Origin of the sequence: Nonomuraea sp. NPDC049141, from assembly GCF_040648415.1 — a bacterium.
GTDB lineage: Bacteria > Actinomycetota > Actinomycetes > Streptosporangiales > Streptosporangiaceae > Nonomuraea.
Genome location: NZ_JBEZDR010000033.1, coordinates 1 through 55,322, shown reverse-complemented (window position 1 = coordinate 55,322; position 55,322 = coordinate 1). Strand labels below are relative to the sequence as shown.

General features: G+C 68.7%; 58 protein-coding genes and 1 tRNA gene (1 of these 59 running past the window's edge). 43 read left to right on the top strand and 16 right to left on the bottom strand.

Translation table 11 applies throughout. From position 1 onward, the window contains the following. On the top strand, positions 1-2,103 hold the 3' portion of the coding sequence (locus AB0B91_RS58350) for an ABC transporter substrate-binding protein (RefSeq protein ID WP_358340714.1). It extends 537 nt beyond the left edge of the window; 2,103 of the gene's 2,640 nt are visible here — the last part of the coding sequence; its start codon lies off the left edge, out of view; its stop codon occupies positions 2,101-2,103. 52 nt (positions 2,104-2,155) lie between these two features. Here AB0B91_RS58350 and AB0B91_RS58345 read toward each other — a convergent pair whose 3' ends face one another. Continuing rightward, positions 2,156-3,262 (bottom strand): citrate synthase 2, encoded by a 1,107-nt coding sequence (locus tag AB0B91_RS58345; RefSeq protein ID WP_358340712.1) that lies wholly within the window; start codon positions 3,260-3,262, stop codon positions 2,156-2,158. Positions 3,263-3,438: 176 nt separating this feature from the next. Between AB0B91_RS58345 and pdxH the strand changes: the two genes are divergently transcribed. The 5 genes from pdxH (at position 3,439) to AB0B91_RS58320 (ending at position 9,344) form a co-directional block, all read left to right on the top strand. Then, on the top strand, positions 3,439-4,092 hold the full coding sequence (pdxH, locus tag AB0B91_RS58340; RefSeq protein WP_358340710.1) for a pyridoxamine 5'-phosphate oxidase: 654 nt from the start codon (positions 3,439-3,441) through the stop codon (positions 4,090-4,092). Between the two features lie 10 nt (positions 4,093-4,102). Beyond that, positions 4,103-5,338 carry an MFS transporter gene (locus AB0B91_RS58335; protein ID WP_358340708.1) on the top strand — a complete coding sequence of 412 codons (1,236 nt, stop codon included), beginning with the start codon at positions 4,103-4,105 and terminating at the stop codon, positions 5,336-5,338. A 164-nt stretch (positions 5,339-5,502) separates the two neighbouring features. Beyond that, positions 5,503-6,207: a metal-dependent transcriptional regulator gene (locus AB0B91_RS58330; RefSeq protein ID WP_358340706.1), complete on the top strand. Its 705-nt coding sequence runs from the start codon at positions 5,503-5,505 to the stop codon at positions 6,205-6,207. Positions 6,208-6,330: 123 nt separating this feature from the next. Beyond that, the gene (locus AB0B91_RS58325) at positions 6,331-8,550 is read left to right on the top strand and encodes a SpoIIE family protein phosphatase (protein WP_358340704.1); all 2,220 of its coding nucleotides are present in this window, start codon (positions 6,331-6,333) and stop codon (positions 8,548-8,550) included. A gap of 17 nt (positions 8,551-8,567) precedes the next feature. After that, positions 8,568-9,344: an alpha/beta fold hydrolase gene (locus AB0B91_RS58320; protein WP_358340702.1), complete on the top strand. Its 777-nt coding sequence runs from the start codon at positions 8,568-8,570 to the stop codon at positions 9,342-9,344. Here the strand turns inward: AB0B91_RS58320 and AB0B91_RS58315 are convergent. Continuing rightward, on the bottom strand, positions 9,341-9,709 hold the full coding sequence (locus AB0B91_RS58315; protein WP_358340700.1) for a hypothetical protein: 369 nt from the start codon (positions 9,707-9,709) through the stop codon (positions 9,341-9,343). The two genes, AB0B91_RS58320 and AB0B91_RS58315, sit on opposite strands and share 4 nt — an antisense overlap. A 59-nt stretch (positions 9,710-9,768) precedes the next feature. Here AB0B91_RS58315 and AB0B91_RS58310 point away from each other — a divergent pair, with 59 nt between their 5' ends. Continuing rightward, the gene (locus AB0B91_RS58310; protein WP_358340698.1) at positions 9,769-10,158 is read left to right on the top strand and encodes a MarR family transcriptional regulator; all 390 of its coding nucleotides are present in this window, start codon (positions 9,769-9,771) and stop codon (positions 10,156-10,158) included. On the opposite strand, the gene AB0B91_RS58305 is transcribed toward AB0B91_RS58310, so the two are convergent. The 4 genes from AB0B91_RS58305 to AB0B91_RS58290 form a co-directional block, all read right to left on the bottom strand. Next, positions 10,155-10,316, bottom strand: a complete 162-nt coding sequence (locus AB0B91_RS58305) for a hypothetical protein (protein WP_214643264.1) — start codon at positions 10,314-10,316, stop codon at positions 10,155-10,157. The two genes, AB0B91_RS58310 and AB0B91_RS58305, sit on opposite strands and share 4 nt — an antisense overlap. 40 nt (positions 10,317-10,356) lie before the next feature. Beyond that, the gene (locus tag AB0B91_RS58300; RefSeq protein ID WP_281428996.1) at positions 10,357-10,482 is read right to left on the bottom strand and encodes a hypothetical protein; all 126 of its coding nucleotides are present in this window, start codon (positions 10,480-10,482) and stop codon (positions 10,357-10,359) included. 67 nt (positions 10,483-10,549) lie between these two features. Next, positions 10,550-11,602 carry a HesA/MoeB/ThiF family protein gene (locus AB0B91_RS58295; protein ID WP_358340696.1) on the bottom strand — a complete coding sequence of 351 codons (1,053 nt, stop codon included), beginning with the start codon at positions 11,600-11,602 and terminating at the stop codon, positions 10,550-10,552. Positions 11,603-11,613: 11 nt separating this feature from the next. Beyond that, positions 11,614-12,759 carry an acyl-CoA dehydrogenase family protein gene (locus AB0B91_RS58290; protein WP_358340694.1) on the bottom strand — a complete coding sequence of 382 codons (1,146 nt, stop codon included), beginning with the start codon at positions 12,757-12,759 and terminating at the stop codon, positions 11,614-11,616. A 160-nt stretch (positions 12,760-12,919) separates the two neighbouring features. Between AB0B91_RS58290 and AB0B91_RS58285 the strand changes: the two genes are divergently transcribed. Continuing rightward, on the top strand, positions 12,920-14,278 hold the full coding sequence (locus AB0B91_RS58285) for a hypothetical protein (protein WP_358340692.1): 1,359 nt from the start codon (positions 12,920-12,922) through the stop codon (positions 14,276-14,278). Continuing rightward, positions 14,275-15,048: a class F sortase gene (locus AB0B91_RS58280; protein ID WP_358340690.1), complete on the top strand. Its 774-nt coding sequence runs from the start codon at positions 14,275-14,277 to the stop codon at positions 15,046-15,048. Before AB0B91_RS58285 ends, AB0B91_RS58280 begins: the two co-directional genes overlap by 4 nt. Before the next feature lie 288 nt (positions 15,049-15,336). On the opposite strand, the gene AB0B91_RS58275 is transcribed toward AB0B91_RS58280, so the two are convergent. Beyond that, entirely contained in the window at positions 15,337-15,507 is a 171-nt protein-coding gene (locus tag AB0B91_RS58275; RefSeq protein WP_358340689.1) for a hypothetical protein, read from the bottom strand. A 49-nt stretch (positions 15,508-15,556) separates the two neighbouring features. Between AB0B91_RS58275 and AB0B91_RS58270 the strand changes: the two genes are divergently transcribed. From AB0B91_RS58270 to AB0B91_RS58255, 4 genes are all read left to right on the top strand, one after another. After that, a complete protein-coding gene (locus AB0B91_RS58270) occupies positions 15,557-16,087 on the top strand; it encodes a hypothetical protein (protein WP_358340687.1) in 531 nt (176 codons plus the stop codon). 5 nt (positions 16,088-16,092) lie between these two features. Continuing rightward, positions 16,093-16,845, top strand: coding sequence for a class F sortase (locus AB0B91_RS58265; RefSeq protein WP_358340685.1), 753 nt, complete (start codon positions 16,093-16,095; stop codon positions 16,843-16,845). A 25-nt stretch (positions 16,846-16,870) separates the two neighbouring features. Beyond that, a complete protein-coding gene (locus AB0B91_RS58260) occupies positions 16,871-17,914 on the top strand; it encodes a hypothetical protein (RefSeq protein WP_358340683.1) in 1,044 nt (347 codons plus the stop codon). Between the two features lie 72 nt (positions 17,915-17,986). Further along, positions 17,987-19,132: an acetyl-CoA C-acetyltransferase gene (locus AB0B91_RS58255; RefSeq protein WP_358340681.1), complete on the top strand. Its 1,146-nt coding sequence runs from the start codon at positions 17,987-17,989 to the stop codon at positions 19,130-19,132. Positions 19,133-19,258: 126 nt separating this feature from the next. On the opposite strand, the gene AB0B91_RS58250 is transcribed toward AB0B91_RS58255, so the two are convergent. Beyond that, positions 19,259-19,396 (bottom strand): hypothetical protein, encoded by a 138-nt coding sequence (locus AB0B91_RS58250; RefSeq protein WP_358340679.1) that lies wholly within the window; start codon positions 19,394-19,396, stop codon positions 19,259-19,261. A 171-nt stretch (positions 19,397-19,567) separates the two neighbouring features. Further along, positions 19,568-22,036 carry a tetratricopeptide repeat protein gene (locus tag AB0B91_RS58245; RefSeq protein ID WP_358340677.1) on the bottom strand — a complete coding sequence of 823 codons (2,469 nt, stop codon included), beginning with the start codon at positions 22,034-22,036 and terminating at the stop codon, positions 19,568-19,570. 180 nt (positions 22,037-22,216) lie between these two features. On the opposite strand from AB0B91_RS58245, the gene AB0B91_RS58240 reads away from it, so the two are divergent. Then, positions 22,217-22,672, top strand: a complete 456-nt coding sequence (locus AB0B91_RS58240) for a carboxymuconolactone decarboxylase family protein (protein WP_358340675.1) — start codon at positions 22,217-22,219, stop codon at positions 22,670-22,672. A 90-nt stretch (positions 22,673-22,762) separates the two neighbouring features. Continuing rightward, a complete protein-coding gene (locus AB0B91_RS58235; RefSeq protein ID WP_358340673.1) occupies positions 22,763-23,218 on the top strand; it encodes a DUF1801 domain-containing protein in 456 nt (151 codons plus the stop codon). Positions 23,219-23,221: 3 nt separating this feature from the next. Here the strand turns inward: AB0B91_RS58235 and AB0B91_RS58230 are convergent, their stop codons facing one another. Both AB0B91_RS58230 and AB0B91_RS58225 read right to left on the bottom strand, forming a co-directional pair. Beyond that, the gene (locus AB0B91_RS58230; protein WP_358340671.1) at positions 23,222-23,836 is read right to left on the bottom strand and encodes a TetR/AcrR family transcriptional regulator C-terminal domain-containing protein; all 615 of its coding nucleotides are present in this window, start codon (positions 23,834-23,836) and stop codon (positions 23,222-23,224) included. Next, the gene (locus tag AB0B91_RS58225; RefSeq protein ID WP_358340669.1) at positions 23,833-24,264 is read right to left on the bottom strand and encodes a hypothetical protein; all 432 of its coding nucleotides are present in this window, start codon (positions 24,262-24,264) and stop codon (positions 23,833-23,835) included. Before AB0B91_RS58225 ends, AB0B91_RS58230 begins: the two co-directional genes overlap by 4 nt. A 108-nt stretch (positions 24,265-24,372) precedes the next feature. On the opposite strand from AB0B91_RS58225, the gene AB0B91_RS58220 reads away from it, so the two are divergent. From AB0B91_RS58220 to AB0B91_RS58205, 4 genes are all read left to right on the top strand, one after another. After that, the gene (locus AB0B91_RS58220) at positions 24,373-24,915 is read left to right on the top strand and encodes an RNA 2'-phosphotransferase (protein ID WP_358340898.1); all 543 of its coding nucleotides are present in this window, start codon (positions 24,373-24,375) and stop codon (positions 24,913-24,915) included. 76 nt (positions 24,916-24,991) lie between these two features. Next, complete coding sequence (locus AB0B91_RS58215; protein ID WP_358340667.1) at positions 24,992-26,440, top strand: serine hydrolase domain-containing protein; 1,449 nt, start codon at positions 24,992-24,994, stop codon at positions 26,438-26,440. Then, the gene (locus tag AB0B91_RS58210) at positions 26,437-27,579 is read left to right on the top strand and encodes a histidine kinase (protein WP_358340665.1); all 1,143 of its coding nucleotides are present in this window, start codon (positions 26,437-26,439) and stop codon (positions 27,577-27,579) included. Before AB0B91_RS58215 ends, AB0B91_RS58210 begins: the two co-directional genes overlap by 4 nt. Continuing rightward, complete coding sequence (locus AB0B91_RS58205) at positions 27,576-28,229, top strand: response regulator transcription factor (RefSeq protein ID WP_358340663.1); 654 nt, start codon at positions 27,576-27,578, stop codon at positions 28,227-28,229. Before AB0B91_RS58210 ends, AB0B91_RS58205 begins: the two co-directional genes overlap by 4 nt. Here AB0B91_RS58205 and AB0B91_RS58200 read toward each other — a convergent pair. Beyond that, on the bottom strand, positions 28,219-28,701 hold the full coding sequence (locus tag AB0B91_RS58200; protein ID WP_358340661.1) for an Lrp/AsnC family transcriptional regulator: 483 nt from the start codon (positions 28,699-28,701) through the stop codon (positions 28,219-28,221). The genes AB0B91_RS58205 and AB0B91_RS58200 overlap by 11 nt on opposite strands. Positions 28,702-28,781: 80 nt before the next feature. Here AB0B91_RS58200 and AB0B91_RS58195 point away from each other — a divergent pair, with 80 nt between their 5' ends. The 5 genes from AB0B91_RS58195 to AB0B91_RS58175 all read left to right on the top strand — a co-directional run bounded on the left by AB0B91_RS58195 (position 28,782) and on the right by AB0B91_RS58175 (position 35,219). Continuing rightward, positions 28,782-29,978: an amino acid permease gene (locus tag AB0B91_RS58195; RefSeq protein ID WP_358340659.1), complete on the top strand. Its 1,197-nt coding sequence runs from the start codon at positions 28,782-28,784 to the stop codon at positions 29,976-29,978. 91 nt (positions 29,979-30,069) lie between these two features. Beyond that, the gene (locus tag AB0B91_RS58190; protein ID WP_358340657.1) at positions 30,070-31,932 is read left to right on the top strand and encodes an acyl-CoA dehydrogenase family protein; all 1,863 of its coding nucleotides are present in this window, start codon (positions 30,070-30,072) and stop codon (positions 31,930-31,932) included. Between the two features lie 188 nt (positions 31,933-32,120). Beyond that, positions 32,121-33,380: an extracellular solute-binding protein gene (locus AB0B91_RS58185; protein WP_358340655.1), complete on the top strand. Its 1,260-nt coding sequence runs from the start codon at positions 32,121-32,123 to the stop codon at positions 33,378-33,380. Positions 33,381-33,450: 70 nt separating this feature from the next. Continuing rightward, positions 33,451-34,335, top strand: coding sequence for a sugar ABC transporter permease (locus AB0B91_RS58180; protein ID WP_358340653.1), 885 nt, complete (start codon positions 33,451-33,453; stop codon positions 34,333-34,335). Next, entirely contained in the window at positions 34,335-35,219 is an 885-nt protein-coding gene (locus tag AB0B91_RS58175) for a carbohydrate ABC transporter permease (protein WP_358340651.1), read from the top strand. Before AB0B91_RS58180 ends, AB0B91_RS58175 begins: the two co-directional genes overlap by 1 nt. 90 nt (positions 35,220-35,309) lie before the next feature. Here the strand turns inward: AB0B91_RS58175 and AB0B91_RS58170 are convergent, their stop codons facing one another. After that, positions 35,310-36,044, bottom strand: coding sequence for a class I SAM-dependent methyltransferase (locus AB0B91_RS58170; RefSeq protein WP_358340649.1), 735 nt, complete (start codon positions 36,042-36,044; stop codon positions 35,310-35,312). A 108-nt stretch (positions 36,045-36,152) separates the two neighbouring features. On the opposite strand from AB0B91_RS58170, the gene AB0B91_RS58165 reads away from it, so the two are divergent. After that, on the top strand, positions 36,153-36,710 hold the full coding sequence (locus tag AB0B91_RS58165) for an RNA polymerase sigma factor (protein ID WP_358340648.1): 558 nt from the start codon (positions 36,153-36,155) through the stop codon (positions 36,708-36,710). Beyond that, a complete protein-coding gene (locus tag AB0B91_RS58160) occupies positions 36,697-37,620 on the top strand; it encodes a hypothetical protein (protein WP_358340646.1) in 924 nt (307 codons plus the stop codon). The genes AB0B91_RS58165 and AB0B91_RS58160 overlap by 14 nt, the downstream gene beginning before the upstream one ends. Here AB0B91_RS58160 and AB0B91_RS58155 read toward each other — a convergent pair. Further along, positions 37,609-38,628, bottom strand: coding sequence for an adenosine deaminase (locus tag AB0B91_RS58155; protein ID WP_358340644.1), 1,020 nt, complete (start codon positions 38,626-38,628; stop codon positions 37,609-37,611). The two genes, AB0B91_RS58160 and AB0B91_RS58155, sit on opposite strands and share 12 nt — an antisense overlap. A gap of 68 nt (positions 38,629-38,696) precedes the next feature. On the opposite strand from AB0B91_RS58155, the gene AB0B91_RS58150 reads away from it, so the two are divergent. From AB0B91_RS58150 to AB0B91_RS58135, 4 genes are read left to right on the top strand one after another with little or no spacing between them, the layout of a single operon-like run. Beyond that, the gene (locus AB0B91_RS58150; RefSeq protein ID WP_358340642.1) at positions 38,697-39,197 is read left to right on the top strand and encodes a SigE family RNA polymerase sigma factor; all 501 of its coding nucleotides are present in this window, start codon (positions 38,697-38,699) and stop codon (positions 39,195-39,197) included. Continuing rightward, positions 39,194-40,093, top strand: a complete 900-nt coding sequence (locus AB0B91_RS58145; protein ID WP_358340640.1) for a PASTA domain-containing protein — start codon at positions 39,194-39,196, stop codon at positions 40,091-40,093. The genes AB0B91_RS58150 and AB0B91_RS58145 overlap by 4 nt, the downstream gene beginning before the upstream one ends. A 41-nt stretch (positions 40,094-40,134) precedes the next feature. Then, on the top strand, positions 40,135-40,773 hold the full coding sequence (locus AB0B91_RS58140) for a hypothetical protein (RefSeq protein WP_358340638.1): 639 nt from the start codon (positions 40,135-40,137) through the stop codon (positions 40,771-40,773). 42 nt (positions 40,774-40,815) lie between these two features. Next, positions 40,816-41,310 (top strand): hypothetical protein, encoded by a 495-nt coding sequence (locus AB0B91_RS58135; protein WP_358340636.1) that lies wholly within the window; start codon positions 40,816-40,818, stop codon positions 41,308-41,310. A gap of 34 nt (positions 41,311-41,344) precedes the next feature. Here AB0B91_RS58135 and AB0B91_RS58130 read toward each other — a convergent pair whose 3' ends face one another. Further along, entirely contained in the window at positions 41,345-42,553 is a 1,209-nt protein-coding gene (locus tag AB0B91_RS58130) for a pyridoxal phosphate-dependent aminotransferase (protein WP_358340634.1), read from the bottom strand. 159 nt (positions 42,554-42,712) lie between these two features. Here AB0B91_RS58130 and AB0B91_RS58125 point away from each other — a divergent pair. From AB0B91_RS58125 to AB0B91_RS58085, 9 genes are all read left to right on the top strand, one after another. Then, positions 42,713-42,785, top strand: a tRNA-Trp gene (locus AB0B91_RS58125). A 73-nt stretch (positions 42,786-42,858) separates the two neighbouring features. After that, entirely contained in the window at positions 42,859-43,104 is a 246-nt protein-coding gene (secE, locus tag AB0B91_RS58120) for a preprotein translocase subunit SecE (RefSeq protein ID WP_214643290.1), read from the top strand. Positions 43,105-43,169: 65 nt separating this feature from the next. Next, on the top strand, positions 43,170-43,952 hold the full coding sequence (nusG, locus tag AB0B91_RS58115; RefSeq protein ID WP_358340632.1) for a transcription termination/antitermination protein NusG: 783 nt from the start codon (positions 43,170-43,172) through the stop codon (positions 43,950-43,952). 116 nt (positions 43,953-44,068) lie between these two features. Next, a complete protein-coding gene (rplK, locus tag AB0B91_RS58110; RefSeq protein ID WP_358340630.1) occupies positions 44,069-44,500 on the top strand; it encodes a 50S ribosomal protein L11 in 432 nt (143 codons plus the stop codon). A 134-nt stretch (positions 44,501-44,634) separates the two neighbouring features. Further along, positions 44,635-45,354, top strand: coding sequence for a 50S ribosomal protein L1 (gene rplA / locus AB0B91_RS58105; RefSeq protein ID WP_358340628.1), 720 nt, complete (start codon positions 44,635-44,637; stop codon positions 45,352-45,354). Between the two features lie 818 nt (positions 45,355-46,172). Next, complete coding sequence (locus tag AB0B91_RS58100; RefSeq protein ID WP_358340626.1) at positions 46,173-47,000, top strand: LppX_LprAFG lipoprotein; 828 nt, start codon at positions 46,173-46,175, stop codon at positions 46,998-47,000. 291 nt (positions 47,001-47,291) lie between these two features. After that, positions 47,292-47,816, top strand: a complete 525-nt coding sequence (gene rplJ / locus AB0B91_RS58095; RefSeq protein WP_358340625.1) for a 50S ribosomal protein L10 — start codon at positions 47,292-47,294, stop codon at positions 47,814-47,816. 69 nt (positions 47,817-47,885) lie between these two features. Further along, the gene (rplL, locus tag AB0B91_RS58090; RefSeq protein WP_225293990.1) at positions 47,886-48,275 is read left to right on the top strand and encodes a 50S ribosomal protein L7/L12; all 390 of its coding nucleotides are present in this window, start codon (positions 47,886-47,888) and stop codon (positions 48,273-48,275) included. Positions 48,276-48,476: 201 nt separating this feature from the next. Then, complete coding sequence (locus AB0B91_RS58085) at positions 48,477-50,870, top strand: glycosyltransferase family 39 protein (RefSeq protein ID WP_358340623.1); 2,394 nt, start codon at positions 48,477-48,479, stop codon at positions 50,868-50,870. A 404-nt stretch (positions 50,871-51,274) separates the two neighbouring features. Here the strand turns inward: AB0B91_RS58085 and AB0B91_RS58080 are convergent, their stop codons facing one another. Continuing rightward, a complete protein-coding gene (locus AB0B91_RS58080) occupies positions 51,275-51,661 on the bottom strand; it encodes a nuclear transport factor 2 family protein (RefSeq protein WP_219534849.1) in 387 nt (128 codons plus the stop codon). 103 nt (positions 51,662-51,764) lie between these two features. On the opposite strand from AB0B91_RS58080, the gene AB0B91_RS58075 reads away from it, so the two are divergent. The 4 genes from AB0B91_RS58075 to AB0B91_RS58060 all read left to right on the top strand — a co-directional run bounded on the left by AB0B91_RS58075 (position 51,765) and on the right by AB0B91_RS58060 (position 54,805). Continuing rightward, entirely contained in the window at positions 51,765-52,319 is a 555-nt protein-coding gene (locus AB0B91_RS58075) for a TetR family transcriptional regulator (protein WP_358340620.1), read from the top strand. 141 nt (positions 52,320-52,460) lie between these two features. Next, positions 52,461-53,462 carry an ABC transporter ATP-binding protein gene (locus tag AB0B91_RS58070; protein ID WP_358340618.1) on the top strand — a complete coding sequence of 334 codons (1,002 nt, stop codon included), beginning with the start codon at positions 52,461-52,463 and terminating at the stop codon, positions 53,460-53,462. Between the two features lie 351 nt (positions 53,463-53,813). Further along, a complete protein-coding gene (locus AB0B91_RS58065; RefSeq protein WP_358340616.1) occupies positions 53,814-54,314 on the top strand; it encodes a hypothetical protein in 501 nt (166 codons plus the stop codon). Continuing rightward, positions 54,311-54,805, top strand: a complete 495-nt coding sequence (locus AB0B91_RS58060; protein ID WP_358340614.1) for a hypothetical protein — start codon at positions 54,311-54,313, stop codon at positions 54,803-54,805. Before AB0B91_RS58065 ends, AB0B91_RS58060 begins: the two co-directional genes overlap by 4 nt. The last annotated feature ends 517 nt before the right edge of the window (positions 54,806-55,322 follow it).

Sequence of the window (55,322 nt, the reverse complement as noted above, 5' to 3'; positions counted from 1 at the left end):
GACCTCGTCGGCCTCGCCCCGTGGGTGCTCGGCCTGTTGGTGGCCGCGCTCGGCACCACCGGCCAGTTCTTCTTCTCGATCAGGGGGACGTTGTTCACCGGCTGGTTCCGCAAGCAGCCATACGTGCGGCGGGAGCCGTTCGACGGGCCCGCCAAGTACGCGCTCCGCCTGGCCAACGCCGACGACGAGGAGATCAAGCGGTTATTGGTGCACGCGCTGATACGGGATCTGCGCGAGGCGTACAAGAAGTGGATCATCCCGTGGCCGAGCTGGGGCAGGGGCCAGTACGCCCTGCTGCTGATCGAGGTGGTCGATCCCGACGGGATCAACGCGGAGTTCCTGCAGCTCGTGGAGGAGACCACCAAGAAGACCGGGATGCTGCCGCCGATGGTCGTGCTGGCGGCCGTGCCCGCTGTCCCGCCCGGGCCGCCGACCGAGTCCGAGGAGCTGGACGAGCTCGAGAAGGCCGTCGGGCGGTGGCGGGCCGCAGCCCGGTTGCGCGTCCCGGACCTGCGGATCGGCGTCCATGCCACGGATATGCCCGCCGCCGGGGACTACCCGCCGGTGCTGCCGCGCAGGAAGCGGGCCCTGGGCTACTGGACGGCCATAGGGCTGCTGCTGGTCCTCCCGTTCGCCTTGGTCTTCTTGGTGCAGCGAGACAGCATCGCCCACTGCGGCGGCCTGGAGTGGGCGGAGCGGATCGGCACCGAGTGCGTCGGCGTCGTGAACGCCACCAGCGACACGCCGGACGGCCTGCTCGTGGATGACGTGAAGGAGACGGTCAAGAAGATCGACGCGAACAACGCCTACGCCATCGGCTCGGGACGGTACGTCAGTGTGGTCGTGTTCGGCGAGTACTCGATCACGAAGACAGAGGCGAACGACACCCGGCTCTCGTCCGCCGTGTCCGAGCTGGAAGCGGTGGAGGAGCAACAGCGGACCGCCAGCACCACGCCCCGCCTCCGAGTGTTGATCGCCAACGCCGGCGACGGCTTCCGCCACGGTCGCCGGGCGGCGCAGCTCGTTACCGAGCTCGCCGGACAGGATCCTCACGTGATGGGCGTGATCGGCCTGCCGCGCAGCGTGGAGGGCGTCAGCCAGGCGATCGAGGAGCTGCATCTGGCGAAGATCCCGATGGTGTCGAGCACGGCGACGGCGGACCGGCTCGGCTACGTCGGCGACTCCGCCGACGGCAAGCAGCCCGGCCAGCCGTCCCCCTACTACTTCCAGGTGGGGCCGACCAACTTCCGTGAGGCGACGCTGGGCGCGCGGTTCGCCCGGCGCATGCTCCTCCCGCACGTGGACAAGCCGGTCGCGGTCATCATCCGGGACGAATCGACCACTGACCAGTACACGAAGAACCTGGCCGACGATTTCGTGACCGCGCTGAAGGAGCAGGGCATCACGGTCAAGGAACCGAAGGACTACACCGTCGAATCGGGCGGCGTCCAGGAAGCCGCTGTGGGGGCCTGCGGCCTCAAGCCGGACGTCTTCCTCTATGCCGGGCGGGCCGCGGAGTTCCTCGGCTTCCTCACCTCGGTCGAGGGCAGCGGCTGCAAGGACGCGAAGGTGATCGCGGGCGACGACGTCGTCAGGGCGATGACCGACCACAGCGGCGAGATCGGTCACATGAAGCAGATGGAGGTCTACTACCTGGCGCTGGCGCACCGGGCGGTGTGGAGGCAGAGCTCCACCAGGCAGACCGCGTTCATCAGCAGCCTGCTCGCGGGCGCGCACACGAAGACCTCCGAAGACAGTCTCATCCTCACCTTCGACGCGGCCAACGTGCTCTACCAGGCGGCCAGTACGGCCTACCGGGCCGGAGCGCAGGAGGGAGGCGGCCTGCCCAGCCGGGGCGACATCCTGTACCGGCTCACCCGAAGGGTCTGGAGCGGATCCAGCGGGAAGATCGACTTTGGCACCGCCGATCTGCACACCCCGGTCGACAAGGCCCTCTCGATCATGAAGGTGGACGTGGACCAGGCAGGTCACCCGAAGCCGGTCGTCCGCTGCGGCTCGCTGGACGTCGGCGAGACGCCCCCGAACAACGCCGTGTGCCCCGGCCTGCCCGACACCGCCGACTCGTCGCCGTCCACCAAATGACGTACGGCTGCCGCGTCGGAACGCGGCAGCCGTACAGATCAGGATCGAGGCGTCAGATGGTGCCGACGACCTCGGCGGCGCCGGGCACGTCGCTGAGCGGACGCGACGCCGGGCCGATGTACTTGGCGCTCGGGCGGACCAACCGGCCCGTGAGCTTCTGCTCCAGGATGTGCGCGGCCCAGCCGGCCGTACGGGCGCAGGTGAACATCGAGGTGAACATGTGCGACGGCACCTCGGCGAAGTCCAGCACCACGGCCGCCCAGTACTCGACGTTCGTGGCGAGCACCCGGTCGGGCTTGCGTGCGTGCAACTCCTCCAGCGCGGCCTGCTCCAGAGCGGCGGCGACCTCGTAACGAGGCGCGTTGAGCTCCTTCGCGGTACGGCGCAGCACCCGCGCGCGGGGGTCCTCGGCACGGTAGACGCGATGGCCGAAGCCCATCAGCCTGCTGCCCTTGTCCAGCTCGCTCTGCACGTACTTCTTGGCGTCGCCCAGGTGTTCGACACCTTCGATCATGTGCAGCACCCGGGCCGGAGCACCGCCGTGCAGCGGGCCGGACATGGCGCCGACCGCACCGGAGAGCGCGGCGGCCACGTCGGCGCCGGTGGAGGCGATGACCCTGGCGGTGAACGTGGAGGCGTTCATGCCGTGCTCGGCGGCCGAGGTCCAGTAAGCGTCGATGGCCTTGACATGGTTGGGGTCGGGCTCGCCACGCCAGCGGACCATGAACCGTTCGACGATGGTCTTGGCCTCGTCGACGCGGCTCTGCGGCACCATCGGCAGGCCGAGGCCGCGCGCCGACTGCGCCACGAAGGAGAGTGCCATGACGGAGGCACGCGCGAGCTGGTCGCGGGCCTCCTCGTCACTGATGTCGAGGAGCGCCTTGAAGCCGTAGGCCGGGGCCAGCATGGCCAGCGCGCTCTGTACGTCTACGCGGATGTCACCGGAGTGAACAGGAATGGGGTACGGCTCCGCCGGGGGCAGGCCCGGCTGGAACTTGTTGTCGACCAGCAGGCCCCAGACGTGCCCGAAGGGGACACGGCCGACCAGCTCTTCGATGTCGACACCCCGATAGCGAAGGGCTCCCCCTTCTTTGTCCGGTTCCGCGATCTCGGTCTCGAAAGCTACAACGCCCTCGAGGCCGGGTTTGAAGTCGGACATTCTCGGCCGCCTCCCTTTCTTGCCATGTTCCGGCAATGCCTTGATGTCGAGATACCGGCGGGTCAATTTAACCCCCTACCCGCCCGTGGTCCGTCTCCGGACCCGCCGGAACGTGAAAGCCGCTGGTAGGGAGTGTTGTGTGGGATCTGCCACCAAGCGCGCAAGAATACCGTCTCGTGGATGGAACCTCGCGCCCGCCCGCGCTGGCGGGGCTTCGCCGTACCTATGAGGGCGAGCCGCTGCTCGAAGCCGATCTCGCCCCCGATCCGATCACGCAATTCGCCGTCTGGTTCCAGGAGGCGCTCGCCGCCGGCCTGCCGGAACCGAACGCCATGGTGCTGGCCACCGCCTCGGCCGGCGGCCGGCCGAGTGCCAGGACCGTCCTGCTGAAGGGCTACGACGAGCACGGATTCGTCTTCTACACCAACTACGAGTCGCGCAAGGGCCGTGACCTGGCCGAGAACGCCCGCGCGTCGCTGCTGTTCCCCTGGCACCCGATCCGCCGCCAGGTACGCGTCGAGGGCACGGTCGTGCGGCTCTCGAACGAGGAGTCGGCCGACTACTTCAACTCCAGGCCGTACGGCTCGCGGATCGGGGCCTGGGCCTCGCGCCAGTCCGCGGTCGTGCGGTCCAGGGAGGAGCTGGACGCCCGGTACGAGGAGCTCGCCGCCCGATGGCCGGAGGATCCGCCCGTGCCCGAGTTCTGGGGCGGGTACCGGGTCATCCCGCTGGAGGTGGAGTTCTGGCAGGGGCAGCTTGACAGGATGCATGACAGGCTCCGCTACCGGCGAACCCGCCCCGGGTGGGTCTTGGAGAGACTTGCCCCTTAATGTGCCTTAAGTGGCAATCGGGGAGCTGGTCAAGCGTCATCTGATAGACATACGGCCGCTGGCCGTGCCCACCTACCGGCGGCTCTGGTCGGGTCAGGCGATCGCCAACATCGGCATCGGAGTGACCGTCGTCGCGGTCAGCAAGCAGGTCTGGGACCTCACCCAGTCCTCCTTCTGGGTCGGCCTGCTGGGTCTGGCCAACCTGATCCCGCTCCTGGTGTTCGGGCTGTGGGGCGGGGCGTTCGCCGACGCGGTCGACCGGCGCCGGCTGCTGATCACCAGCTCGCTCATCTCCTGGGGCGCGACGCTCTTCATCCTGGCGCAGGCCCTCCTGGGGCTGGGCAACGTCTACCTGCTGCTGCTCGCCTCGGCGGTGAGCGCCACCGGGTTCGCCATGACCTCGCCCGCCCGCGGCGCGATCATCCCCAGGATCCTGCCCCCCGAGCTGGTGCCCGCCGCCAACGCGCTGAACTCGCTGGTCTTCGGGTTCGGCGCGATCGTCGGGCCGATGATCGCGGGCGTGCTGCTGGCCTGGCAGGGCTACCCGCTGGCGTACGCGATCGACGCCGTCCTCTTCACGGCCAGCCTGTACGCGGCGATCCGGCTGCCCGAACTGCTGCCCATGGGGGAGATCCAGCGGCCCGGCTGGCGGTCGGTGATCGACGGGCTGCGCTACATCGCGACCGGGCCGGTCCTGCTGATGTCGTTCGTCGTGGACATCATCGCGATGGTCTTCGCCCTGCCGAGGGCGCTGATCCCGCAGGCCGTGGCCGAGCGCTTCGACGGCTCGCCGATCGCGCTCGGCTGGCTGTCGGCCGGCATGGCCATCGGCGCGGTGCTCGGCGCGCTCGGCTCCGGCTGGCTGGGCCGGGTACGCCGCCAGGGGGTCGCTCTGACGGTCACAATCGCTCTCTGGGGCCTCAGCGTGGCCGCGGCCGGGTTAGCCCAGCAGCTGTGGCTCATGGTCGTTCTGATGGCCGTCGGAGGAGTGGCCGACATGGTCTCGTCGGTCTGGCGGCAGTCCATCCTGCAGTTGCACGCTCCCGACGAGATGCGCGGGCGGATGCAGGGGGCGTTCATGGTGGTCGTGGCGGGCGGCCCGCGCCTGGGCGATCTGCGGGCCGGCCTCACCGCCGTGTGGTTCGGGATGACCTGGGCGTGGGTGGGCGGCGGCCTGGCGTGCGCCGTCGCGGTCCTGATCGTCGGCCTGTCGGTGCCCAGCTTCCGCAACTACCGGGCCGGCTAGCCGTACGCCACCGGGCCGGTCGGGAAGGAACTGGGTCGCCCCGGTGTTGTCGTCCTTCGCCATCGCCGGTCGTTCTCCCCATAGGGTTCCGTGTGACTTCTGTGCCCGTCGCGGACGGGTCCAGTCTCTGCCCTGACCGGCGTAGCATTCAGATGGGAGGAGCCTTGACCGCACACGGCCTGATCGACACCACGGAGATGTACCTCCGCACGATCTTCGAGCTCGAGGAGGAGGGCATCGTCCCGTTGCGCGCGCGCATCGCGGAGCGGCTCCAGCAGAGCGGTCCCACCGTGAGCCAGACAGTGGCCCGGATGGAGCGCGACGGCCTGGTCCGCGTCGAGGGTGATCGCCACCTGTCGATGACCGAGCTCGGCCGCACCCTGGCCACGCGCGTGATGCGCAAGCACCGCCTCGCGGAGTGCCTGTTGACCGAGGTCATCGGCCTGCCGTGGGAAGAGGTGCACATCGAGGCGTGCCGCTGGGAGCACGTGATGTCCGAGTCCGTGGAGACCCGCCTGGTGACGCTGCTCGACAACCCGACGGTCTGCCCGCATGGCAATCCGATCCCGGGTCTGGGCGAGCTCGGCGCCAGAGAACCCATAGAAGGCGGCCCAGACCTCTTGACATCCATGTCCGACCTCGCCGGGCCCAGAGATATCCCCGTAGTCGTGCGGCGAATTAGCGAACAAGTGCAAAGCGATCCTGCTGTGATGCTTAAACTCAAGCAAGTTGGGATACAACCCGGACGCGAGGTGACGCTCGCGGCGAGCGACGACGGTGTGCGGGTGACAGGTGACGGTGACGCGAACGACACTCTCGCGGAGCTTCCGCGTGACGTTGCCGCGCATGTTTTCGTCTCCAGACGCTGACTCGCCCGCTACTCCTTGGTTGAATCCCTATTGGGAGGCCCTCCACTCCCCGCCGGTCAACACTGTTGCAGGAGTGCCCGTGGTTCGCTTTGCGCACATGCCCTCCCTAGGAGTGGTCTCCGGATGAAGCGTTGGGGGGATCTGTCGCACGACGAGGCTGATCAGCTGGCGGCCGAATCCGTACTTGATCATGCGGAGATGGCGGTCGTCGTGACCGACCGCTTCAGCAACCTCCTGTATTGGAATCCGTTCGCCGAGAAGCTCTTCGGGCGCCCTTCGAAGTCGTCACGTGACACCTCGATGCTGTCGCTCGGCATCATGGAGAAGGACCACCCGCTCGCCATCGAGCTGACCAAGCACGTACTTAAGGGCGGCGTGTGGGAGGGCACCTTCGACGTGCGGCGGGGTGACGGCACGATCGTCTATGTGCGCGCCCAGGCCGTGCCGCTGCGCCATCCCTCCGGGTCGGTGACGGGCATCGTCGTCACCGCCCGCGAGGCGCTGCGCAGCAACGAGCGGGAGAAGGACCGCTTCGGCCTGCTGGAGCGCATCGGCGAGCGGCTGGCCGGCTCGCTGTACGTCGAGGAGACGCTCAAGCGGGTGGCCGAGATGCTCGTCCCGCAGTTCGCCGACCACTGCTTCATCGAGTTGATGGAGGGCGACCGGCTGGTCCGCCGGGTCTCGCAGCACGTCCAGGGATGGAGCCCGCCGCCCGGCACCTGGAAGCCGATCGGCGCGGAGATCCGCTACCCGGCCAGCCACTACGCCGACACCGCGCTGCGCCGCCAGGAGACCATCCTCGTCGAGGACTTCGCCACCAGCAGCTTCCCCTCGCCGAGCGAGGGCAGCGCCAAGCTGTGCGGCGAGGTCGGCATGACCTCCGCCATCGTCGCCCCCCTGTGCGTACGCGGCGAGACGCTCGGCCTGATGTACCTGGGCCTGTCCAACCTCACCGACCGCCGCAGCCCCCACTACGACGCGTTCGACCGCGACTTCGTCGGCGCCATCGCCACCCGGGTCGCGCTCGCGATCGACAACGCGCTGCTGTTCGAGGAGGAGCGGCACACGGCCGAGTCGTTCCAGAAGCACCTGCTGCCGCGGGCGCTGCCGCAGCTCGACGGCCTGCAGATCGCGGTGCGCTACTACCCGGCGGCGCCGCTCGCCTCCCACGGCCAGGGCATCCAGACCCAGGTCGGCGGCGACTGGTACGACGTGATCCCGCTGTCGGCCGGTCGCGTCGGCATCGTCATCGGCGACGTGGAGGGCCGGGGCGCCAAGGCCGCGGCCATCATGGGCCAGCTCAGGGCGGCGCTGCGGGCCTTCGCCCAGGACGACAAGTCACCGGCCGACATCCTGGCCAGGCTCGACGAGTGGACCCGCATCATCGCCGATCCGGAGAAGGACGACAGCGGCGCCGACATCAGCGTGCCGCCGATCGTGACCTGCCAATACCTCGTCTACGACGCCTGGTCGCGGCAGCTCTCGTTCGCCAACGCCGGTCACGCGCCGCCGCTGCTGCTGGTCGACGGCCAGTGCGTCGAGCTCGACATCGAGGAGGTCGGCCAGCCGCTGGGCGTACGCGCCAAGGGCCTGCACGCCGACCTCGTCTACAAGGAGGAGACCCGCACGCTGCCGCCCGGCGCGGCGCTGCTCCTCTACACCGACGGCCTGGTCGACCGCCGCCCCGGCCGCGACGGCCGGATGCCGACCGACGCCGAGACACTGGGCGTGCTCTGCGAGAAGCTGGCGAAGATGGCCGACTCCGAGGTGGAGCGGGTGGCCGACGCCGCGACCGTCGCGGTGCCCGGCGAGATCGACGACGACATGGCGATCCTGGTGGTCCGGTCGAGCCAGTCGGACCTCGACGTCGAGGAGCGCACGTTCCCGGCGCAGCCGATCATGGTCGGCGAGGCGCGCCGGATGGCCTCCGAGGCGTTCGGCGGCTGGAACGTCCCTGAGGAGCGCGCCGAGCTGGCCTGCCTGCTCGTCTCCGAGGTCGTCACCAACGTGGTGCTCCACGCGGCCCACGCGGGCGTGCCACGCAGGGAGCTGGTCGTCGAGGGGCCGCCGCTGCCGTTCGAGGAGTCCTGGGACGTGCCCGGCTTCGAGGACGAGGTGGTCGGCGACAAGGAGTTCACGCTGCGGCTGCGCCGGGGTGAGGAGTCGGTCTGGGTCGAGGTGTTCGACCAGGACCTGCGCCTGCCGCGGATCCGGAGCGCGGGGGAGAACGACGAGGGCGGACGCGGCCTTTACCTGGTGGACCAGCTCGCCAGGCGCTGGGGGTCGCGACCCACCAGGGAAGGCAAAGCCGTCTGGTTCGAGATTCCCACCCGTAGCCGCTGAGTGGTTGACTCGAGGCCATGGAGCTGGCCTACGAGCGTCGCGGCACCGGTGCGCCGCTGATCCTCATTCATGGCATCGGCCACCACTGGCAGGCGTGGCTGCCGGTCATGGACCGCCTGGCCGCCTCGCGCACGGTCATCGCCATCGACCTGCCCGGTTTCGGCGTCTCGCCCGGCCTGCCCGATGCCATTCCGTACACCGCAGAGTCGCTCGCCGACGCGGTCGAGTCGTTCTGCGCGCTACTCGGCGTGCGTGATCCGCACGTCGCGGGCAACTCGCTCGGTGGTTACGTCGCGCTGGAGCTGGCCTCGCGCGGCGTGGTCGCGACGGCCACCGCGCTGTCGCCCGCGGGTTTCTGGTCGCGCCCCGAGCTGCTGTACTGCCAGGCGGTGCTGCGCGCGCTGCGGGCCACGGCCAGGTCGCTGCCGCCGGAGCAGGCCGTCCGGCTCGCCGAGCACCCACTGGGCCGGGCCCTGTCGGCCGGGCTCCTGGTCGCCCATCCATCCCGGATGTCGCCGACGGCCCTGATCGCCGCCACCCAGGCGCTGGGCGCTTCGTCCGGCTTCGAGGAGACGCTGGAGGCGTTCTCCGGCGTGATGCCGCCCGCGCCGCCCAAGTCGCCCATCACGATCGCCTGGGGCGAGCACGACCGGCTGCTGTTGCGCCGTCAGGCCGTGCGCGCCGCCAGGTGGTCGGGGCAGCGGGTCAAGCTGCTCAAGGGCTGCGGTCACGTGCCGATGAGCGACGATCCGGGGCTGGTGACCCGGGTGCTGCTGGAAGGCAGCGGCGGCTAGGCCGCTTCGAGGTTGGCGGCCATCTGGTTGAGCACGGCGAGAGCGGTCTGGAAGTCTTCCGTGCTGACGCCCTGGGTGGCCAGCCGTCTGTACTCCTCCACGCGGCCGATGACCGCCGCGTGGACCGCCTTGCCTTCTTCGGTGAGGGCGGTGCCGTTGATCCATCCCCTGGTGGTCAGCTCGCGCACCGCGTCGCCGGTGCCGTCGAAGGCATCCAGTGCCTCGTAGGGGTCGTCGCCCTCGGATACGGCGTTGAGCGTCTGCCATTCGCGGCGCGAGAGCTTATGGTCGTGTAGCGCACGGCCCATCGTCTCCTCAAGGAGTGTGTGGACGTGTTTGAGCAAGTATCCGACTCTTCGGTTCATGGATGTATAGTAGCAACTATATGTATTTTGACAATGATATTGCAGCAGTCGAGCGCGCCATGGTCGCGATCAGGCGCAGGCAGAGCAGACGCGCGCTGGCGCGGCTGCAGGGCGCGCCGGGGCCGGAGTTCGAGGTGCTCGACGTGATCGAGGCCGCGAGCCCGCCCGTCACCGTCTCGACCGTCGCCGACGCGCTCTCGGTCGACCAGCCGAGGGCGAGCAGGCTGGTGGCGGCGGCCGTCGCGGCCGGCCTGGTCAGGCGTGAGGCGGACCAGGCCGACGGGCGCAGGGCGCTGCTCGTGCTGACCGACGAAGGCCGGACGGCGCTGGAGCAGGCGCATCACGGCAGGCAGACGGCGTTCGCCGCAGCCATGACGGAATGGTCGGACGCGGAGCGCGCGGAGTTCGCGCGGCTCCTCACCCGCTTCGTCGAGGGGCTCCCCGGCTAGCGGAACGTCTGGCCATAGACGAGCAGCATGACGATGACGAAGACGATCATCACCCCGACGTAGCCCACGGGCCCCAGGCGCAGCGCCCGGCGCACGCGGTTGAGGCCCCAGGCGAACAGCAACGCCAGGAAAACCAGCAGGATCAGGCCGCCATCCATGCTGACCAGTATGCGGTGTCGGAGCCCTTGCCGCGCGGTGTCAGTTGGAGTTGCCGTGGCTGGCCGGCCAGCCCTTGGTCTCCATCTTCGCCAGCCGGCGAACCGTGATCTTCTTCTTCGGCTGGGTCTCTCGGCTGTCCTCCGGCGCGATCTCTTCGGGACGCACTCAGCAGCCTCCTGGGTCGGTTTCGGTATGGGTGACTGACGCGATTCTGAACGATCAACCACTGCTGTCAAGCACTACACACGTCACACTCGTCACGCGCGGGGAAGCGGACGAAGATCTGGTCGTCGGGCGCCACCAGGTTGAGGCCGTACGCGTAACCGGGGGCGACGTCGGGGATGCCGGTCAGCAGTGAGATCACCGCGTGGGCGGTGAGCAGGCCCGACAGGCCGCCCGAGGTCGAGAGCACGCCGGGCCAGCCGGAGTCGGTCATCCTTCCGCGGCGCTCGCCTTCCGCCCGCAGGCACTCGTAACACGGGAAACCCGGCGCGAAGACGCCCACCGACAACTGCGGGCCCTCGTAGCCGCCGCCCACCCAGGGGATGCCCGCGGCAGCGCAGGCCCGGTTCGCCCACCGGCGGATGCCATCGGGCTCGCGTGGCTCGTCCGCGCAGAGCGCGAGCACGTCGAAGCCGGTGATCAGCCGGGTCAGCTCCGCCAGGCTGCCGATCCGCCGGTTCTCGCCGGTCACCTCGATGTGGGAGTTGACCGCTCGCAGCCGTTCCGTGGCGACGTCCACCTTGGGCAGGCCCACGTCCTCTTCGCCGTACAGGGTCTGGCGGTTGAGGTTGGACAGCTCGACGCGATCGCCGTCGACGCAGTGGATCGTGCCGACGCCGGCGGCGGTGAGGGCCCAGGCGGCGTGCGAGCCGGTGCCGCCCAGGCCGAGCACGACCACCCTGGCCCGCTTGAGCAGGAGCTGCGGTGCCCAGCTCGGCTCGCGCGGGCGCAGGCTCGCCCAGCGGAAGTAGGCGGCGTTCCTGGCGTACCGGTCCAGCTCGGCGGGGGCCAGCTCCGGCGGCGGCGCGGCCGACGCGTCCTCGACATGGCCGGAGTCCAGCAGCGTCGTGACGAGCTCGGCCGCGTTCGGGCAGCGATCCGCGAGCGCGGTGACGATCTCTCCTCGGGTACGGGTGCCGTCCATGAGCTGGAGGGCGTGCCAGGCGTGGCCGTTCGGGTCCTCGATCTCACTGGCGAGTCCGTAGATTTCCCCGCCTATCCGGATCGTGCCGTTGTCGAGACGATACGGGCGATGCTCCGGTTTTACCCGAGGACGCGTCATGCGTCCGGATTCTAGAACCCGAAGGACCGTCCGATGATCTCCTTCATGATCTCGGTGGTGCCGCCGTAGATGGTCTGGACGCGGCTGTCGATCCAGGCCTTGGCGACCGGGTACTCCATCATGTAGCCGTAACCGCCGTGCAGTTGGAGGCAGCGGTCGATGACCTTGTTCTGGAGCTCGGTGGTCCACCACTTGACCTTGGCGGCGTCGACCACGGTCAGCTCCTTGGCGTTGAGCGCCACGATGCACTTGTCCACGTAGTGACGGGCGATCTCCGTCTCGGTGGCCAGCTCCGCCAGGACGAACCGGGTGTTCTGGAAGGACCCGATGGTCCGCCCGAAGGCCTGGCGAGACTTGCAGTACTCGATGGTCTGCTCCAGCACGGTCTCCGCCGCCGCGACCGCCGCCACCGCGATGGACAGGCGTTCCTGGGGCAGGTTGTTCATGAGCTGGAAGAAACCCTGGCCCTCTTCGGCGCCGAGCCGGTTGGCCACGGGAACGCGGACGTTCTCGAAGAACAGCTCGGCCGTGTCCTGCGCCTTCATCCCGATCTTGTCGAGGTTCCGGCCGCGCCCGAACCCCTCCATACCCCGCTCGACGACCAGCAGCGTGGTGCCGCGCGCCCCCGCCTCGGGATCGGTCTTGGCGACCACCACGACGAGGTCGGCGTTGATCCCGTTCGTGATGAACGTCTTCTGCCCGTTGACCAGGTAGTGATCGCCTTCGCGGACCGCGGTCGTCCTGATCCCCTGCAGGTCGCTCCCGGCACCCGGCTCGGTCATCGCGATCGCCGTGATGAGCTCGCCGCCGGCGAACCCGGGCAGCCACCGCCTCTTCTGCTCCTCGTCGGTCAGGTCGACGAGGTACGGCGCCATGATGTCGTTGTGCAGGCCGAATCCGAGCCCTGACGCCCCATGCCGGATGATCTCCTCGACGATGACCGCGTTGAACCGGAAGTCGGTGACACCGGCGCCTCCGTACTCCTCCGGGACGGAGAATCCGAACATGCCGATCTCGCCGGCCTTCTTCCATACCTCGCGCGGGACGATGCCGTCCTTCTCCCATTCACCGTGGTGTGGTGTCACTTCACGGGCCATGAACTCGCGCACGGTCTCCTGGAAAAGCAGGTGCTCCTCATCGAAGAGGTCTCGCCGCATCAGTCGCCTCCAAGCTGGGTGGGTGTGCAGAACAGAATACGATTCTGGTGCGGCTTTTCCAGGGGCGGACACGGGTTCATCACAAGTGCTGATAGTTACGGTGTTCGGCGGATATCGACCCTAAGATCGACCTTCGGCTTAGTGTTGATCGGAGTGTGCCGTGAGTCGGTTGCGGAAGGCGTTAATCGCCGCATCGGTCGGCATGGCGGCATCAGCCGCGTTCGTGGTGACATCCACTCCAGGCGAGGCGGAGTCATCGCTCGTCGCGAAGTATCTCTGCACGGGTGGTGTCGCCGGGACCGGGACGGGCGTCCAGCTGGAGGCCACGATCACGCCCAGGCTGACCGAGGGCGGCATGCTGAATGTCGGCTGGGCGCTCAAGTATCAGGGCACTCGCCGGTTCGGATCGCCCGGGTTCTTCCCGGCGGGTTCCACGCTCAACCTCGAAGGCGTGGTCGACATCACCGGCGCCTGGACCGGCCAGCTCCGGCCGAAGGGCAGCAAGGACCAGGCGGACCTCGTGCCCGGCGACCAGCTCGTGCTCCCCGACGGCCTGTCCGACGCCGGCTCCGTGCAGCGCACCGGCACCGTCCGGATCAAGCCGGCCGCGCTGGTCGTCCGGTTCAAGCCCGCCGAGGGGGAGGTGATGGTCAACAACCACAAGAGCGTCATCTCGTACACCCCGGACTGGAGCCGGATCCACACCGAGGAAGAGTTCGGCGACCACCTCTACGACCTGCACACGACCAACACGAAGAACGGCATCGCCAAGCTGAGCTTCACCGGCACCCAGGTCGCCTACATCAGCAGGCGCGAGCGGGACCTCAGCGAGGTGCGAGTGCTCCTTGACGGCGACACCGTGACCGACGGGCTGGTCGAGCCGGGCAAGGACCGCGACGGCACCCCGATGACCGGCACCCAGGCCCAGGAGGTCCTCTGGGAGTCGCCGGTGCTCGACTACGGACCGCACACGATCGAGGTCATCAACACCGAGGCCAAGACCGCGTACGTGGACGCCTTCAAGGTGACCACCGGCAACCTGGACGAGCCGCCGACCCACAACCAGGCCACGTGCACGCTGCAGGGCGACCCCGGCGCCATCGAGGTGACGGTGCCCGGCGCCACCCCCAACTCGCCGACGCCGACCCCGACACCCACGCCGACCCCCACCCCCACCCCGACCCCCACCCCAAGCGGCTCGGTCAGCCCGTCGAGCAGCCCGACGGTCTCGTATCCGAACGTGAACCCGGGTATCGACCGCAACCTGGTGAGCGTGGTGCCGGGCGGCGTGAACACCAGTACGGCGACCCCCAAACCGACCACGACCAAGACCAAGTACGTCAAGGCGCAGGTGGCCAAGACGCCCAAGGGCGGTGTGGACTCCGGTGTGGCTCCGGAGCCGGGGCGCGGGTCGTACGGGCTGATCGCGGGCGGCTCCATGCTGCTCATGGGGAGCGTCACAGGAGGGCTGGTGCTACGGCGGCGCAAGGCCGGGCACACCGGAGGAGTTGAGTCATGACCGAGCAGAAGCCGCTGCTGAACAGGGCACTTCCCGGGCTGCTGATCGCCGGGTCGCTGGGCGGGGTGGGCGCCATCATGGTCGGCCTGCTGTCGCTGGCGCCGACCGTGGACGACGGCTCGGGTCCCGGACCGCAGGCCCAGCCGAGCACGGTTCAGATTCAGAACGCGGCCGGCGCTTTCGTCCTGCCCCCGACCGTGGGCCCGGGCGGCAAGAATGTGCCGCTCACCCCGGCTCGCCTGGACGCCCCGCCGCCGCTGGCCGCCGCCCCGGTCGTCGCACCGATCCCGCCGGCCAAGACCAAGGCCAAGAAGGCGGCGCCGGTCCGCATCAAGATTCCGAAGATCAAGGTCAACGCCACGATCGGCTCGGTCACCGTCGACATCAAGGGCAACCTGACCACCCCGCCGCTGTCCAAGCCGACCCTGACGGGCTGGTACAAGTTCTCGCCGGTCCCGGGCGAGCTGGGGCCCGCGGTGATCAACGGCCACGTGAGCACCACGAAGGGCGCGGCGGTGTTCTACCGGCTCTCCGAGGTGGCCAAGGGGGACCAGATCTACGTGTACCGGTCGGACAAGAAGGTGACGCGATTCACGGTGAGCGGGGTCGAGCAGGTCAGCAAGTCCTCGTTCCCGACCGCTCGCGTGTACGGGAACACGAAGAACGCGCAGCTCAGGCTGATCACTTGCGGGGGTGTCTTCAACAAGACGGCCCACAGCTACACGGACAACATCATCGTGTACGCCACCCTGTCCAAGAAGAAGGGGTGAGGCGGGCAAGTGCTTGCTTGTAGGGTTTACGCGAACTTCACAGGGACAGTTCGTATCATCTCTACCTAACCGTGACCAACGGCTGGGATTCTGATACGCCTGTTGTTACTGCGCTGAACGGAGAAGGACAGTGCTGACGTCCAAGGCGAGGCGCCGCCTCGCCCTCAAGGCATCTGGCCTGGCCGTAGCGGGTGCAGGTATTTTCTGGGTTGTCCCGGCGGTGGCCCAGGCGATGGCGACGAAACCGGTGACCTACACGTGCACGACAGGCACGGGCGCAGGTGTCGACTACAAATTCGAGATGGACCTGCAAGGGCCACTGACCACGCCAACGCCCAGCTCCACAGCGGTGGTGACATGGAAGATCGCCCAGCCGGCGGCCTCGCCGACGTCGTTCACGGCACCGTCGGCGATCGCCACCACAGACCGCGTGGTCATCCAGGCGACCGCGGTGATCACTGGGACGCCGAATCCCAGTCCGACTGAGACGCGGTCGGTTGGTGCGTCCATGACGCCCCTCGCACCGGTCACCGCCAAGGCCACCATGCCCATCCCGCCGGTCCTGATTTCGCTCACGCCCAAGGCGACCGGTGTGATCGCCGTTGTGCCCGACGACTTCATCCTGCAGGTGGGCCCCACAAGCGGCACGGCACCGTCTACTTGGTACACCTGCAGCGTCAAGACCGGTTCCGAGGCCGAGGCGACCGCCGCGGCGGCTCTGATCACCGTCGCGACCGCCGGCACCACCCCCACCGGCACTCCGACCAGCAGTTCCACCCCCACCACCACGCCAACGACCACCCCCACCAGCTCGTCCCCCAAGCCCACCAAGACGCACACCAAAATCGTCACCAAGACGCCCACTGCTACGAAGACCACCACCAAGAGCTCCAAGACCCCCAAGGCCGGAGCCGACACAGGTGGTGGCGGTGACATGGGTCCCGACGGCAGGATGATCGTGCTGACCGGATCCCTACTGATCCTCGCCGCCGGCGTTGGAGGACTCGTGCTGCGTCGCCGTACCATCTCCAAGGGCTGACCGACGTGGCCGGACAGTACCCCTACGGGGGTGAGCCGCCGCAGGACAGGGGAAGCACGGTCCTCAGGTCGGTGCTGATCCTGGCCGCCGTGGCCGGGGTGGTGACCGTGGTGGCGGGGCTGTTGATCGTGCTGCGTTCGCCCCAGGAGTATGGTCTGGCCAGCCAGCGTGACACGCTGCCCGTCACCGTTCAGCCCGACGGCAAGGCCACGGGACAGCCGGCACAGGCCCTGTTCAAGGCGGCCCCCACGGCGCCGCCGCCGTTGCCGGCGCTGAACCCGGCACCCCCGATGCTGCCGTCCACCCCGCAGCGGATCGTGATCAAGCGGCTGGGGATCAACGCGCCGGTCCAGTCCGTCGGGCTCGCCAAGGACGGGACCATCCAGGTGCCGCCGGCCGACAACCCCAACCTGGCCGGCTGGTACCGGAACATGTCCACCCCCGGCGAAGCCGGTCCGGCTGTGATGCTCGGGCACAAGGACACCCGGACGCGCAGCGCCGTCTTCAGTCGCCTGTACGAGATCCGCAACGGCGACACCATCGAGGTCAAGCGGCAGGACCACACGACCGCCGTGTTCACCGTCGGTGGCGTGGAGCAGGCGAGCAAGAAGACGTTCCCCACCCAGCGGGTCTACGGCAACCAGACCAACGCCCAGCTGCACCTCATCACCTGCGGCGGCACGTACAACCGCAGTATCGGTCATTACACCGACAACATCATCGTCTATGCGACGATGACAAGCTCCTATCGAGGCTGAACGCGGAGGCGCGCGCATGGGCTGGATGGCTAAGCGGAGACTGCGTACTGGCCCGACGGCGGCCCTGCCCGCCAAACCGAGCCAGGCAGATCTCCTGCGAGTGGTACGACTGGCCGACCCGGAGGCCCGCGAGGACGGCGGTGACGTCGTGGCGGTGGACGTCCGCGTGCACGCCCCGGTCGAGGCCGAGCCCGCGTTGGTGGGCGACGAGCTGGAACAGGTGTGGGCCTGCCGGGTGGTGGCCGAAGGGCCCCTGCCGTTCGACTACTTCGACCGTTACCTGGCCGAGGGGATCGCCTTCCGCCTCGGTGGGCTGGCCGTGTGCAGGGGAGAGGTGACCGATCCCGCCGACGACGATCGCGGCGGCCCGGCGGTGATCCTTCCGGTACGGCCGACGCCGGACGAACTGCGAGCGGTGCTGAGCCGCATCGAGGGCGGCCACAAAGCCGAAACAGGCGACAGCGACGATGCCGACGGCGCCACGGACGTGGCGACCTCGGACGCCGCGACCGAGGACGCGGCGATCACGGGCACCGCGACCGAGGCCGCCGTACCTGAGGACGCCGCGATCGCCGACGCCGCGACCGCAGATGCGGACGCGGATGCGGAGGTCGACGCGGATGCGGTCGCGAGCACGGACGCGGATGCGGACGGCGACGGCAAGCCCGACGTCGCGACCGCGGACACCGAGAGTGCCGCAGACGTCGACAGCGAAGCCGAGTCTGAGGCCGACGCCGCGACAGTGGACGCCGATGGTGACGCGGATGCCGACGGAGAAGCCGAAGCGGTTGCCGAGGTCCCCGCTGCCGGCAGCGACGCCGACCAGGACGATTTCCTCTACACGGTCGGCGACATACGGATCCTCGTGGTCCCGGAGAAGGGCCGGCCGCCCGCCGTGCAGGAGCTGCTGCCCTTCGCCACCGAGCTGACCGCGATCGAGCTGCGCGGCGATGACCCCGCGAAGGTCGGCGCGCTCGCACTGCGTCTGTCGGACGAGCTGAACGGGCTGATCGTGGACCGCTGGCGGTTCCGGATCGACGCGGTGGAGGACCTTCTGCCTCCGGGGTGACGGGGCGCAGAGCATCGTTCTGTTGTAGTCTCTCCCTAATAACCGAACAATGCTCGGTTTCAGGAGGGCACTGTGGCAGAGGCGTACATCGTCGGGGCGGTCCGTACCCCGGTCGGCAAGAAGAAGGGCGGCCTTTCCACCGTCCACCCCACTGACCTGGCCGCTCACACGCTGAAGGCGCTGATCGACCGCACCGGCGTCGACCCCACCGCGGTGGAGGACGTCATCATGGGGTGCGTCATGCAGTTCGGCCCCCAGAGCATGGACATCGCGCGGAATGCCTGGCTCTCGGCGGGACTGCCGGAGACCACGGCCGGTGTCACCATCGACCGGCAGTGCGGCTCCTCGCAGCAGTCGATCCACTTCGCGGCGCAGGGCGTCATGTCCGGCACCCAAGACCTGGTCGTGGCGGCCGGAGTCGAGTCGATGAGCATCGTCCCCATGGGCTCGTCGATCACGGCCGCGCTGGAGAAGGGCATGCCGTTCCCGTTCGGCGACATGTGGGTCGAACGGTACGGCAAGCAGGAGATCTCACAGTTCCGCGGCGCGGAGCTGATGTGCGAGAAGTGGGGCCTCAAGCGCGACGAGCTGGAACGGTACGCCTTCGAATCCCACCAGCGGGCCGCCAAGGCCATCGCGAACGGCCACTTCAAGGACCAGATCGCCCCCATCAACGGCGTCTCCGACGACGAGGGACCGCGCGCGGACACGACCCTCGAGAAGATGGCCGGGCTGAAGACGCTCAAGGAAGACGGCCAGATCACCGCCGCCACGGCGTCGCAGATCTCCGACGGCTCGGGCGCGGTGCTGATCGCCTCGGCGCAGGCCGTGAAGGACCACGGGCTGACCCCGCGCGCCCGCATCCACCAGCTCGCGCTCATGGGTGACGACCCGGTGTTCATGCTGACGGCGCCGATCCCGGCGACGCGGCGGGCGCTGAAGAAGGCGGGGATGTCGATCGATGACATCGCGGTCACCGAGATCAACGAGGCGTTCGCGCCGGTGCCGCTGGCGTGGATGAAGGAACTCGGCGCCGACCCGGCCACCGTCAACCCCAACGGCGGCGCCATCGCCCTGGGTCACCCGCTGGGCGGGACGGGCGCGATCCTGATGACCAAGCTGCTGCACGAGCTGGAGCGCACGGGCGGCAGGTACGGCCTCCAGACCATGTGCGAGGGCGGCGGCCAGGCCAACGTCACCATCATCGAGCGCCTCTGACCCTGTTACTCAGTCCTGACGACGGTGCCCCGGCTCCTCGAACGAGGGGCCGGGGCACCGCGGGGAGTGCGGCGCGCCCATGGCGTCGGGTCGCGCGCCGCACGTACTACCATCCCGGGTAGTGGACTAGCGTCCCTTGGACGGGATCCGCCTGGGCGGCGCGATGGGCCGCTGCGGCATCCTCGGCATCTGCCGGGGAACCGGCGGGCTCTCCTGCCCAGGGAGGTTCTTGCCGTTTTTCTTCTTGCCTGAACGAACTCGCATGAGGAAGCTCCTTTACAAAACTCACGACGCGGCCCATGGCCGGTCGACAAGCTCAGCTGCCGCGTCTTGGACGAGATCGGCGGGTGTGCGCACCGCCGGACGGGTTGCCGAATTACAGGTAAAGGCGCATGTCATCGACCCTATGCGCGTGCACTGCCCATCGCAACTGATTTATTCGCGCGTCCTTGTGAGCTCCTGGCGGATGGCCTGCGCCGTCGCGCGGTGCTCGGTGGCGGCAGCCGGATCCGTCCCGTCGAGCACGGCCGCGATCCCCTCGTGGGCCAGTGCCTCCTTGTACCGGTAGCCCACCTTCCGGGCCAGTTCGAGTGCTTGACGGTGCAGGCGCAGTGCCTCGTCGGGCAGGCCGGCCAGCCGGCAGGTCTCGCCGTAATCGTGGAAGAAGTGCATCTTCCACTCTTCCTCGAACAGCTCGTCCAGGAGCGTGAACGCCTGCCGATGGCTGGCCAGCGCCTCTTCGTAGCGGCCCATCTGACGCAGGGCGACGCCCAGGCAGTTGAGACACCACGCCTCGTTGTGTTTGTGGCCGTCCTCGCGGGCGAGTTCCAGTGCTTGGCGCAGGTGCGCCGCGGCCTCGTCGGGTCGCTCGTGGGCGATGGCCATGCCGAGGGTGATCCGGGCGGTCAGCGCGGCCGGCCAGGCGGGGTCGGGGTGCGGGATGTTCAGCACCTCGCGGGCCAGCCGCGCCGCCTCCTCACGGTGTCCCAGCTGCAGCAGCGCCCAAGCCTCGTAGGCGCTCGCATGGGCCGCGCCCATCGGGCAGCCGGCGTCGGCGTACAGCTTCCCCGCCAGCCGGAAGAGGTCGAGTGGCTCCTCGACATGGCCCTCGTCCCACCCCAGGAGGCCGCGGCGCATGATCAGGTCCGCCTCGGAGCGGATGTCCCCGGCCTGGGACAGCAGCGGTGCCGCCGCCTCGTACGCGGCGCCGGCCTCCGCCATCCGGCCCGCGTTGTAGCGGGCGAAACCCAGGTCGCTGTGCGCCTCGGCCAGTTGCCGCGGATCGCCCAGGCGCTGGGCGGCGGTCAGCGATCGCTCGAAGAGGACGTTGAGGTGCGTCGTGCCGCAGCGCCGCGCGAAGAACGCCCGCATGAAGCGCGGCAGCTCGCTCGCGTGCGCGTCGGCTCCGGTGGCGACCGCCACCTCGAAGACGCCCATCAGGTTCGTGTACTCCGTGGCGAACCAGCCGAGAGCAGCGTGCTTGTCGGTGAACCGCGGCAGCTCGGCCGGGGGCCGGCCCGCGGAGGCCGCGCGGCTGCCGGACACGTCCGGCATCGCGGCGTCGGCGGCGGCCGCCGCGTGCACGTAATAGTCGAGCACCCGGCCCAGCGCCTGCTCACGCTCCGCCGGAGAATCCTGCTCCGCGGCGGCTCGGCGCGCGTGCTGGTGCACCAGGTCGTGCAGCGTGTAGCGACCAGCCGACGGCTGCTGGACGAGGTGCGCGTCGAGCAGGTCCTCCAGCATCGCCTGGGCCCTGCGCAGCGGTACGTCCGCCAGCGCCGCGGCCACGTACTCGTCGAAGGACGACCCGGACAGCAGGCCCAGCAACCGGAACAGCCGGCGCTCGGCCCGGCCCAGCTGCCGTACGGACATGGCGAACGCGGTGTCGAACTCGCTCGCGCCCTCCGCCATGCGTTCGACGAGGATGCCCACGGTCCAGCCCGGCCGGTGCCGCAGCCGGGCCCCGGCCAGCCGCAGGGCCAGCGGCAGATGGCCGCACAACCGCAGCACCTCGGCCGCGGACTCCGGGTCGCGGGCCAGCCGGCCGTCGGGGCCGCTGGGATCGCCGCTGGCGCGGACCAGTAGCTCCGCACTCTCCTCCGGGGTCAGCACGTCCAGTGACACCGGGGGCACCTCCTCCAGGCCCAGCAGCCGGTTGCGGCTGGTGATCAGGGCGACGGAGGGGCCCGCGCCGGGCAGCAGCAGGCGGACCTGGTCAGCACTGGCGGCATTGTCGAGGACCACGACGGCCCGCCGACCGGCGAGTTCCGACCGCCAGCAGGCGGCCAGCGGCTCGACACCACCCTCCTGCGGGATCTTTTCCGATGGGACGTCGAGGGCGGCGAGCAAGGTCCGCAGCGCGGGATCGGGATCGAGTGGTTCCCGCCCGTCGGTGAACCCGTGCAGGTCCAGATAGAGCTGGGCGTCCGGGTACTCGGCGGCGAGCCGGTGCGCGGCGTGCACCGCAAGACAGGTCTTTCCGACGCCCGCCATGCCGTCTAAGGCGACCACCCGGCTGCCGTCCACCGCGGCGAGTACGGCGGCGAGCTGGGCCTCACGTCCGGTGAAGTCGGGCACGTCGCGCGGCAGATCGTTGCGGGGCGGGCGTGGGGCACCGGCGGGCGCCGACGGGGGCTGGACCTGGCGGCTCGTCTTCGGAGGCGCCGGCAGGGGGTTCGTGGCCCGTTCCCACAAGGGGCGCAGCGGACGAGGGTCACGCTTGACGAGGCGGCAGAGCTCGATCACCACGGGCCAGGGCGGCACCGACTGGCCGCTGAGGTAGCGCGACAGCGACGACGAGCTGAGACCCGTGTCCCGCGCGAGGGCCCGCACGCCGCGCCCGGACAGCTCCTGGAGCAGACGCAGCCGGGCGGCCAGTTCGTCTTGAGGGTCCGCCTTGGTCATCCGCTGTGTCCTGCCTCTCTGTCCCACCGCCGAAGCAACTTACCTGGACGAATCGCCGCAGGCCATAGCCGTTTCAGCTGTCCCACGGTGTCCCATCGCCATCGTCATGGCAAGCCCGTTCGGCTGTTATGGAGTCACGCCCCGAGGGACGGGGCGCCGATCCGGAAGAGGAGAACCACAATGCAGTCCCGTATGCAGAACCCGGCCGCCATCCTGCCCGACGCGATGCAGCCCATCCAGCAGCTCTTCAAGGCCGTGCACGCCGGTGGGGTGGACGGTCAGACCCTGGAGCTGGTGCACCTGCGGGTCAGCCAGATCAACGGCTGCAGCGCCTGTGTCGACGCGGGCGCCAAGAGCTCCCGCAAGGCCGGGGTGAGCGACGAGCGGCTGGCCACGGTCGCCGCCTGGAGGGAGGCCCCGTACTTCACCGAGGAGGAGCGGGCGGCGCTCGAACTGGCCGAGGCCGCGACGCGGCTGGCCGACCGTCCCGACGCGGTGAGCGACGAGGTCTGGGACAGGGCCGCCACCTATTTCGACGAGAAGCAGTTGGCCGCGATCGTGCTGATGATCGGCGTCACCAACCTGTTCAACCGGCTCAACGCCACCACCCGGCAGATCGCCGGCGCATGGGGGTGAGCGGTGCGCGGTCCCGGACCCGCGGCCCGGGACCGCTCGCCTCACCTTTGCCAGCCCGTCGTCGCCCATACCAAGAGGGAGATTTCCACCATGAACGAAACGCGTAAGTCTGACCAGAAGTTCGATGGGTTCACCGACGAAGAGCGAGCCGCGATGAAGGAGCACGCCCAGGAGCTGAAGACGGCCGCGCGCCGCGGCTCGCGCGCGGCCAAAGCCGACGGGGAGCGCGACGTGCTCGCGAAGATCGCCGAGATGGCGGAAGCGGACCGGGTCCTCGCTGAGCGGATCCATGCGGTCGTCAAAGCCGGCGCGCCGGCTCTGTCACCGAAACTCTGGTACGGGATGCCCGCCTACGCCAAGGATGGCAAGGTCGTCTGCTTCTTCCAGAGCGCGGAGAAGTTCAAGGCGAGGTACGCCACCCTCGGCTTCAACGACCCGGCGAACCTCGACGACGGCACCATGTGGCCGACCGCCTTCGCGCTGACGAAGTTGACCGCCGACGACGAGGCGCGGATCGCCACACTCGTGCGGCAGGCGGCGGGCTGAGGGTCAACGCTCTTGACCGAGCCGCCCCTCGAACCCCGAAACCATGGCCCGCATCCCCGCCTCGAACCACTGGTCGTAAAACGCCACCACCGCCGTGCCGTTCGGTTGCGGGGCGTCAGTGCTGCCCGGTGGGGTGCCGACCTGGGCCAGGGCGTGGCCCAGGACGTAGACGGCGATCGACTGGATGGCGGTGAGCGCGTCCTGACGCGGGATCCCCGCCGCCCCGAAGCGGTCCAGCAGCCCGGCCAGCAGCTCCAGCCCCAGATCGATGTCCACCGGATGGGTCGCCAGCAGTGGCACGGCGTGCGGATGACCGAGCAGCATCCGCCGGTAGGCCCCCGCGAACCGGGCGAGTGCCTCGGGCCACGGCATGTCCGCTTCGAGGTCGATCACGGCCTCGGCGAACAGGTGATCGACCACCGCGGCGAGCACCGCGTCCCGGTTCGGCAGGTGGCGATACAGGGACATGGCCGCGACCCCGAGCTGGGTGCCGAGGCGGCGCATGGTGAGCGCGTCGAGCCCCTCGGCGTCCAGTACGTCGATGGCCGCGGCCACGATCCGTTCGCGGGTCAGGACGGCTGGGCGTCCCCTGCCGCGCCGGGGTGCGGGCTCGTTCATCCACCCAGGGTAACGATCAGCGTGGTGGCCAGCATGAGCAAGGACAGAGCGCCCACCACCAGGTGCTGAACGTCGATCACCACCTCATGCCCCTCGGTCGGCAGGATCTTGAGCGTCCGGCTGTACTCGCGCTGATAGGTCTCCCGCTGGGCGGCCGTGCCGCCGCGGAAGTAGGGGAGCCACCAGTTCCGTACGTGTCCGCCGACTATGAGCACGCAGAGCGCGGTGGCGGCGATCAGCGACCAGGTCTGGTGCAGTGCGACCCCGGCGGCGATCAGTAATGGGAACGGGTAGTTGACGCAGGCCGCGAGCACGCGCTGGCCGATGTTGCCGGGCCGGAGGTCGTTCAGCGGGAACATCGGCACCCACTCGGTCACGACGAGCCAACCGAGCCAGACGAACAGGACGATGATCGCGATGGTGGACATGGTGCTACCTCTCGATTGATTTTGAGTACGTTGTAAGCGTACGTAGTACACAAAATGGCCGCAATGGGGTTGCCGGAGATCGGGTCGCTGGGACATGCTCGGGGGATGATGGACGACCGGAGGCTGGTGCGGATCTCGAAATACCTGGCCAAGCACCTACGCCATGAGCCCGAGCGGATCGGGATCGAGCTGGACGAGCGCGGCTGGGTGGAGGTCGACGTCTTCCTGCGGGCCGCAGCCTCCCACGGGTTCCCCATCGACCCGGCTGACCTGCAGCGGGTCGTGGCAGGCAACGACAAGCAGCGGTACGCGCTGGAGAACGGCAGGATCCGGGCGAACCAGGGCCACTCCATCGAGATAGACCTGGACCTGCCGGTGGCGGAGCCGCCCGCGTACCTCTATCACGGCACGGTGGCGAGGAGCCTGCCCGCGATCCGGGCCGAGGGCCTGCGGCCGATGAACCGCCACCACGTCCACCTGTCGCCCGACCGCGAGACGGCCACGCGGGTGGGAGCCCGGCGGGGCAAGCCGGTGGTCCTGTCGGTGGACGCGGGGGCGATGCACGAGGCCGGACACGAGTTCCGCGTCAGCGCCAACGGGGTGTGGCTGGTGGACGGGGTGCCACCGGCGTTCCTCCGCTTCCCGGACTGACATCAGACTTTCGTCAGGGGTGGTCCTGGACGGTCGGCGGATCTTTTCCGGTCGGCTGATTCCTACCGTCGTCACCATGAAACCCAAGCTCATCGGCGCCCTCGCCGCGGCGACGGCGCTGATCGCCGCACTGTCCGCACCCTCAATCGCGCAGGCCGCGTCGAGCGCCGAGCTGACCCCCGCCGCCATCGACACCTACCTCGGCAAGGTCATGGAGACTACGGCTCTGCCGGGTATATCCGTCGTGGTCACCCACAACGACCGAGTGATCCACGCCGCCGGCTACGGTCAGGGCTCCGACGGCAAGCCCGTCACCGCCGACACCCCCATGCGGGTCGCTTCTCTCAGCAAGTCGTTCACCGCCATGGCCGTGCTGACGCTGGCCGACGCGGGCAAGATCCAACTGGACCAGCCGGTCGCCGAGCAGCTGCCCGGCTTCCACATGGCGGACCCGCGCGCCACGACGATCACCGTACGTCAGCTGCTCAACCAGACCTCCGGCCTGTCCGACACCACCGTCGACATCAGCGCGCTGGAGGAGACCACCTCCCTCACCCAGTACGTGGATCGGCTCAAGACCGGCACGCTCGCCACCGCCCCTGGCACCAAGTGGGCGTACTGCAACGTCAACTACGACCTGGCCGCCCGCCTGGTCGAGGTCGCCGGCGGCCAGAGCTTCGACGACTACCTGAAGCAGCACGTCTTCGCCCCGCTCGGCATGACCCACAGCGCCCTGCGACAGGAGCAGGTCCGGCCGTCGGACGGCTACAACTCGGTGTTCGGCGCCTGGATGGCTGGTCCCGAACTGCCCGGGTTCCTCGACGGCAGCGGCTCCGGCGGGGTCATCACCACCGCCGCCGACATGGGCGCCTGGCTGGTCAGCCAGAACGGCAAGGGCAAGCAGCTCGTCACACCCCAGAGCCTGCGGACCATGCACGCCCCGTCGAAGATCAGCGACTACGGCATGGGCTGGAGCCTCGACGGCGACACCAAGCTGTACGTGCACTCCGGCAACCTGTTCACCTATACCGCCGTCGAAGCGATCTCCCCCGAGACCGGCTACGGCTTCGCGGTCATGACCAACAGCGCGGCCCTCACCGACGACACGTACGCCGTCGCCACCGGTCTCTTCGCGATGACCCAGGGGCGGACGCCCGAGGTGCCCGGTGGTGGGCGGCAGACGTTCGAGCTGGTGCTCGGCCTCATCGGGCTGGCGGCCGTCGGGTTGGGCATCGTGGGCGTAGCGCGGTCACGACGCTGGGCGGCCAGGCGGGCCGGGCGTCCCGGGTGGCGAATCGCGTTGCGGATGCTACCGGTGCTGCTGCCGGTCGCAGTATTGGCGGCATATCCGGACATGATCTCGTTCATCTCGAACGGGCGGACGGTCACCTGGGCCCAGCTCACCTACTTCCCCGTGCCTCTCACGATCACCCTGACGGTCGCGGCGCTGGCAGGCGCGGCCACGACGGTGATGCGGCTCGTCCGGCTGCGGACACTACGGCGCTCGATAGGGTCTAGCAGGTGAGAAACGGGGCGATTCTGGCGGTTGTCGCGGGGATCAGCCTGGTCAACGGGCTGCACCTCGACTACATCCCGGTCTGGCGGCAGTTGCTGTTCGTGGTGGTGGCCGTGGTCGCCTACCTGCACGGCCGGCATCTTCCGGTACGCCGGGACTGGCTGGTCCTGGGGACGGTCGCGATACCCGGTGTCGTGGCGCTGGGGGTGGACCTCTGGGACGGTGTGGGCGCGCTGATGTCCCTGGGGCTGTTCGCGGTGCTGCCCTGGTTGGCGGGGCGGTTCCGGCGGCAGCAGGCGGAGCTGGTCGAGGCGGGACGGCAGCGCGTCGGTCAGTTGGAGCGGGAGCAGCAGTACACCGCCGAACGCGTCAAGCTCCATGAACGCGCTCGTATCGCCTCCGACATGCACGATTCGCTCGGCCACGAGCTGGCGCTGATCGCGCTGCGGGCCGGGGCCCTGGAGCTGGCCGCCGACATGAGCGAGGCGAACCGGGAGGCGGCCGCCCAACTGCGGGTCTCGGCGGTGACGGCCACCGACCGGTTGCGCCGTACCGTCGGCCTGCTGCGCGACTCGGGCAGCGCCACGACGGACCCACCGGACGAATCGATCGAGGCACTGGTCGAACGGGCTGTGCGGGCCGGCATGGCGGTGACCCTGCGTCGCGACGAACGGTCGGCGATCCTGCCGCCCCTGCTGGACCGGGCCGCGCACCGGGTGACGCAGGAGTCACTGACCAACGCCGCCCGCTACGCGCCCGGCGCCGAGGTCCAGGTCACCATCGAACACAACGCCGGTACGCTCACTGTCACCGTGACCAACGCACCCCCGCCCACAGAACCGGCCTTGGCCGACGACGACGCCAAGCGAGGGTCGGTGCCGGTGGGCGGCCGTGATGGTGGACGGCCCGTGCGGGTCGGTGACCACAGCGGTCGGCCGGTCCCGAGTCCCGGCGGTGGGGCGGTGCCCAACGGTGCTGGCGGTGGCACCGGGCTCGCGAGCCTGCGAGAACGGGTCCGGCTACTGGGCGGCACGCTGCAGGCCGGACCAACCGGCGCGGCCGCCCCGAACGTGGCGCCGCACATCGGTGGGTTCGCCGTGACGGCCCGGTTCCCCTGGCGGCCGTCCGACACAGGAGAAAGCGCATGATCCGAGTCCTACTGGCCGATGACGAGCCCATGGTCCGGGCAGGGGTCAGGTCGATCCTGGCCACCGACACCGGCATCGAGGTGGTCGCCGAGGCCGGTGACGGCCGGGAGGCCGTCGAGCTGGCCCTCGCGCACCGGCCGGACGTGGCGATGCTCGACATCCGCATGCCCCGCCTGGACGGCCTGGCCGCGGCGGCCGAATTGCGGGCCGTGCTGCCGGACGTGGCGGTGGTCATGCTGACCACGTTCGACGAGCGCGAGTACGTGGCCAGGGCGCTGCAGGAGGGCGCGGCCGGTTTCCTGCTCAAGGCCGCCGACCCGCGCGAGCTGATCATCGGCGTCCGGGCGGTCGCGGGCGGCGCGGCGTACCTGTCGCCACGCATCGCCCACCAGGTCATCGCCGAGCTGAACGACGGCCGGCTCACCCGCACCACCACAGCCCGCAAACGGACCGAATCCCTCACTCCGCGCGAACACGAGGTGCTGGCCCTCGTCGGCTGCGGCCTGTCCAACCAGGACATCGGCCGCGAGCTGTTCCTGTCGCAGGGCACGGTCAAGGCCCACGTCAGCGCCATCCTCCTGCGGCTGGAGGTGACCAACCGCGTCCAGGCCGCGATCATCGCCTACGAGGCGGGCCTGGTCACGGACTGAGGACATCCGAAGGCTCGTACGGCAGCAGACTCGGCGCGGTGTTGTGCACCTGCTGGAAGATGACCGACGTACGGAACCCGGCGATCTCCCGCCGCTTGCTGAGCCGGTCGAGCAGGAAGGCGTGCAGGTGGTCCAGGTCCTGGACCGCCACGTGCAGCAGGAAGTCGTCCCCACCCGCCAGGACGAACACGCTCAGCACCTCCGGCTGCTCGGCCGCCGACTGCTTGAACGTCTCGATGACCGTCCTGCTGAGCGGACGTACCTGGACGGAGACGAGCGCCTGGACGCTGCGGTTCAGTGCCGCCGGGGCGATGTCGGCGTGGTAGCCCCGGATGACCCCGCGCCGGGTCAGGGCGCGGACGCGTTCCAGACAGGTGGAGGGGGCGACGCCCAGCTGTCTGGCCAGTTCGCGGTTCGATTGCCGCGCATCCGTTTGAAGAAGCCGAATGATTCCCGAATCAAGTTCATCCACAGCGGCATTATCTCTTCGGAACCAGCCAAACGTTCGCCAGCAGGCGGGAAGCATCACGCATTCGACTAATTTCGGCTGCTATGTCGGAACAAACGAAAGGTCGCCTGAGTGCCGGACAGGGCACGGCGATGCTGCTGGGCGGGGTGCTCGGGCCGGGCATGCTGGTGCTGCCGCAACTGGCCGCCCAGGCCGCGGGCCCGGCGTCGATCCTGGCCTGGGTGGGCCTGCTGGTGCTGAGCGCACCGGTGGCGATCACGTTCGCCACGCTCGGCGCGCGCTACCCGAACGGCGGCGGGGTGGCCGCCTTCACCGGCCTCGCGTTCGGCGGCCGGGCCGCCGCGGTGGTCGGCTGGTGGTTCTACGGCGCGGTTCCGCTCGGCATCGTGGCCGGCGCGCAGGTGGGCGCGGTCTACGTCGCCGAGACCCTGGGCGTGGACCAGACCATCGCCGCCGCCACCCTGCTCGCCGCCGCCTTCCTCGCCAACGCCGCGGGCCTGCGCACCTCCGGGCGCCTCCAGGTGACCTTGGTACTCCTCCTGATCGCGCTCCTGGCGACAGCCGTCGTCACCGCTGCGCCACGCGCCAGCGCCGCGAATTTCACCCCATTCGCCCCGTACGGCATGGCAGGCGTGGTCTCCGCGGCCGGCGTGCTCTTCTTCGCCTTCGTCGGCTGGGAAGCCGCCACCCACCTGTCCGCGGAGATCGGCGACATCAGAAGGGCCACCACGGTGACCCTGCTCGTGATCTCCGTCCTCTACCTGAGCGTCTCCATCGCCTCGATCGCCGTCCTGGGCCGCCCGGCCCCCATGTCCGCCCTGCTGGAGACCGGCATTGGCGCCGCGGCCGGTCCGATCACGATGGCTGCGGCCATCGCCCTCACCTTCGGCGCCATCAACACCTACATAGCCGGCGCCGCCCGCCTGGGCGCGTCCATGGCCGGGAGCGGATCCCTGCCGTCCTGGTTCGGCAGAGGCGGCGCACCTGGACAGACCCCCTACCGCAGCCTGGCCCTGCTGGCCGCCCTGACCGGCCTGGTCATGCTGTTGCCGGCCGACCTCGACACCCTCATGCGGGCCACCTCGGCCTGCCTGGCCGCGGTGACCACGGCGGGAGTGGCCGCGGCCACCCGAATCCTGCCGCCGGGAACGCAGCGCAACACGGCCATCGCGGCGACCGCCCTGTCATGCATAGCCCTGGCCTGCTGCGGCACATACCTAGCAGTGCCGGCGGCTCTGTCCCTGATAGCCCTGCCGGTGGCAAAGCGGCAACGAGCGTAGGCCCGAAACCGGGTGCGGCGGGTGGCGGGCGACCCGGGCTTGCCGTAGAAGAAAGAGAAAGAGACCCCTCACCGAACGGAAGAGGGACGCGATGACCGACTACGCAAAGGCGAGAGAGCTCGGCGAGCAGGCCCGCGAGAAGGAGTGGACCCGCCCGAGCTTCGCGAAGCAGCTGTTCCTTGGAGACTTCCGCCTCGACCTGGTCTATCCCGCACCCACGCTGGCCGACGAGGCGACCAAGCGGGGGGAGGACTTCGTCAGAGCCGTCCGGCGGTATCTGGACACGCACGTCGATCCCGCCGCGATCGAGCGGACCGCGCAGGTGCCCGACGAGGTGGTCAAGGGACTGGCCGAGCTCGGGGCGTTCGGGATCACGATCAGTCAGGACTACGGCGGGCTGGGCCTGCCGTACCTGTACTACTGCCGCGCGCTCATGCTCGTCGGGTCCTACTGCCCGGCGCTGGCCACGCTGCTGTCGGCGCACCAGTCGATCGGGGTGCCGCAGCCGCTCAAGCTGTTCGGCACCGAGGAGCAGAAGCGGGAGTACCTTCCGAGGTGCGCGCGCGGCGAGGTGTCGGCGTTCCTGCTGACGGAGCCGGACGTGGGCTCCGACCCGGCGCGGCTGTCCACGACCGCCGTCAGGGACGGCGACGACTACGTGCTCGACGGCGTCAAGCTGTGGACGACGAACGGCGTAATCGCTGACCTGCTGGTCGTCATGGCCCGCACCGGCAAGAAGATCAGCGCGTTCGTGGTCGAGGCCGACTCGCCCGGCATCACGGTGAAACGGCGCAACGCGTTCATGGGGCTCAGGGGCATCGAGAACGGTGTCACCGAGTTCTCACAGGTCAGAGTGCCTGCCAAGAATCTCATCGGGCGTGAGGGCGAAGGGCTGAAGATCGCGCTCACCACGCTCAACACCGGGCGCCTGTCGCTGCCGGCCACCTGTGCGGGCAATGCCAAGTGGGCGGTGAAGATCGCTCGCGAGTGGAGCAACGCCCGGGTGCAGTGGGGCCGCAAGGTCGGTGAGCACGAGGCCGTCGCCACGAAGATCGCTTTCATCGCGGCCACCGCCTACGCCCTGGAGGCCGTCTGCGAGCTGACCAGCCGCATGGCCGACGACCAGCGCAACGACATCAGGATCGAGGCCGCGCTGGCCAAGCTCTACGCCTCCGAGCTGTCGTACCAGGTGCTCGACGAACTGGTCCAGATCAGGGGCGGGCGCGGCTACGAGACCGCCGAGTCGCTGGTCGCGCGGGGCGAACGCGGGGTGCCGGTCGAGCAGATGCTGCGCGACTCGCGGATCAACCGGATCTTCGAGGGCTCCTCCGAGATCATGCGGCTGCTGATCACCCGCGAGGCGGTCGACGCCCACCTGTCGGCGGCCGGGGAGCTGATCAACCCCGACGCGTCCAGGAAGGAACGCGCGCAGGCGCTGCGACAGGCCGGCCGCTTCTACGCCCGCTGGCTGCCGAGCCTGGTCGCGGGCAGCGGCAACCTGCCCGCCGGCTACGCCGAGTTCGGCCCGCTGGCCGCCCACCTGCGCTTCGTCGAGCGGACCAGCAGGAAACTGGCCCGGTCCACCTTCTACGGGATGTCCCGCTGGCAGGGGCGGCTCGAACACAAGCAGTCGTTCCTCGGCCGGATCATCGACATCGGGGCCGAACTGTTCGCGATGACGGCGGTCTGCGTCAAGGCCGAGGAGGACGCCCACGACCTGGGGCGGCGGCCGTACGAGCTGGCGGACACGTTCTGCCAGCAGGCGCGGCGCCGGGCGGAGGCGCTGTTCGCCAGGCTCTGGGACAACAGCGACAGCCAGGACACGCGCCTGGCCCGCTACGTCCTCGAAGGCCGTTACACCTTCGTCGAGGAGGGCATTCTCGACCCGTCCATCGAAGGGCCGTGGATCGGATCACCGCAGGGCGGGGAGAACGTACGGAGAAAGATCCTCTGACGCGCGGTCTAGACCGGTTGTGAGGTTTTTCGCGCCTGAGTGTTTTCAAACCGAGACCAACCGGTATAGACCAGACGCCAAATCGGGGCTTACTCTGACGCAAACGCGTTGAGCTGCGACTCACGCACCCTGCGGCTGGTACGGACCAGCAAGACCCGTCCGATGAGAAGGCGGTACTTTCGGTGAACATGAAACTTGTGGGCGGTGCCGCTCTCGGCTTGGCGACCGTGCTGGTCCTGTCCAGCTGCGGCTCGGGAGGCGATTCCGGGAGCACTCCGAAGGCCTCCGCCGGCGGCGCGGTGACGCTCAAGATGGTCGCCGCCGACTACGGCGACGGCCCGGGCAAGCCGAACTCGGGCGAGACGTTCTGGAAGGGCGTCGTGGACGAGTTCCAGGCGGCGAACCCGAACATCAAGGTCGACGTCCAGGTCATCAACTGGAACGACATCGACAAGCAGGTCGCCACCATGGTCCAGAACGGCCAGGTGCCCGACATCCTGCAGACCGGCGACTACTCCGGCTTCGTCAAGGACCAGCTCCTCTACAAGGTCGACGAGGTCCTGTCGCCCAACGTCTCCGGCGACATGCTGCAGAAGTTCGCCGACTTCGGCAAGGTCGACGGCGCCGCGTACGGCATCCCGTTCGTGTCCTCGGCCCGCGCCCTGTTCTACAACAAGGACCTGTTCAAGAAGGCCGGCATCGCCGAGCCGCCCAAGACCTGGGACGAGCTCAAGGCCGACGCCGAGAAGCTGAAGAAGGCCGGCGTCAGCCAGCCCTTCGGCCTCCCGCTCGGGCAGGAGGAGGCCCAGGCCGAGTCGTTCCTGTGGATGCTCGGCAACGGCGGCGGCTACAAGGACGCCTCCGGCAAGTGGGCGATCAACTCCCCGCAGAACGTCGAGACGTTCAACTACGTGAAGGGCCTGGTCAACGCCGGCCTGACCACCCCGAACCCGGGCACCAAGGACCGTAAGACCGTCTGGGAGGACTTCGGCGCCGGCAAGGTCGGCATGGTCAACGGCGGCCCCATGTCCATCCCGATCTTCGACGCGGCCGGGCTGAAGAACTACGGCGTCGCGCCGATCCCCGGCAAGTCCGGCCCGCTCGACACCACGCTCGGCGTCATGGACTGGATCATGGCGTTCAACAAGAACGGCCACGCCGCCGAGATCAAGAAGTTCTTCGACTTCTTCTACACCGGCAGCGCCGCGCAGAAGATCAGCGACACCTACAAGCTGCTGCCCGTGACCAACGGCGGCATCCAGAAGCTGTCGGGCGACGAGAAGCTCAAGCCGTTCCTCGACGCGCTGCCCAACGCCAGCTTCTACCCGTTCCAGGACCCGAAGTGGGCCGAGGTCAACCCGGCGATCAAGCAGACCATCGGCGGGGCCGTCAAGGACGACCCGGCCAAGGTGCTCGGCGAACTCCAGAAGACCGCCGAGGGCAGCTGACCCTTCGGGGGCCCGTACGGCCGGCGCTCCGCGTCCAGAGCGCTGGCCGTACCGTTATGGAAGGTTCCGCATGAAAAGGTTGCGCGCCCTGGAGCCCCTAGCCTGGGTCGGGCCTGCTGTCGTACTGATCGCCCTGGTCGTGCTCTGGCCGGTGGTCGAGATGATCCGCTCGTCGTTCCTGAAGATCAGCCGGTTCGGTGTGGTCCAGGGCGGGAACGGCGTGGCGAACTACGAAAAACTGTTCGGTGAGAAGGACTTCGCCGACATCATGGTCCGCAGCGTGATCTGGGTGGTCGCGGTCGTCGCCCTGACCGTGCTGATCTCGCTGGCCCTGGCCCAGCTCTTCAACCAGCGTTTCCCCGGCCGTAAAGTTGCCCGCTGGGCGCTGATCGCGCCGTGGGCGGCCTCGGTGCTGATGACGGCGATCATCTTCAAGTGGATGCTCGACCCGGAGGTCGGCGTCATCAACCAGATCAGGCTCAAGCTCGGCCTGATCGACGCGATGGGCGGCGCCTCGGCCGACCAGCTCGGCGACGCCTCGACGGCGATGCCGTGGCTGATATTCGTCGCGGTGTTCGTGTCGGTGCCGTTCACCACGTACGCGCTGCTGGCCGGTCTGGCGACCATTCCCAACGACGTCTACGAGGCGGCCAAGATGGACGGCGCCACCCGGCTGCGGACGTACTGGTCGATCACCCTGCCGCTGCTCCGGCCCGCCCTGACCGTCGCCGCGCTGATCAACGTCATGAACGTCTTCAACAGCTTCCCGATCATCTGGGCGATGACCCACGGCCAGCCCGGATATTCGACGGCGACCTCGACGATCCTGATGTTCATCCTCAAGGGCTCCAACATCGGCGAATCCGCCGCCATGTCGGTCGTCAACTTCGGCATGGTGATCATCCTGACCGCCATCTTCCTCAAGGTGTCCCGCTGGAACAAGGAGGTGGCGTGATGGCCGTCAAGACGGCGCCGACGCTGGCCACGCACCACCACGCCAAGCCCCACCGTGCCCCTGCACGCCGGATGCCCAAGCTCAAGACCGTGGTCATCGCGGGCAGCGCGTACGTGATCGCGCTCATCTTCCTGTTCCCGTACCTGGTGATGCTGCTCACCTCGCTGCGTCCCCAGGAGACGCTGCGCGACGTGACGTTCTTCCCGACGCAGTGGGAGTGGTCGAACCTGGCCAACTTCTGGACCAGCGGCCTGGCCGGGAACCTCATGGTCACGCTCAAGGTGGCGGCGGGTTCGACCGTTCTGGTGCTGCTGGTGGCGCTGCCGGCCGCGTACTACTCGGCCCGGCACAACTTCAGGGGGCGTACGGCGTTCCTGATCCTGGTGCTGATCACCCAGATGTTCCAGCCGACGGCCATGCTGGTGGGCATCTACCGGGAGTTCTACCAGTTCGGGCTGGTGGACTCGATCTGGTCGCTGATCCTGGTCAACGGCGGGTTCAACCTGGCGTTCGCGGTGTGGATCCTGAACGCGTACTTCTCCTCGATCCCGCGTGAGCTGGAGGAGGCGGCGTTCATCGACGGCAACGGGCGGTTCGGGGCGTTGTTCCGGATCACGCTGCCGCTGGCCATGCCCGGGGTCATCACCGCGCTGATCTTCACCTTCATCGCCGCGTGGAACGAGTTCGTGGTGGCGCTGACGCTGACCACGACCCCGGCGAACCAGCCGCTGACGGTGGCGCTCAACTCGTTCATCGGTCAATACCAGGTGGACTGGCAGAACCTCTTCGCCGGTTCGGTGATCGCCACCATCCCCGTGATCATCCTCTTCGCTCTGATCGAGCGAAAGGTGGTGGGAGGTCTGACGGCGGGCTCCATCAAATAACCCGCCACGACAGCCATCCCCGCCCGGGCCCTCCTCCACCGGCCCGGGCCCCTCAGCCGCCCCGCTCGCCGGTGGCGGCTGAGGTGGTTTCTACTGGGGTACGCGGGCGACGCAGAAGACGGTCTGGCCGAAGGGAGGCCGGATGAAGCGCTCGATGAGACGCGTGGCCGGGACCACCGTCCGGTCGTAGATCTTCACGAGTCGCGGATCCGGGTAGCCCACGCCGCCCCGGCGCACGGCCGCCCACCAGGCGATGCCGCCCAGGAAGTTGATCGGCTTCAGCACCTCGGCGTCCAGCCCCGCCTTGGCGACCGTCGCGCCCAGGGTCTTGGGGGTGTAGCGCTGGACGTGCCCGACCTTGCGGTCGAAGTCTCCATAAAGCTGCATGTAGCCGGGCACCCAGATGATGATCCGCCCGCCGGGCTGCGTGACCCTGGCCAGCGAACGCAGCGCCTCGGCGTCCTCCTCGATGTGCTCCAGGACGTTCATCAGCACGACGGTGTCGACCTTGTCCTCAAGCGGGATGTCGGTCGGCAGCCCGAACTGCAGCACGCTGATGTCGTCGCGTCCCTCGAAGCGCTTGCCGAGCTGCTCGACGCAGTAGGGGTCGAAGTCGCTCACCACGAGCCGGTCAAGACGCGGCAGGAACTGCTCGGCGAAATGTCCCAGCCCAGAGCCGATCTCCAGCATCGAACGACCGACATGCGGGGCGACCATGTCGAACTCGTACTGCCGATAGTTCTTGGCCTCGTCCCCACCTAGGTGGTTCTCCAGGGCCTCGTCGCCGGCCGCCGGTTGTACTACACGGTCATACCCAGAAGACATAGTGCCGTTCCTTCGAAGGGCTCATGGATTTGCCCGAGTCTAATGCCCCAGCAGCGCCGATGGTCACCTGATGCGCCAACCGCCCTTCCCACAACCCCCATAAATGCGGTGAAATCTGACTCATTCATGGACGACGACGAGGCGATAAGCCGCTCGCTCGCCGGTGACCTGTCCGCCTACGAGGCGCTGGTCGCCCGCTACAGCGCGCTCGCGCACCGCACCGCCGCGATGCTCGGAGCGGGGGACGAGGCCGAGGACGTGGTGCAGGAGGCGTTCGTCAAGGCGTTCAGGCATTTATCGTCCTTCCGTAGGGACGCCCCTTTCCGGCCGTGGCTGCTGCGGATCGTGGCCAACGAGACGCACAACCTCACCCGGTCGCGCGGGCGTAGATCCGAGCTCGCCGTACGTCTCGGCGCCACGGCCGACGTCACGGCCCCCGACGACCCGGCGGGCTCGGCCATCGCCACGGACCGGCGCGCCCGCCTGCTGGAGGCGGTACGCCACCTGCCCGAACGGGAACGTCAGGCGGTCGTCTGCCGGTACTTCTTGCAGCTGACGGAAGCGGAAACCGCCCAGGTGCTCGACTGGCCGCTCGGCACCGTCAAGTCCTGTACTCATCGCGGCCTCGCGAGGCTCAGGGAGGAGGTGGGCAGTGAGCTCGCATGACCCCTTCGACGACCTGGCCGCCGAACTCACGGCCCTCGCCGACTTCCTTGACGTGCCCAGCTCACCTCCGGCCGACGTGGCGGCAGCCGTCCGCGCCCGCCTGGAGCCCACCCAAGCCACGCCTACGACTCGTGAGACGTCCCCCAAGGCGACTCCTGAGGCGTCCCTTGAGGCCGCCCCTGAGGCTGAGGCGTCCCCTGAGGCCGCCCCCGAGGCTGAGGAGGCCTCCGAGGAGCGCCCTGAGGCGCCCGGTGTGCCCGACACCAGGCGGCACCCCCCGGCGCCGGGTCGGCGGGACGATGAGCGGCGGCCTCCGGCGCAACGTAGGCGGCGCGCCAGATGGCAGATCGTGACAGCCATCGTCCTGGCCGTCATAGCCATCACGGCCGCCACCCCCCAGGGCCGAGCCGCTGTGCGGGCGATCCTCCACTACGCGGGCATCGAGCTGCGCGTGGGCGACTCCACCCCCGAGCCCGTCATCACCCCCACCACCCTGCCGGGCGAGCACGCGGTGGCCCCGGCAGATCTCGCCGAACAGGTGAAGTTCCCCATCAAGACCCCCACCGCGCTTGGCACCCCCGAGCGCGCCACGGTGAGCGACAACGGCCGCGTGGCGTCGATGTTCTGGCCGGGCGGCATCCGCCTGGACCAGTTCGACGGCACGCCCAGCCCGTACTTCTTCAAAACCATGGGCCCACCCTGGCCCGAGGACATCCAGGTCGCGGGCGTCACCGCCTGGTGGCTCGGCGGCTCGCACCCCCTCGGCTACATCAAGCGCGAGGACGGCACGTCGGTCCCCCTGCGCCAGGCCGAACCCACCCTCATCTGGCAGTCCGGCACCACCGGCTACCGCCTGGAAGGAGCCGGCACCAAGGAGCGCGCCGCCGAAATAGCCGCCTCACTCCGGTGAGGCCAGCCAATCGTCGATCTCCTTCAGCAGCTCCTTACGCACATCCTCCGGCGCCGTGGACGCCTTGATCGACTGCCGCGCCAGCTCGGCGATCTCCGCGTCGCCGAAGCCGTAGGCCTCCCGCGCCAGCTCGTACTGCCGCAACAACCGCGCCCCGAACAGCAGCGGGTCGTCGGCCCCCAACGCGATCGGCACCCCCGCGTCGAACAGCCTGCGCAACGGCACGTCCGCCACCCGCTCGACGACCCCCAGACCCACGTTGGAGGTCGGGCACACCTCGCAGCAGATCTGCCGCTCGGCCAGCCGTTCCATCAGCCACGGGTCCTCCGCCGCCCGCACCCCGTGCCCGACGCGATCCGCGCCGAGGTCGTCCACGCACTGCGCGACGCTCCGGGGCCCGAGCAGCTCACCCCCATGCGGTACGGCCAGGAGCCCGGCGCGCTTGGCGATGCGGAACGCCCGCTCGAACTCCCGGGCCGCACCGCGACGCTCGTCGTTCGACAGCCCGAACCCGACGACCCCCTTGTCCAGGTATTGCGCCGCGAGCCTGGCCAGCGTGTTGGCGTCGAGCGGGTGCTTGGTGCGATTGGCCGCCACGACCACCGCGATCCCGATGTCCGACCGGGCGGCGGCCTGGGCGGCGGCGTCCAGCATGAGTTCCAGAGTCGCCGTCAACCCGCCGAACTGCGGCGCGAACCCCGACGGGTCCACCTGGATCTCCAGCCACCGCGACCCGGCCGCCGCCTCGTCCTCGGCCGTCTCCCGCACCAGCCGGTAGACGTGCTCCGGCCGCCACAGCACCGACCTGGCGATGTCGTACAGTCGCTGGAACCTGAACCAGCCGCGCTCGTCGGTGGCGTGCAGCTGGGGCGGCCAGTCCTGCTCCAGTGCGTCGGGCAGGTGCAGGCCCTGTTCGCGAGCCAGCTCGATCAGCGTCGTATGCCGCATCGAGCCGGTGAAGTGCAGGTGGAGATGAGCCTTGGGCAGCAGGTCAAGCGGGCGTGGCATTTCCATATCTTGCCACTCAACCTGTCCGGGCGTTCGCGCGTTGGGAGGGGCGAAAGGGGACCCCGCTCATGACGGATGAAGACGAAACGGCATTCGACGAGTTCCTTGCCGCCCGCAGCACATCGTTGTTACGCACCGCGATCCTGGTCTGCGGAGCCACCCACCACGACGCCGAGGACCTGGTCCAGCACGCTCTGGAGAAGGTCTACCGGCACTGGCGGCGGATCCGGCACGACAACCCCGAGGCGTACGCGCGGAAGGTCGTCGTGAACGCGGCGATCAGCCGGGCGCGGCGGCGGCGCGTCGTACAGGAGATCACGTTCGCCCGGCCGCCCGACACCGCCGCGAACTCCCCCGACCTGGACCTGCGCGACACGCTCATCGAGGAGCTGCGCAGGCTGCCGCCGAAGATGCGGGCGGTGATCGTCCTGCGCTACTGGGAGGACCAGTCGGAGGCGGTCACCGCGTCGCTGCTCGGCTGCTCGCTCGGCACGGTGAAGAGCCAGGCGGCCCGGGGCCTCGCCAAGATCCGCGAACGCATGACCGTCGCAGAAGGAGCGATCCGATGAAGGTTGAAGACGCCCTGGCCGAGGCCATGGCCGCGCACGTCGCCGACGTTCAGGCCACACCGTCACTGGGCCGGGACGTGCGCCGCCGCCACCGCGCGCACGTGATCAGAATCCGTACGGCCGGCGCCGCCCTCGCCACCGCGCTGGTCGCCGTGACCGTACCGGCGATGCTGAACTCGGCGGAACCCGCCAAGACCCAGCACACCGCCACCGGCCCGGACCGGGCCGTGGTGGACGCGGTGATCGTCCCGGAGGTCAGGGACATGCCCGTCGCCAAGGCGATCGAGACGCTGAAGCAGGCCGGACTGGTCGTCGAGGACCCGGAGACGGCCACCGCCAAGGGTCTGGTTCAGGTGCAGGACCCCGCTGCGGGCCAGGAAGTGGCGAAGGGGACGAACGTGCGGCTCACCGTCGCCCTGGCGTCGTCGATGCCGCAGGATCTCGGCGACCTGGGCGACGGCAGGAAGTTCGGCGGCATCCACGTCGGCTACCTCCCCGACGGGCTCGAATGGGGCAGGTGGTCGGGCAAGAACGGCTTCGGCAAGACGAGCTATACGACCACTTTCAAGGAGCCTGGGCAGGAAGAGGGCCTCTACGCCTTTCAGGTGGTCGTGTTCGTGGATGAGGCGAGCAAGCAGATCGCGCAGCAGTTGGCGAGGTACCCCAGCGAGGGCGCCGAAACCACCGACATCGGTGGTAAGCGGGCCTACCTGACGAAGGTCACCGAAGGCGGTGAAGTCGCCGCCGAGGGCGACAACGTCTCGACGAGCACCATCGGCTGGACACTGCGCAAGGGGCTGGCGGTCGAGGTGTACATCAGCCCGGACTATGCGAAAAAGGTCGACGCACGGGTCGAGCTGAAGAAGATCGCCGAAGGGATCGAACCCGTCAAGTGAACGGGGGGTACGGGTGAGATCAGACCGGGGATCTACCGTGCATGATGCCGGAGGGCGGGACCAGCGGTCAGGCGCTGCGCGCGATGCTGGCGTTCCTGGCGCTCGGGGTCGCTGCCTCGATCATCTATGGGCTGTTCTCCTCCGGATTCGGGCAGGTGCATCCCGTACCGGTGGGGGCGCCCCCACCGGTACGGACCGACGGGCCTTCGCCGGTCGCGGGTGGGGCGACTGCCCCGGCACCCGCACCGGCGCCCGTCCGGGGGGTGACCGTCACCGCTTCCAGCGCGTCGGCCCGGATCGCGGTGGTCTCGAACGACTTCTGGCTCACCTACCTGCCCGCCGGGCTGGATCGCGCCGACGGGGGAGCGATCGAACCCGACCAGGGCGCCTGGGCCAGATTCGCCCCCAAGACGAAGCCGGGCGGGTACGTCGAGGTACGGGTCGAGCACGGCCCGGTGGCCGCCGACTGGCTCACCTACCAGCGGCGGATCTCGCTGCGAACCCCCAGGGACACCACCGTCCGCGGTAGACCCGCCCTGGTCGGCAGGTATCCCGGGGGCGGCCTGATGATCGTCTGGCTGGAGCGCACGGGCACCGGAGCCTGGATCCGGGTCAGCGAGTCCTTGAGTGACGAACTCCTTCGTGTTGCCGCCTCGGTCAAGGCTCCTGTAGGAGACTAGGGACCTTTTCTGCGGTATTTCACTCGAAGTCATGGGGGGCTGATGCGACGCCTGGCAGCGGTCTTCCTCGTGTTCGCGCTGACCGCGTGCGGCGGACCCGCCGTGCCGGAGGCGGATCAGGAGGCGGACACGGTCACACCGGAGCCAAGCCGGGCCGAGCTGACGAACACGTCTCTGACCTGCGATTCCGGAGAGCTCGACATCGTGAACCTGCCCGCGGGGGTGGAACGCGCGGGCACGTTCGCGCGGGTGAAGTCACTGCGCGAGCAGCTCAAGGTGAAGGGCGTGCGATGGCGCAGGAACGACGAGGAACTGCTCGTCGCCGTGGTGTGCGGGGTGCATGGCGCCGAGCGGTTCGCCACGCTGGTCAGCCGGTCGAGCCTGGGCGCGTACCACGGCAAGCCCGCCCTGCGCTGGCGTACGCGGGGCGGGCTGAGCAACTTCATGTGGCTGGAAAGGCCGGGCACCGCGGTCTACATCGGCGCCACGCCCGGACTGGCCCGCGATATCGAGAAGGTGGCCGCGGGAGTCGGCTGACCCTCGCGGCCTGGGCCTCCGATGAGCGGTCCGGTCAGTGGGCTTCGGCGAGGAGCTTGGCCAGGCGGCTGACGCCCTCCGCCAGGTCGTCGTCCCCCAGGGCGTACGAAAGTCGGAAATATCCGGGCGTGCCGAACGCCTCGCCCGGAACCACCGCCACCTCCGCCTCCTCCAGGATCAGCTCGGCCAGCTCGGCCGACGACTGCGGCCGACGGCCGCGCAGCTCCTTGCCGATCAGCTCCTTGACCGAGGGGTACACGTAGAACGCCCCCTTCGGCTCCGGGCAGAGCACGCCCGGGATCTCGTTGAGCATCCGGACCATCGTCCGGCGGCGGCGGTCGAAGGCCTCACGCATCTCCGCCACGGCCGACAGGTCGCCGGAGACGGCGGCCAGAGCGGCCATCTGGGACACGTTCGAGACGTTGGACGTGGCGTGCGACTGGAGGTTCGTCGCGGCCTTGACCACGTCGGACGGGCCGATCAGCCAGCCCACCCGCCAGCCCGTCATGGCGTACGTCTTGGCCACGCCGTTGAGGATGACGACCCGGTCGCCCAGCTCGGGGACGGCCGTGGCGATGCTGGTGAACTCCGTTCCGTCGTACACGAGATGCTCGTAGATCTCGTCGGTGACGACCCAGAGGCCGTTGGCGGCGGCCCAGCGGCCGATCGCCTCCGTCTGCTCGCGTGAGTAGACGGCGCCCGTCGGGTTGGACGGCGAGACGAACAGCAGGACCTTGGTGCGCTCGGTGCGGGCCGCTTCGAGCTGTTCGACACTCGCGAGGTAGCCGGTCGTCTCGTCCGTGACGACGTCGACCTGGACGCCGCCGGCCAGCTTGATCGCCTCGGGGTAGGTCGTCCAGTAGGGAGCGACCACCAGGACCTCGTCGCCCGGGTCGAGCAGTGTGGCGAACGCCTGGTAGACGGCCTGCTTGCCGCCGTTCGTGACCAGGACCTGCGACGCTTCGACCTGGTAGCCCGAGTCGCGCAGCGTCTTGGCGGCGATCGCCTTCTTGAGCTCGGGCAGGCCGCCGGCCGGGGTGTACTTGTGGAAGCGGGGGTCGTGCGCCGCGGCGACCGCCGCCTCGACGATGTAGTCCGGCGTCGGGAAGTCGGGCTCACCGGCGCCGAAGCCGATGACCGGGCGGCCGGCCGCCTTCATCGCCTTCGCCTTGGCGTCCACGGCGAGCGTGGCGGATTCGGAAATCGCGGAAATTCGGGTGGAGATTCGAGGTCGGGTGGACATGGGTCCATGCTGTCATGAGCCCCGTGACCTGGGCGATCGACTTTTGGTTCGACGTAGTGGGCATAACCCCGATACACTTTCGCCTGGTCGTGCCGCCGCATGTCGACGTGCGGTTCGGTCCAGGCAGTGAGCTGATCAGGGTAGTGTGGTTGGCGACATAGGGCACTGGCGCAATTGGTAGCGCACCGGTCTCCAAAACCGGCGGTTGGGGGTTCGAGTCCCTCGTGCCCTGCGAGTGCGGTCCGCGCAATGGCGTGTAAGCGCGCCGCAAACTGCGTTGGATACGACAGATTCAGGTGAGGACTGTGGCGATCGACACGCGCGGCGAGACCGCAGGCAAGCCTAGTGGCGAGAAGAAGACGCGCACCTCGCCGGCTCTTTTCTACCGGCAGGTAGTCACCGAGCTGCGTAAGGTCATCTGGCCGACACGCAAGGATCTCATCACTTACACCACGGTCGTTCTGGTATTCGTTCTGATCATGGTTGGGATCGTGTACGGGCTCGACGCCGCGCTCGGCTGGGCCGTCCTCCGCGTCTTCGGCGGATCCTGATCCGGACACCGCCGGTTTCGGCCGACGGGGTCGCCATTCGATTCGACGAAAGAGGAAAAGTCACCGTGTCCGAGTCTTCAGTGCCGGCAGACGAGTCCCGCGAGGAGTGGGACACCGAGCCGGAAGAGGCCGCCGAGGCCGCTGAGGAGACCGTCGACGAGTTCGACGCCGACGTCGCGGACAGCGACGAGAGCGACGATGACGAGGTCGCCGACGAGGCTCCCGCCGTCGACGAAGACGGTGACATCCTGCCTGACGTCGACCCGGTCGAAGAGTTCAAGCGCTCACTCCGTGGTCAGCTCGGCGAGTGGTACGTGATCCACTCCTACGCCGGCTACGAGAACCGGGTGAAGTCCAACATCGAGAGCCGCAACGTGTCTCTCAACATGGAGGACTACATCTTCCAGGTCGAGGTGCCGACGCACACCGTCCAGGAGTTCAAGAGCGGCAAGAAGGTGCCGGTCAAGGAGCGGGTGCTGCCCGGCTACGTGCTGGTGCGCATGGAGCTGACCGACGAGTCCTGGGCCGCCGTGCGCAACACGCCCGGTGTGACCGGCTTCGTGGGCCTGTCCAACAAGCCGAGCCCGCTCAACCTCGACGAGGTCGCCAAGCTGCTGGCGCCCGAGCCGACCGAGGAGAGCAAGAAGTCCTCGGCCAAGACCAGCACAGGACCGACCGTCGAGTTCGAGATCGGCGAGTCCGTCACGGTCATGGACGGCCCGTTCGCCACCCTGCCCGCCTCGGTCAGCGAGATCAGCCCCGAGTCGCAGAAGCTCAAGGTGCTCGTCTCGATCTTCGGTCGTGAGACTCCGGTCGAGCTGTCGTTCAACCAGGTCTCGAAGATCTAAGACGATCACGTAAGCTGATATGTCGTCCCCACACGCGTGGACGGTGACCCCTGTGTTCTGGGGTCCGCACGCCCGTGGGGGTTTGCAACACCATTCTCAGGACCCGGAGAAGGATCATGCCTCCAAAGAAGAAAATCGCGGCGCTGGTAAAGGTGCAGCTGCCCGCTGGCCAGGCCACGCCCGCGCCGCCGGTCGGTACCGCCCTCGGCCCGCACGGCGTCAACATCATGGACTTCGTCAAGCAGTACAACGCTGCCACGGAGTCCCAGCGGGGCAACATCATCCCCGTTGAGATCACGATCTTCGAAGACCGCAGCTTCACCTTCATCACGAAGACGCCCCCGGCGCCCGAGCTGATCAAGAAGGCTCTGGGTCTCGACAAGGGCAGCCCGACCCCGCACAAGGAGAAGGTCGGCAAGCTCAGCCGCGAGCAGCTCCGCAGCATCGCCGAGACCAAGATGCCGGACCTCAACGCCAACGACATCGCCGCGGCCGAGAAGATCATCGCCGGCACCGCCCGGTCGATGGGCATCACCGTCGCCGACTAAGACCTTCCCGATCCGCGGGAGGGCCAGCACCTTGGCCCACACCGCGATCCGTGGGAGAGCCGGTTTCCGGCTCCAACCCGCACCCGATCAGTGGGAGGGCCGTACACCGGCCCGCACACCACAAGGAGACAGACATGAAGCGCAGCAAGGCGCACAAGGACGCGTCGGCCAAGGTCGACCACGACAAGCTCTACGCCCCCGTCGAGGCCGCGAAGCTGGCCAAGGAGACGTCCACCACCAAGTTCGACGCCACCGTCGAAGTGGCGCTGCGACTGGGCGTCGACCCTCGCAAGGCCGACCAGATCGTGCGCGGCACGGTCAACCTCCCGCACGGCACCGGCAAGACCGCCCGGGTCCTGGTCTTCGCCACCGGTGACCGTGCCGAGGCGGCCCGCGAGGCGGGCGCCGACATCATCGGCGCCGACGAGCTCATCGACGAGATCGCCAAGGGCAACCGGCTCAACGAGTTCGACGCCGTTGTGGCCACCCCTGACCTCATGGGCAAGGTCGGCCGTCTGGGCCGTGTCCTCGGCCCGCGTGGCCTCATGCCCAACCCCAAGACCGGCACCGTGACGCCCGACGTGGCCAAGGCTGTGACCGAGATCAAGGGCGGCAAGATCGAGTTCCGTACGGACCGGCAGGCCAACCTGCACTTCATCATCGGCAAGACGTCGTTCAACGAGCGCCAGCTCATCGAGAACTACGCCGCCGCCCTTGACGAGGTGCTCCGGCTCAAGCCGTCGGCTGCCAAGGGTCGTTACCTGAAGAAGGTCACCTTCTCCACGACCATGGGCCCCGGCGTCCCCGTCGACCCCAACCTCACGCGCGGCCTGACCGCCGACCTGGACGCGTAGCGAACCCCGACCGCCAGAAGCCCCGCTTCCGGCGCTCATCGCACCACCTGGCCCTCGCCGACTTCGGCGGGGGCTTGTTGCGTTCCCGGGCTCGCTTCGGACGGTTGGCGGCCACAAGCGCCCGCTGTTCGTCGCGTCCTCCGCTGCGGCGCGTTGCCCATGGGGGCGTCCGCTGCGCGCAGAGTCGTGCGGCCGGTAGGTAGCGCCGCCCTCATGGGAGCCTCCGCGCGTGCGGACATTGTGCGCCCCGCGGATGTCGTCGGATGCGGCGCGCTCCTACGAGTAGCCTCCGCCGTGGCGTGCGCTCGTTCGGTCGCCGCGCTACCGTCGACATCCGCAGGAGCCTCGCGGGCGGTCTCCGTCGCGGTGCTTCCCTGTCTTTCGCTGTCGCGTGTTGCCTCCACTGAGGCGTGACTCCTTGGGAGCTCTTCGGTGGCGTGCGTTTCGCGTGGATGGCGCCCATGGGCGCGCCCGCGTCGGTCATGCGGCCCACCGGTGTTGGCGCGCCTCACGGGGGCCTCGTGGGGCCTCTGTCGCGGTGCTTTCGTGGGCGGTCTTTTCGATGTTGCGGCCTGCCTCCGTTGCGGCGTGTGCCTTCTGGTGAGCGCGATCCGGTACGGCTGGCAGGGGAAACCGGGGGATGAGTACCGCATGCGGTGACGTACCGGAAAGAAAGATCAGAGCACCGCGCAAAGACAGACGCCGAGGCAGAGAGCATGTTGATCCGAGAGGGAAAGCGGGTCGGGGAAGACCCTGGGTTTTCCCTGAAAAGTCAGGGGAAGACGGCAAATCGGGTCACCGACACGTAGGGTCAAAACATGCTGAAGCGCAGAATTTCTCTCGCTACCGCCGCGGCCGGTGCCGCTCTGGTCGCGGTAACGGTTGCCGGTTGTGGAACGAACGCGCAGCCCATCCAGGTCAACCTGGCCGCGTCCGAAGTACTCACGCAGGCCGCGCAGAAGACCGCGGAGGTCACCAGCTACACCGTCGACGCCGTCGTCGACGTCAAACACCCCCAAGAGGGGAGCGGCAGGGTGCAGGGGCGGATGCTCTACCAGAGCAAGCCGCAGCTGGCCGTCGACCTCACACTCGACACCATCGACATGGGCGACAAGAGTCTGCCCGGCGGAGCGCGAGCCGTGCTCCAGGGCGACGCCGTCTACGTCAAGGTCGAGGCGCTCAAGCAGCTCGTCGGCGCGACGAAGCCGTGGATCAAGGTGCCGCTGACCGAGGTCGGCGGCCCCGGTGAGATCAAGACGTACCTCGACCAGATCCAGCAGTTCGACCTGGCGGCGGTCACCAAGATGGTGACGGCCTCCAAGGACGTCAAGGCGGCCGGCAACGAGACTGTCGGCGGCGTGGACACCACCCACTACAGCGGGACGTTCCCGGTGGACGCGGCGGTGCAGCAGTTGCCGGCTGACAAGCAGGAAGCCGCCCGCTCGAACCTGGCCGAGCTCAAGGACATCAAGTTCGACATCTGGGTCGGCAGCGATGGCCTGCCGCGCAAGGTCGCGCTGAACGGTGCCAAGGAAGGCGCCACGATGGACGCCACCCTGCTTTTCAAGGGGTTCAACGAGGCCGTCAACATCCAGACGCCGCCCGCCGACCAGATCGGTGAGCTGCCGAAGAACGTCTCCAACTAAGGACGATCGCTGAGCGGCGCCGCCTGAGTGCGGCGCCGAAAGCGTCGCCGACCGAGAGCGATTTGGAAACTCGGCGACCAGGACGTACTCTGGTCGTTGCCGAAGACCGCCGGTTGTCGTCAGGTTCTCAAGACCTGGTGACCGAAGGATCCACAGTCTGTGGACGGCCCGCGCAGGTGTGATACGAGTTTCCTACACGGTCTTTTCCGTGTGTGAGCCCCGTGTGCGCCCTGCGCCCGGGGCCGTTCTCATTTCTGGGCCTTCACCGGTGGCACATCTGGAAGGAGGCCCATGGCGAGGGCGGATAAGGCGACAGCAGTTGCCGAGCTCAGGAGCGAGTTCGAAGGCAGCGCTGCGGCCGTTCTGACCGAGTACCGCGGTCTCACCGTCGCGCAGCTCAAGCAGCTGCGTGTTTCTCTTGGTGAGAATGCGAAGTTCGCCGTGGCGAAGAACACCCTGACCAAGATCGCGGCCACGGAGGCCGGTTTCGCGGGTCTTGACGACCTGCTCGCCGGTCCGACCGCGATCGCCTTCGTCAACGGCGACGTTGTCGAGGCAGCCAAGGGTCTGCGTGACTTCGCCAAGGCCAATCCCCTTCTGGTGATCAAGGGCGGCGTCCTTGACGGCAAGAGGCTGGACGCTACAGAGATCACCAGGCTCGCCGACCTCGAGTCCCGCGAGGTTCTCCTCGCGAAGCTGGCCGGCGCCATCAAGGCGAAGCAGAGTTCTGCCGCCGCGATGTTCGCCGCGCTGCCCACCAACATGGCCCAGCTGGCCGACGCCCTTCGCGCCAAGCGCGAAGAGGCGGGCGAGTAGTACGGGGATTGCCGCAAATCCCGCGGTCCCGTTCCTAGTTATCGCAAGATCCATACGGAGGAAACCATCATGGCGAAGCTCAGCACCGACGAGCTGCTCGACGCGTTCAAGGAGATGACCCTCCTCGAGCTTTCCGAGTTCGTGAAGCAGTTCGAGGAAGTGTTCGACGTCAAGGCTGCCGCCCCCGTCGCGGTTGCCGCCGCCCCCGCCGCCGGTGGTGGCGAGGCCGCCGCCGTTGAGGAGCAGGACGAGTTCGACGTCATCCTCGAGGCTGCCGGCGACAAGAAGATCCAGGTCATCAAGGAGATCCGCGCCCTGACGTCCCTGGGCCTCAAGGAGGCCAAGGACCTGGTCGACGGTGCTCCCAAGAACGTCTTCGACGGCAAGGTCAACAAGGAGCAGGCGGAGAAGGCCAAGGCTGCCCTTGAGGGCGCCGGCGCCAGCGTCACCGTCAAGTAACACTTTCGAGGCATATCACTCGAAGAGCATTACCGAATCGCCCGCTGTGGCGTTTCACCCCCAGAAGGGGCGGCTGCACCCAGGTGCCGGGTGCGCCGCCTCTTTTGTGTTTTCTGCCTGGCCGGCGCCTGGCGTACAGAGCTCACGAGATTCTCATGGTCGTCTCATCGCAGGGCGAGAGGCCGTGTTTAGCGTTCGAGTGTGTTCAAGGATGTGCGTGTCAGAGATCGATGGGCGTTGGCCGGGCTGCTCGCCGCCACCGCGGTGCTCTACGTATGGGGGCTCAACGCCTCCGGATGGGCGAACTCGTTCTACTCGGCTGCCGTACAAGCGGGCAGCCAGAGCTGGAAGGCGTTCTTCTTCGGGTCGTCCGACGCGGCCAATGCCATCACCGTGGACAAGACGCCGGCCTCGCTGTGGCCGATGGAGCTCAGCGCCAGGATCTTCGGGCTGAACTCCTGGAGCATCCTCGTGCCCCAGGCGCTCATGGGCGTGGCGACCGTGGGCATGGTCTATGCCGCCGTACGCCGCCGGTTCCCCGCGTGGGCCGCGTTGCTCGGCGGGGCGGTCATGGCGGTCACGCCGGTGGCGGTGCTGATGTTCCGCTTCAACAATCCGGATGCGCTGCTGGTGCTGCTGCTGACCGTCGCGGGTTACTGCGTCGTGCGGGCACAGGAGAAGGCGGGCACGCGGTGGCTGGTGCTGGCGGGGGCGTGCATCGGGTTCGCGTTCCTGGCCAAGATGCTGCAGGCGTTCGTGGTACTGCCGGGGTTCGCGCTGGTCTACCTGATCACGGCTCCGACCACGCTGGGGCGGCGGCTCTGGCAGCTCGTGCTCGCGGGTGCGGCCATGCTGGTGTCGGCCGGGTGGTGGCTGGTGGCTGTGGCGCTGGTGCCCGCCGCCGACCGGCCGTACATCGGCGGCTCCCAGACGAACAGCGTGCTGGAGCTCGCGCTCGGTTACAACGGGATCGGGCGGCTGAACGGCGGCGACTACGGAGGGCTCGGCAACCTCAACCAGGAGGCCGGCTGGTTGCGGATGTTCGACACCGAGGCGGGCGGCCAGATCTCCTGGCTGCTGCCGGCAGCGCTGGTGCTCCTCGTGGCCGCGATCTGGCTGACGCGGTCGGCGCCGCGGACTGATCCCGTACGGGCGCAGGTCGGTGTGTGGGGGAGCTGGCTGGTGGTGACCGGGCTGATCTTCAGCCTGATGCAGGGCATCTTCCACGCGTACTACACGGTGGCGCTGGCTCCGGCGATCGCGGTGCTGGTGGGTTCCGGGGTGGCGCTGCTCTGGGAGCGCCGGGAGAACCGGGTGCTCGCGCTTACGGCGGCTGTTACGGCTGGGTGGGCGTACGTTCTGCTGACGCGTAGTTCGGAGTGGAATTCCTGGCTGGGGCCGATCGTGCTCGTCGCCGGGTTGGCGGCGGCGGTGGGGCTCCTGGTCGTCGGGCGTGATCAGGAGGTCGAGACGGGTCCGGCTGGGGTGCCGTCTGAGGGATTGGCGGGCATGCCGTCCGAAGGATCGGCGGGCGGTTCGTCCGTGGAATTGACGGGCGCGTCGTCTGCGGGGACCGCTGCGGTGTCGGCTGAGGGGCCTGAACGGGTGCTGTCCGCGGGACCTGTGGGGGAGCCGTCGGCGGGAACCGCCTGGGTGCTGTCTGCCGGACCTGCGGGAGCGCCAACCTCGGGAGGGTCATCAGAGAGGCCTGCCGAGGTGCTGTCTCGGGGTCCGGTGGGGGTGCCGTCCGAGAGGCCTGCCGAGGTGCTGTCTCGAGGATCTGTAGGAACGTCGTCCGGGAGGCCTGGAGGGGTGCGGTCCGGGGGACGTGGTTGGTGGTCGCGGCGGTTGTCGGGGATTGTCGCCGGTGTGGCGGTCGTGGTGTGCCTGGCCGGGCCGGCCGCGTACGCGGTGGACACCGCCGCGTCCGCGCACACCGGCGCGATCCCCACGGCGGGTCCCTCGACGGGGGGTTTCGGCGGACCTGGAGGGTTTCGCGGAGGTCGCGGGCCCGCGGCTATGGGACCGGGCGGGTTCGGCGGGGGCGGCCAGCCAGGCGCCGCCGGTAGGGGCGGTCAGCAGGGCGTTACCGGTCAGCCGGGTGGTACCGGTCAGCCGGACGGCACCGGCGGCAATGCGAGGTCTGACGGTATGGGCGGCGGTGGTTTCGCTCGCGGCGGCCGGGGAGGTGGGATGGGCGGGCTGCTCCAGTCCGCCACCCCCAGCGCCGAGCTGACCGCCCTCCTGAAGAGCAACGCCTCCGCCTACACCTGGGTCGCCGCGGCCGTCGGCTCGAACAACGCCGCCGGATACCAGTTGGCCACGGGTCAGCCGGTGATGGCAGTGGGCGGCTTCAACGGGACCGACCCGGCGCCGACACTCGCCCAGTTCAAGCAGTACGTGGCCGAGGGGAAGATCCACTACTTCATCGGTGGTGGCATGGGTGGTGGCATGGGCGGTATGCGCGGCGGGACCGGCACGAGTGGCACGGGCGGTAGCGGCGACGCGAACGAGATCGCGGCGTGGGTGCAGGAGACGTTCACCGCCAGCACCGTCGGCAACGCCACGATCTACGACCTCACCGCCACCAAGTGACCGACCACAGCGGCCCACAGGCCCTGCCCTAACGCCGGGGCCGCCCGGCTCCTCCCGGGCCGGTCCCCCGGGCCGGTCCCCCGGGTCGGCCCCGCTCGCTTCGAGTCGGCCCCGGCAGGTTCGGCCCCCCAGGTCCGGGTCAGCCGCTCGCCCCGGGTCGGCCCCCAGAGTCGGTCTGCTCGTTCCGGGTTGCCCCCGGGTCCGGGTCGGCCCCCGGCAGGGTCGGCCCCCTCGGCCGCTCGCCCCAAACCGGCCCGCAGAGTCGGTCCGCTCACTCCGGGTCGGCCCACCGAGGGGCCCACACGTGCCGTCCGCGCGGCCAGGCGCACGTGCCGGTGGCCCGGCCGCTTTGTACGTGCGGGCGGCGCTTCTGCCAGGTCGGTGAACGTCAGCCGGTCACCGCGCTAGGCGGCGCGGACGCGGGCGATGGCGCTGGTGTCCATATAGTCACGCGTGTGGACGATCAGTCCGTCCCTGACCCGCAGGATCAGCAGACCCGGCACCGTCAGCTCTTGATCGGCCACCGTGACCACCGTCTCGTGCTCCGCCACGACCACCTCCGGGTCCGTGGTCTGGCGGATGGCCACGTCGCGGATCTCCTTCACCAGAGCCTCCATGGCGCCCCACATCATCGTGTACCCCGCCCGGACCCCCTCCCGGCCCTTGAACGGCGGCAGCCCGCCGAACGGGAACTCGTGCAGACCGTCCTCGGCATAGAGATCAGCCAGCTCGTCGGCCGATTTGTGCAGCATCGCGGCGTGATAGGCGGCGACGACACCAGCAACGGACATGGGAACCCCATTTCGCTCAACGGACGTTGACTCAACGAGCGTAGAGCGAAACGAGGCGAACGGTCAACGCCTGTAGAGTGAACGGCATGACGGAGTGGGTGGCGTGACCGAACGGGCGGAACGCCGCCGCAGGACCGAGCAGCGGATCCTGGAAGCGGCCAGGAAGCTCTTCGCCGACCTGGGGTTCGAACGGACCACGATCCGGGCGGTCGCCAAGGCGGCCGAGGTCGACCCCGCGCTCGTCATGCAGTACTTCGGCAGCAAGCAGGATCTGTTCAGCCAGGCCGTACGCGTGGCCCCGGCGCCCGTGGCCCCGGGCGACACCGATGAGCTGGTCGAACAGCTCCTCGGCAGCCTCGGCATGAAGATGGGGGAGCTGCCGCAGGGGTCCCTGGCCATGATGCGGTCGATGCTCACCCACCCCGAGGCGGCCGCGTCGGCGCGGGCCGTACTGAGCCGTCAGATTCAGCAGATCGGCGAGTCGATCCCTGGCGACGACGCGCGGATGCGGGCGGCGCTGATGACGACGATCATGCTGGGCGTGACCGTGGGCCATCAACTGCTCGAACTCGACGAGCTACGCGAAGTGCCTCAAGCAGACATCGCACGGGTCCTCCGCCCGGCCCTGAAAGCGATCGCCGGCCCTCAGGCCGAATAGAGGCTCGGGACCGCACCCTCCCGTTGCTGGACTCGGCGTCTCATAACCGACCAGTAACAAGTTATTAGAACTGGTTCCAATTCGCTCGCCCGCCGCTATAAAGTGTGCGCCACGTTACCCCCTGCGCATGGAAGGTGACCCATGGGCGTCGAAGTCGTGGTCGACGGGCTGACCAAATCGTTCGGCCGGCAGGTCATCTGGGAGGACGTCTCACTCACCCTGCCCGCGGGCGAGATCTCGGTGCTGCTCGGCCCGTCCGGCACCGGCAAGTCGGTCTTCCTGAAGACCCTGGTCGGGCTGCTCAGGCCGGACCGCGGGCACATCTGGATCGACGGCTACGACCTCGCCAACTGCAACGAGAACAAGCTCTACGAACTGCGCCGCCTGTTCGGCGTGCTGTTCCAGGACGGCGCCCTGTTCGGGTCGCTCAGCCTGTACGACAACATCGCCTTCCCGCTGCGCGAGCACACCAAGAAGAGCGAGTCGCAGATCCGCCAGATCGTGCTGGAGAAGATGGAGCTCGTCGGCCTGCTCGGCGCTGAGACCAAGCTGCCCGGCGAGATCTCCGGCGGCATGCGCAAGCGGGCCGGGCTGGCCAGGGCACTGGTGCTCGATCCCGAGATCATCCTGTTCGACGAGCCCGACTCGGGTCTCGACCCGGTACGGACCGCCTATCTCAACCAGCTCATCGTCGACCTGAACGCCGAGGTCGAGGCGACGTTCCTGATCGTCACGCATGACATCAACACCGCCCGTACGGTGCCCGACGACATCGGGCTGCTGTTCAGGCGGGAGCTGATCATGTTCGGGCCGCGCGAGATGCTGCTGTCGAGCGACGAGCCGGTGGTTCGGCAGTTCCTCAACGCCAGGAAACACGGGCCGATCGGCATGTCGGAGGAGAAGGACGTCTCCGAGTTGGAGGCCGAGGCGCAGCTGGGCCACGACCCCGGCTCGCTGCCGCCGATCCCGCCGCAGCTGATGCCGAGCGGCAACGGGCTCCGCCGTACGCAGCGGCCGCCCGGCACCTGGTTGGCGGCCAACGGGGTCATCCCGCCCCAAGGCTCCTTCGTGGACGATCGCGGGCGCAACTGGCTGGAAGAGTATCCCCGCCTGATCAACGCCCACCTCAACGGCGTCAGGTAGAGATCATGACATTTCCTGACGACGGCCGGTCTCGATGGCTGTCGCAGGCGGTCTGGACCGGCTCGTGACCCTCGCCGGACTCGCGGGGAATCCACTGGCCCTGCCGCCAGGCGGCCCGAGAAGGCGCTTTCCACGGCCTCGGTGATGGGAAAGGGCAGAATGCCGCGCTGTGCGCGCAACGGGCCTCAGGGGGCCGTCTGACGGCGTTTGTCAGGTGCTTGCCTCATCGAGGCCGGCCAGGACAACGCGCCCCGCCTCCGTGAGGGTCCTATGTCGCCTCTGTCGTTTCCCGGGCTGCGGGACGGATCGGCGGGTTATCATCCGCGCAACCAAGCCGGGAGGTGAGCAGACGTGGACGAACCCGCCGCCCGGCCACTCCGCGTCCTGACCGGCGTACTCGTTCTGCTGGTGGTGCTGCTCGGCGCCGCCGTGGTGTTCCTTCGCGGACAGGATCTGGCCGAGCAGGCCAGAGCGGACGACCGGCGGGCCGCGCTCGACGCGGCGGGCACGCACGCGATCAACCTGATCTCGCTCGACTACAAGACCGTCGACGCCGACGTGGGGCGCATCCTGGCCACCTCCACCGGCGTGGCCAAGGAGGAGTACACGGCCCACGCGGGCAAACTCAAGTCCACCACGCTGAAGAACAAGGTCGTCCAGCACGGCGTACTCCGCGCCACAGGGCTCGTGTCGATGACGGAGGAGACCGCGCGGGTGCTGGTCGTGGCCGACGTGGAGATCCGCTGGGACGGTTCCAAGACCCCCAAGCAGGAGCGGTTCTACCGGTGGTCGATGGACCTGGCCAAGGAGAAGGGAGTCTGGTTGGTGTCGAGGGCGGTGCAGGTGGTGTGAGGGCGGTCGTGATCGCGCTGCTGGTCCTGGTGCTCGGGCTCGGCGCGGTGTCAGGAGTGTTCTGGTACGACGCGCACTCCTTGCGCGTGGACGAGGAGGCCGGAAGAGAGGCCATGGCCGCGGCCCGTACGGTGGCGCCGGACCTGCTGTCGTACGACTACCGGACGGTCGAGCGGGATCTGGCCCGGGCGACCGGACACACGACCGGCGAGCTGGCCAAGCACTACAAGGAGCTGGCGGCCACCCTGGTCGCCAAGGCCAAGGCGGAGAAGACGGTGCAGACGGCGGCCGTCGCCGACGCGGGTGTGGAGCGGGCAGAAGGTGATCGAGTTGAGGTTCTGCTCTTCGTGAACACGGGTACGGTCAAGAAGATCCCCGGCAAGGCCGAACCACAGCAACAGGTCAGCCAGAACCGGGCCAGGCTCGTCATGATCCGGCAAGATTCGCGCTGGCTGGTGGCCGAGCTGTCGACCTTGATCGGTACGGCTTGAGTCACCGGGCGCGTCCCAATGTTCAATTGTTACCAAAAATAAGGTTTAGCGAACCCCAAGTACCGGGCATCAGAGTCACAGCAGCACCGGTTGTCGGCATGGGTTCGACCCTCGGTGTGACGGAGCGTTAACCGTCCCCGTTCGCGGGTATCGTCTTGGGCCTGACGGTAGGCGTCCGATCACGCAGGGGAGAAAACCCAGCGTCCGGCCCCTGGGTCGGCGGAAAGTCGCGCTTGCGGGCTTGACGTTTCCGCTCGAACGGGCGATGCTGCGACCAACGTGGAGCATGCAGCGAGAGTGAAGTGGACAGGCGTGTGCCGTTCGGCTACACTGCCCCTTTGCGCTGCCCTTTGACGACCCGCTCCGCTTGCTCACGTTGCGAGGTTGTCTGGCGTGCGTGTAGTCAGTCCGCCGCGAGCCCTCGGAAGGACATCTGTTGGCAGCCTCGCGCAACGCCTCCGCCGTACCCGCTGGTCCCCGTCGCGTCTCTTTTTCGCGCATCCAGGAGCCCCTCGAA

What these genes read in the sequence shown, in the direction of transcription:
- AB0B91_RS58215 (WP_358340667.1), top strand. Translation starts at nt 24,992, where the DNA reads ATGAAACCCAAGCTCATCGGCGCCCTCGCCGCGGCGACGGCGCTGATC.
- AB0B91_RS58155 (WP_358340644.1), bottom strand. Translation starts at nt 38,628, where the DNA reads ATGCCACGCCCGCTTGACCTGCTGCCCAAGGCTCATCTCCACCTGCAC.
- AB0B91_RS58225 (WP_358340669.1), bottom strand. Translation starts at nt 24,264, where the DNA reads ATGTCCACCATCGCGATCATCGTCCTGTTCGTCTGGCTCGGTTGGCTC.
- AB0B91_RS58135 (WP_358340636.1), top strand. Translation starts at nt 40,816, where the DNA reads ATGCGACGCCTGGCAGCGGTCTTCCTCGTGTTCGCGCTGACCGCGTGC.
- AB0B91_RS58320 (WP_358340702.1), top strand. Translation starts at nt 8,568, where the DNA reads ATGGAGCTGGCCTACGAGCGTCGCGGCACCGGTGCGCCGCTGATCCTC.
- rplL (WP_225293990.1), top strand. Translation starts at nt 47,886, where the DNA reads ATGGCGAAGCTCAGCACCGACGAGCTGCTCGACGCGTTCAAGGAGATG.
- AB0B91_RS58180 (WP_358340653.1), top strand. Translation starts at nt 33,451, where the DNA reads ATGAAAAGGTTGCGCGCCCTGGAGCCCCTAGCCTGGGTCGGGCCTGCT.
- AB0B91_RS58295 (WP_358340696.1), bottom strand. Translation starts at nt 11,602, where the DNA reads ATGACGCGTCCTCGGGTAAAACCGGAGCATCGCCCGTATCGTCTCGAC.
- rplJ (WP_358340625.1), top strand. Translation starts at nt 47,292, where the DNA reads ATGGCGAGGGCGGATAAGGCGACAGCAGTTGCCGAGCTCAGGAGCGAG.
- AB0B91_RS58250 (WP_358340679.1), bottom strand. Translation starts at nt 19,396, where the DNA reads ATGCGAGTTCGTTCAGGCAAGAAGAAAAACGGCAAGAACCTCCCTGGG.
- AB0B91_RS58150 (WP_358340642.1), top strand. Translation starts at nt 38,697, where the DNA reads ATGACGGATGAAGACGAAACGGCATTCGACGAGTTCCTTGCCGCCCGC.
- AB0B91_RS58070 (WP_358340618.1), top strand. Translation starts at nt 52,461, where the DNA reads ATGGGCGTCGAAGTCGTGGTCGACGGGCTGACCAAATCGTTCGGCCGG.
- AB0B91_RS58305 (WP_214643264.1), bottom strand. Translation starts at nt 10,316, where the DNA reads ATGGATGGCGGCCTGATCCTGCTGGTTTTCCTGGCGTTGCTGTTCGCC.
- AB0B91_RS58260 (WP_358340683.1), top strand. Translation starts at nt 16,871, where the DNA reads ATGGCTAAGCGGAGACTGCGTACTGGCCCGACGGCGGCCCTGCCCGCC.
- AB0B91_RS58325 (WP_358340704.1), top strand. Translation starts at nt 6,331, where the DNA reads ATGAAGCGTTGGGGGGATCTGTCGCACGACGAGGCTGATCAGCTGGCG.
- AB0B91_RS58270 (WP_358340687.1), top strand. Translation starts at nt 15,557, where the DNA reads ATGACGCCCCTCGCACCGGTCACCGCCAAGGCCACCATGCCCATCCCG.
- AB0B91_RS58080 (WP_219534849.1), bottom strand. Translation starts at nt 51,661, where the DNA reads ATGTCCGTTGCTGGTGTCGTCGCCGCCTATCACGCCGCGATGCTGCAC.
- AB0B91_RS58245 (WP_358340677.1), bottom strand. Translation starts at nt 22,036, where the DNA reads ATGACCAAGGCGGACCCTCAAGACGAACTGGCCGCCCGGCTGCGTCTG.
- AB0B91_RS58170 (WP_358340649.1), bottom strand. Translation starts at nt 36,044, where the DNA reads ATGTCTTCTGGGTATGACCGTGTAGTACAACCGGCGGCCGGCGACGAG.
- AB0B91_RS58315 (WP_358340700.1), bottom strand. Translation starts at nt 9,709, where the DNA reads ATGAACCGAAGAGTCGGATACTTGCTCAAACACGTCCACACACTCCTT.
- AB0B91_RS58240 (WP_358340675.1), top strand. Translation starts at nt 22,217, where the DNA reads ATGCAGTCCCGTATGCAGAACCCGGCCGCCATCCTGCCCGACGCGATG.
- AB0B91_RS58235 (WP_358340673.1), top strand. Translation starts at nt 22,763, where the DNA reads ATGAACGAAACGCGTAAGTCTGACCAGAAGTTCGATGGGTTCACCGAC.
- AB0B91_RS58175 (WP_358340651.1), top strand. Translation starts at nt 34,335, where the DNA reads ATGGCCGTCAAGACGGCGCCGACGCTGGCCACGCACCACCACGCCAAG.
- AB0B91_RS58130 (WP_358340634.1), bottom strand. Translation starts at nt 42,553, where the DNA reads ATGTCCACCCGACCTCGAATCTCCACCCGAATTTCCGCGATTTCCGAA.
- AB0B91_RS58190 (WP_358340657.1), top strand. Translation starts at nt 30,070, where the DNA reads ATGACCGACTACGCAAAGGCGAGAGAGCTCGGCGAGCAGGCCCGCGAG.
- AB0B91_RS58100 (WP_358340626.1), top strand. Translation starts at nt 46,173, where the DNA reads ATGCTGAAGCGCAGAATTTCTCTCGCTACCGCCGCGGCCGGTGCCGCT.
- AB0B91_RS58345 (WP_358340712.1), bottom strand. Translation starts at nt 3,262, where the DNA reads ATGTCCGACTTCAAACCCGGCCTCGAGGGCGTTGTAGCTTTCGAGACC.
- AB0B91_RS58145 (WP_358340640.1), top strand. Translation starts at nt 39,194, where the DNA reads ATGAAGGTTGAAGACGCCCTGGCCGAGGCCATGGCCGCGCACGTCGCC.
- AB0B91_RS58220 (WP_358340898.1), top strand. Translation starts at nt 24,373, where the DNA reads ATGGACGACCGGAGGCTGGTGCGGATCTCGAAATACCTGGCCAAGCAC.
- AB0B91_RS58140 (WP_358340638.1), top strand. Translation starts at nt 40,135, where the DNA reads ATGATGCCGGAGGGCGGGACCAGCGGTCAGGCGCTGCGCGCGATGCTG.
- AB0B91_RS58290 (WP_358340694.1), bottom strand. Translation starts at nt 12,759, where the DNA reads ATGCGGCGAGACCTCTTCGATGAGGAGCACCTGCTTTTCCAGGAGACC.
- AB0B91_RS58230 (WP_358340671.1), bottom strand. Translation starts at nt 23,836, where the DNA reads ATGAACGAGCCCGCACCCCGGCGCGGCAGGGGACGCCCAGCCGTCCTG.
- AB0B91_RS58280 (WP_358340690.1), top strand. Translation starts at nt 14,275, where the DNA reads ATGACCGAGCAGAAGCCGCTGCTGAACAGGGCACTTCCCGGGCTGCTG.
- AB0B91_RS58195 (WP_358340659.1), top strand. Translation starts at nt 28,782, where the DNA reads ATGTCGGAACAAACGAAAGGTCGCCTGAGTGCCGGACAGGGCACGGCG.
- rplK (WP_358340630.1), top strand. Translation starts at nt 44,069, where the DNA reads ATGCCTCCAAAGAAGAAAATCGCGGCGCTGGTAAAGGTGCAGCTGCCC.
- AB0B91_RS58205 (WP_358340663.1), top strand. Translation starts at nt 27,576, where the DNA reads ATGATCCGAGTCCTACTGGCCGATGACGAGCCCATGGTCCGGGCAGGG.
- AB0B91_RS58185 (WP_358340655.1), top strand. Translation starts at nt 32,121, where the DNA reads ATGAAACTTGTGGGCGGTGCCGCTCTCGGCTTGGCGACCGTGCTGGTC.
- rplA (WP_358340628.1), top strand. Translation starts at nt 44,635, where the DNA reads ATGAAGCGCAGCAAGGCGCACAAGGACGCGTCGGCCAAGGTCGACCAC.
- AB0B91_RS58310 (WP_358340698.1), top strand. Translation starts at nt 9,769, where the DNA reads ATGGTCGCGATCAGGCGCAGGCAGAGCAGACGCGCGCTGGCGCGGCTG.